Annotated in this window: 47 protein-coding genes and 8 pseudogenes (2 of these 55 cut by a window edge); 29 read left to right on the top strand and 26 right to left on the bottom strand. The window is 73.0% G+C overall.

From position 1 onward, the window contains the following. Both ACFWU6_RS00260 and ACFWU6_RS00265 read left to right on the top strand, forming a co-directional pair. Positions 1-898, top strand: the 3' portion of a protein-coding gene (locus ACFWU6_RS00260) for a LysR family transcriptional regulator (RefSeq protein WP_383976976.1). Its footprint begins 14 nt before the window's first position; only the last 898 of its 912 coding nucleotides appear in the window; the start codon falls outside the window, past its left edge; it ends in the stop codon at positions 896-898. Between the two features lie 389 nt (positions 899-1,287). Continuing rightward, positions 1,288-1,440 (top strand): hypothetical protein, encoded by a 153-nt coding sequence (locus ACFWU6_RS00265; RefSeq protein WP_383804131.1) that lies wholly within the window; start codon positions 1,288-1,290, stop codon positions 1,438-1,440. A 172-nt stretch (positions 1,441-1,612) separates the two neighbouring features. Here ACFWU6_RS00265 and ACFWU6_RS00270 read toward each other — a convergent pair whose 3' ends face one another. The 3 genes and pseudogenes from ACFWU6_RS00270 to ACFWU6_RS00280 form a co-directional block, all read right to left on the bottom strand. After that, positions 1,613-2,359, bottom strand: a complete 747-nt coding sequence (locus ACFWU6_RS00270; RefSeq protein WP_383804133.1) for an SDR family oxidoreductase — start codon at positions 2,357-2,359, stop codon at positions 1,613-1,615. A gap of 69 nt (positions 2,360-2,428) precedes the next feature. Further along, positions 2,429-3,499 (bottom strand): aldo/keto reductase, encoded by a 1,071-nt coding sequence (locus ACFWU6_RS00275; protein ID WP_383804135.1) that lies wholly within the window; start codon positions 3,497-3,499, stop codon positions 2,429-2,431. A gap of 69 nt (positions 3,500-3,568) precedes the next feature. Next, a pseudogene (locus ACFWU6_RS00280) lies at positions 3,569-4,407 on the bottom strand (SDR family oxidoreductase). Positions 4,408-4,431: 24 nt separating this feature from the next. Between ACFWU6_RS00280 and ACFWU6_RS00285 the strand changes: the two are divergent. Beyond that, the gene (locus ACFWU6_RS00285) at positions 4,432-4,995 is read left to right on the top strand and encodes a TetR/AcrR family transcriptional regulator (protein ID WP_383804137.1); all 564 of its coding nucleotides are present in this window, start codon (positions 4,432-4,434) and stop codon (positions 4,993-4,995) included. A gap of 207 nt (positions 4,996-5,202) precedes the next feature. Here ACFWU6_RS00285 and ACFWU6_RS00290 read toward each other — a convergent pair whose 3' ends face one another. After that, on the bottom strand, positions 5,203-6,411 hold the full coding sequence (locus ACFWU6_RS00290; RefSeq protein ID WP_383976979.1) for an IS701 family transposase: 1,209 nt from the start codon (positions 6,409-6,411) through the stop codon (positions 5,203-5,205). A 96-nt stretch (positions 6,412-6,507) separates the two neighbouring features. Here ACFWU6_RS00290 and ACFWU6_RS00295 point away from each other — a divergent pair. Further along, a pseudogene (locus tag ACFWU6_RS00295) lies at positions 6,508-7,368 on the top strand (IS5 family transposase). Between the two features lie 29 nt (positions 7,369-7,397). Here the strand turns inward: ACFWU6_RS00295 and ACFWU6_RS00300 are convergent. Then, positions 7,398-7,943 carry a GNAT family N-acetyltransferase gene (locus ACFWU6_RS00300; protein ID WP_383804138.1) on the bottom strand — a complete coding sequence of 182 codons (546 nt, stop codon included), beginning with the start codon at positions 7,941-7,943 and terminating at the stop codon, positions 7,398-7,400. A 537-nt stretch (positions 7,944-8,480) separates the two neighbouring features. Between ACFWU6_RS00300 and ACFWU6_RS00305 the strand changes: the two genes are divergently transcribed. From ACFWU6_RS00305 to ACFWU6_RS00315, 3 genes and pseudogenes are all read left to right on the top strand, one after another. After that, positions 8,481-8,705, top strand: a complete 225-nt coding sequence (locus tag ACFWU6_RS00305) for a hypothetical protein (RefSeq protein ID WP_383804140.1) — start codon at positions 8,481-8,483, stop codon at positions 8,703-8,705. 83 nt (positions 8,706-8,788) lie between these two features. Beyond that, positions 8,789-9,274: pseudogene (locus ACFWU6_RS00310) on the top strand (NAD-dependent epimerase/dehydratase family protein); the annotation flags it as partial. Between the two features lie 155 nt (positions 9,275-9,429). Then, entirely contained in the window at positions 9,430-9,987 is a 558-nt protein-coding gene (locus ACFWU6_RS00315; RefSeq protein WP_383804142.1) for an NAD-dependent epimerase/dehydratase family protein, read from the top strand. A 7-nt stretch (positions 9,988-9,994) separates the two neighbouring features. On the opposite strand, the pseudogene ACFWU6_RS00320 reads toward ACFWU6_RS00315, so the two are convergent. Then, a pseudogene (locus tag ACFWU6_RS00320) lies at positions 9,995-10,351 on the bottom strand (glycosyltransferase family 2 protein); the annotation flags it as partial. Between the two features lie 134 nt (positions 10,352-10,485). Here ACFWU6_RS00320 and ACFWU6_RS00325 point away from each other — a divergent pair. Beyond that, a pseudogene (locus tag ACFWU6_RS00325) lies at positions 10,486-11,359 on the top strand (glycosyltransferase family 2 protein). Between the two features lie 557 nt (positions 11,360-11,916). Here ACFWU6_RS00325 and ACFWU6_RS00330 read toward each other — a convergent pair. From ACFWU6_RS00330 to ACFWU6_RS00340, 3 genes and pseudogenes are all read right to left on the bottom strand, one after another. Continuing rightward, positions 11,917-13,218, bottom strand: coding sequence for a penicillin-binding transpeptidase domain-containing protein (locus tag ACFWU6_RS00330; RefSeq protein ID WP_383976982.1), 1,302 nt, complete (start codon positions 13,216-13,218; stop codon positions 11,917-11,919). Between the two features lie 76 nt (positions 13,219-13,294). After that, a pseudogene (locus ACFWU6_RS00335) lies at positions 13,295-13,549 on the bottom strand (transposase); the annotation flags it as partial. Next, positions 13,539-14,396, bottom strand: a complete 858-nt coding sequence (locus tag ACFWU6_RS00340; protein ID WP_383976985.1) for a transposase family protein — start codon at positions 14,394-14,396, stop codon at positions 13,539-13,541. The pseudogene ACFWU6_RS00335 and the gene ACFWU6_RS00340, both read right to left, overlap by 11 nt. A gap of 283 nt (positions 14,397-14,679) precedes the next feature. On the opposite strand from ACFWU6_RS00340, the gene ACFWU6_RS00345 reads away from it, so the two are divergent. Next, positions 14,680-15,594, top strand: a complete 915-nt coding sequence (locus tag ACFWU6_RS00345) for a hypothetical protein (RefSeq protein ID WP_383976988.1) — start codon at positions 14,680-14,682, stop codon at positions 15,592-15,594. A 77-nt stretch (positions 15,595-15,671) separates the two neighbouring features. On the opposite strand, the gene ACFWU6_RS00350 is transcribed toward ACFWU6_RS00345, so the two are convergent. The 6 genes and pseudogenes from ACFWU6_RS00350 to ACFWU6_RS00375 all read right to left on the bottom strand — a co-directional run bounded on the left by ACFWU6_RS00350 (position 15,672) and on the right by ACFWU6_RS00375 (position 20,719). Next, entirely contained in the window at positions 15,672-16,550 is an 879-nt protein-coding gene (locus ACFWU6_RS00350) for a MerR family transcriptional regulator (RefSeq protein ID WP_383976991.1), read from the bottom strand. A 49-nt stretch (positions 16,551-16,599) separates the two neighbouring features. Then, positions 16,600-17,739: pseudogene (locus tag ACFWU6_RS00355) on the bottom strand (hypothetical protein). Positions 17,740-17,814: 75 nt separating this feature from the next. Then, the gene (locus ACFWU6_RS00360) at positions 17,815-18,069 is read right to left on the bottom strand and encodes a hypothetical protein (protein WP_383804162.1); all 255 of its coding nucleotides are present in this window, start codon (positions 18,067-18,069) and stop codon (positions 17,815-17,817) included. 90 nt (positions 18,070-18,159) lie between these two features. Beyond that, entirely contained in the window at positions 18,160-18,660 is a 501-nt protein-coding gene (locus ACFWU6_RS00365) for an STAS domain-containing protein (RefSeq protein WP_383976994.1), read from the bottom strand. Between the two features lie 213 nt (positions 18,661-18,873). Next, the gene (locus ACFWU6_RS00370; protein ID WP_383976997.1) at positions 18,874-20,241 is read right to left on the bottom strand and encodes a protein kinase; all 1,368 of its coding nucleotides are present in this window, start codon (positions 20,239-20,241) and stop codon (positions 18,874-18,876) included. Positions 20,242-20,443: 202 nt separating this feature from the next. Then, positions 20,444-20,719, bottom strand: coding sequence for a GlsB/YeaQ/YmgE family stress response membrane protein (locus ACFWU6_RS00375; protein ID WP_383812010.1), 276 nt, complete (start codon positions 20,717-20,719; stop codon positions 20,444-20,446). A 155-nt stretch (positions 20,720-20,874) separates the two neighbouring features. On the opposite strand from ACFWU6_RS00375, the gene ACFWU6_RS00380 reads away from it, so the two are divergent. The 3 genes from ACFWU6_RS00380 to ACFWU6_RS00390 are packed head-to-tail and all read left to right on the top strand — an operon-like array spanning position 20,875 to position 23,299. Beyond that, positions 20,875-21,678: an alpha/beta fold hydrolase gene (locus ACFWU6_RS00380; RefSeq protein WP_383812012.1), complete on the top strand. Its 804-nt coding sequence runs from the start codon at positions 20,875-20,877 to the stop codon at positions 21,676-21,678. After that, positions 21,678-22,961, top strand: coding sequence for a PP2C family protein-serine/threonine phosphatase (locus ACFWU6_RS00385; RefSeq protein WP_383812027.1), 1,284 nt, complete (start codon positions 21,678-21,680; stop codon positions 22,959-22,961). Before ACFWU6_RS00380 ends, ACFWU6_RS00385 begins: the two co-directional genes overlap by 1 nt. Beyond that, positions 22,958-23,299, top strand: coding sequence for an STAS domain-containing protein (locus ACFWU6_RS00390; protein WP_383812014.1), 342 nt, complete (start codon positions 22,958-22,960; stop codon positions 23,297-23,299). The genes ACFWU6_RS00385 and ACFWU6_RS00390 overlap by 4 nt, the downstream gene beginning before the upstream one ends. Positions 23,300-23,427: 128 nt before the next feature. Here the strand turns inward: ACFWU6_RS00390 and ACFWU6_RS00395 are convergent, their stop codons facing one another. After that, positions 23,428-24,156 (bottom strand): ABC transporter ATP-binding protein, encoded by a 729-nt coding sequence (locus ACFWU6_RS00395; RefSeq protein WP_383977000.1) that lies wholly within the window; start codon positions 24,154-24,156, stop codon positions 23,428-23,430. A 171-nt stretch (positions 24,157-24,327) separates the two neighbouring features. Here ACFWU6_RS00395 and ACFWU6_RS00400 point away from each other — a divergent pair, with 171 nt between their 5' ends. From ACFWU6_RS00400 to ACFWU6_RS00415, 4 genes are all read left to right on the top strand, one after another. Next, on the top strand, positions 24,328-27,648 hold the full coding sequence (locus ACFWU6_RS00400; RefSeq protein ID WP_383977003.1) for an FtsX-like permease family protein: 3,321 nt from the start codon (positions 24,328-24,330) through the stop codon (positions 27,646-27,648). Then, complete coding sequence (locus tag ACFWU6_RS00405) at positions 27,645-30,377, top strand: hypothetical protein (protein WP_383977005.1); 2,733 nt, start codon at positions 27,645-27,647, stop codon at positions 30,375-30,377. Before ACFWU6_RS00400 ends, ACFWU6_RS00405 begins: the two co-directional genes overlap by 4 nt. Further along, positions 30,374-31,378 carry an ABC transporter ATP-binding protein gene (locus ACFWU6_RS00410; protein WP_383977008.1) on the top strand — a complete coding sequence of 335 codons (1,005 nt, stop codon included), beginning with the start codon at positions 30,374-30,376 and terminating at the stop codon, positions 31,376-31,378. The genes ACFWU6_RS00405 and ACFWU6_RS00410 overlap by 4 nt, the downstream gene beginning before the upstream one ends. Before the next feature lie 118 nt (positions 31,379-31,496). Beyond that, a complete protein-coding gene (locus ACFWU6_RS00415; protein WP_383977011.1) occupies positions 31,497-32,975 on the top strand; it encodes a condensation domain-containing protein in 1,479 nt (492 codons plus the stop codon). Positions 32,976-33,072: 97 nt separating this feature from the next. Here ACFWU6_RS00415 and ACFWU6_RS00420 read toward each other — a convergent pair whose 3' ends face one another. Beyond that, entirely contained in the window at positions 33,073-34,293 is a 1,221-nt protein-coding gene (locus ACFWU6_RS00420) for an RNA polymerase sigma factor (RefSeq protein ID WP_383812029.1), read from the bottom strand. Positions 34,294-34,363: 70 nt separating this feature from the next. Further along, positions 34,364-34,720, bottom strand: a complete 357-nt coding sequence (locus tag ACFWU6_RS00425) for a YciI family protein (protein ID WP_383812025.1) — start codon at positions 34,718-34,720, stop codon at positions 34,364-34,366. 396 nt (positions 34,721-35,116) lie between these two features. On the opposite strand from ACFWU6_RS00425, the gene ACFWU6_RS00430 reads away from it, so the two are divergent. Then, the gene (locus tag ACFWU6_RS00430; protein ID WP_383977014.1) at positions 35,117-35,494 is read left to right on the top strand and encodes a hypothetical protein; all 378 of its coding nucleotides are present in this window, start codon (positions 35,117-35,119) and stop codon (positions 35,492-35,494) included. Positions 35,495-35,585: 91 nt separating this feature from the next. Here the strand turns inward: ACFWU6_RS00430 and ACFWU6_RS00435 are convergent, their stop codons facing one another. After that, on the bottom strand, positions 35,586-35,855 hold the full coding sequence (locus ACFWU6_RS00435) for a hypothetical protein (RefSeq protein ID WP_383812757.1): 270 nt from the start codon (positions 35,853-35,855) through the stop codon (positions 35,586-35,588). 152 nt (positions 35,856-36,007) lie between these two features. Here ACFWU6_RS00435 and ACFWU6_RS00440 point away from each other — a divergent pair, with 152 nt between their 5' ends. The 3 genes from ACFWU6_RS00440 (at position 36,008) to ACFWU6_RS00450 (ending at position 37,882) form a co-directional block, all read left to right on the top strand. Further along, on the top strand, positions 36,008-36,346 hold the full coding sequence (locus tag ACFWU6_RS00440) for a thioredoxin family protein (protein WP_383977017.1): 339 nt from the start codon (positions 36,008-36,010) through the stop codon (positions 36,344-36,346). A 133-nt stretch (positions 36,347-36,479) separates the two neighbouring features. After that, positions 36,480-37,667, top strand: coding sequence for a cytochrome P450 (locus tag ACFWU6_RS00445; RefSeq protein WP_383977020.1), 1,188 nt, complete (start codon positions 36,480-36,482; stop codon positions 37,665-37,667). Positions 37,668-37,687: 20 nt separating this feature from the next. After that, positions 37,688-37,882 (top strand): ferredoxin, encoded by a 195-nt coding sequence (locus ACFWU6_RS00450; protein ID WP_383812776.1) that lies wholly within the window; start codon positions 37,688-37,690, stop codon positions 37,880-37,882. A gap of 281 nt (positions 37,883-38,163) precedes the next feature. Here ACFWU6_RS00450 and ACFWU6_RS00455 read toward each other — a convergent pair whose 3' ends face one another. Then, positions 38,164-38,577: an HGxxPAAW family protein gene (locus tag ACFWU6_RS00455; protein WP_383812763.1), complete on the bottom strand. Its 414-nt coding sequence runs from the start codon at positions 38,575-38,577 to the stop codon at positions 38,164-38,166. A gap of 105 nt (positions 38,578-38,682) precedes the next feature. On the opposite strand from ACFWU6_RS00455, the gene ACFWU6_RS00460 reads away from it, so the two are divergent. Both ACFWU6_RS00460 and ACFWU6_RS00465 read left to right on the top strand, forming a co-directional pair. Further along, on the top strand, positions 38,683-39,177 hold the full coding sequence (locus tag ACFWU6_RS00460; protein ID WP_383812765.1) for a MarR family transcriptional regulator: 495 nt from the start codon (positions 38,683-38,685) through the stop codon (positions 39,175-39,177). Between the two features lie 58 nt (positions 39,178-39,235). Then, positions 39,236-40,711, top strand: a complete 1,476-nt coding sequence (locus tag ACFWU6_RS00465) for a DEAD/DEAH box helicase (protein WP_383977023.1) — start codon at positions 39,236-39,238, stop codon at positions 40,709-40,711. Between the two features lie 90 nt (positions 40,712-40,801). Here the strand turns inward: ACFWU6_RS00465 and ACFWU6_RS00470 are convergent, their stop codons facing one another. From ACFWU6_RS00470 to ACFWU6_RS00485, 4 genes are all read right to left on the bottom strand, one after another. Beyond that, positions 40,802-41,272, bottom strand: a complete 471-nt coding sequence (locus tag ACFWU6_RS00470; protein WP_383812769.1) for a hypothetical protein — start codon at positions 41,270-41,272, stop codon at positions 40,802-40,804. Then, on the bottom strand, positions 41,269-41,595 hold the full coding sequence (locus ACFWU6_RS00475) for a hypothetical protein (RefSeq protein WP_383977026.1): 327 nt from the start codon (positions 41,593-41,595) through the stop codon (positions 41,269-41,271). The genes ACFWU6_RS00470 and ACFWU6_RS00475 overlap by 4 nt, the downstream gene beginning before the upstream one ends. A gap of 450 nt (positions 41,596-42,045) precedes the next feature. Next, positions 42,046-42,603, bottom strand: coding sequence for an SRPBCC family protein (locus ACFWU6_RS00480; protein WP_383812773.1), 558 nt, complete (start codon positions 42,601-42,603; stop codon positions 42,046-42,048). A 134-nt stretch (positions 42,604-42,737) separates the two neighbouring features. Continuing rightward, positions 42,738-43,766 carry an NUDIX domain-containing protein gene (locus ACFWU6_RS00485; RefSeq protein WP_383977030.1) on the bottom strand — a complete coding sequence of 343 codons (1,029 nt, stop codon included), beginning with the start codon at positions 43,764-43,766 and terminating at the stop codon, positions 42,738-42,740. Positions 43,767-44,860: 1,094 nt separating this feature from the next. Here ACFWU6_RS00485 and ACFWU6_RS00490 point away from each other — a divergent pair. From ACFWU6_RS00490 to ACFWU6_RS00515, 6 genes and pseudogenes are all read left to right on the top strand, one after another. Further along, positions 44,861-46,348 carry a hypothetical protein gene (locus ACFWU6_RS00490; RefSeq protein WP_383977033.1) on the top strand — a complete coding sequence of 496 codons (1,488 nt, stop codon included), beginning with the start codon at positions 44,861-44,863 and terminating at the stop codon, positions 46,346-46,348. Between the two features lie 316 nt (positions 46,349-46,664). Then, positions 46,665-47,318: an NAD(P)-dependent oxidoreductase gene (locus ACFWU6_RS00495; protein WP_383977035.1), complete on the top strand. Its 654-nt coding sequence runs from the start codon at positions 46,665-46,667 to the stop codon at positions 47,316-47,318. 123 nt (positions 47,319-47,441) lie between these two features. Beyond that, positions 47,442-49,385, top strand: a complete 1,944-nt coding sequence (locus tag ACFWU6_RS00500) for an RNA ligase family protein (protein ID WP_383977038.1) — start codon at positions 47,442-47,444, stop codon at positions 49,383-49,385. Further along, positions 49,385-50,530, top strand: a pseudogene (locus ACFWU6_RS00505) (RNA repair domain-containing protein); the annotation flags it as partial. The gene ACFWU6_RS00500 and the pseudogene ACFWU6_RS00505, both read left to right, overlap by 1 nt. A gap of 77 nt (positions 50,531-50,607) precedes the next feature. Beyond that, positions 50,608-51,228, top strand: coding sequence for an RNA 2',3'-cyclic phosphodiesterase (gene thpR / locus ACFWU6_RS00510; protein ID WP_383977041.1), 621 nt, complete (start codon positions 50,608-50,610; stop codon positions 51,226-51,228). A 97-nt stretch (positions 51,229-51,325) separates the two neighbouring features. Further along, complete coding sequence (locus tag ACFWU6_RS00515) at positions 51,326-51,898, top strand: NADPH-dependent FMN reductase (protein WP_383977044.1); 573 nt, start codon at positions 51,326-51,328, stop codon at positions 51,896-51,898. Positions 51,899-52,046: 148 nt separating this feature from the next. On the opposite strand, the gene ACFWU6_RS00520 is transcribed toward ACFWU6_RS00515, so the two are convergent. Further along, positions 52,047-52,283, bottom strand: a complete 237-nt coding sequence (locus tag ACFWU6_RS00520) for a hypothetical protein (RefSeq protein WP_383804397.1) — start codon at positions 52,281-52,283, stop codon at positions 52,047-52,049. A gap of 201 nt (positions 52,284-52,484) precedes the next feature. Then, positions 52,485-54,404, bottom strand: a complete 1,920-nt coding sequence (locus tag ACFWU6_RS00525) for an NAD-binding lipoprotein (RefSeq protein WP_383977047.1) — start codon at positions 54,402-54,404, stop codon at positions 52,485-52,487. A gap of 516 nt (positions 54,405-54,920) precedes the next feature. Between ACFWU6_RS00525 and ACFWU6_RS00530 the strand changes: the two genes are divergently transcribed. Continuing rightward, positions 54,921-56,102, top strand: partial view of a discoidin domain-containing protein gene (locus ACFWU6_RS00530; protein ID WP_383804393.1) — the 5' portion only. The gene runs 975 nt beyond the window's last position; 1,182 of the gene's 2,157 nt are visible here — the first part of the coding sequence; its start codon is at positions 54,921-54,923; its stop codon lies beyond the right edge, outside the window.

Raw genomic sequence — 56,102 nt, forward strand, 5'->3', positions numbered from 1 at the left:
GAACGAGACGGCTGCGCTGGAGCTGAAGCACCTGCGGTGCCTGGTAGCCATCGTCGACACCGGCAGCTTCACGGACGCCGGCATCGAGCTGGGCATCTCCCAGGCCGCCGTCTCCCGGAACCTGCTAGCCCTCGAAAGGATCCTCGGGGTGCGCCTGCTGCACCGCACCAGCCGCACGATCACTCCCACCACCGCGGGCGTACAGGCTCTTGCCCGCGCCCGCCTGCTGCTGTCCGGTGCCGAGGAACTCGTCACCGAAGCCTCCACGGGCCACAGCCGCCTGCACATCGGCCACGCCTGGTCCGCTTTCGGCCGCCACACCACCGAATTCCAGCGCCGCTGGCACCAGAGCCACCCCGAGACCGAACTCCGGCTCATCCGCCACAACTCCGCTACCGGCGGGCTCGCCGAGGGCCTCTGCGACCTCGCGGTCATCCGCGCCCCTCTCGACCTCAAGCCCTGGTCACACGCCCTCGTCGGCCACGAGCACCGCTACGTGGCTCTCGCCTCCGACGACCCCTGGGCCCGCCGCCGCAGTATCCGCATGGGCGAGATCCCCGGCCGCACCCTCGCCATCGACCGCAGAACCGGCACCACCACCCTGGACCTGTGGCCCGAAGACGAACGGCCCGCCGTCGAGTACACCCACGACATCGACGACTGGCTCGCCGCCATCGCCACCGGCCGCTGCGTCGGCATCACCCCCCAGGCCACCGCAGCCCAGTACCGGCGCGACGGCATCGCCTACCGTCCATTGCGCGACACCGATCCCGTTCCCGTCCACTTCATCTGGCGCAGGCAGGACCCCCACCCCGCCACTCACGCCGCCGTCGCTCTCGCCATCGACCTCTACCGCTACTGCAAGAACCGCCGCGTCCCGGCCAACTCGGATAGATGACCATTCGCCGACCGCCCGCCACCCCGGCACCGCCGCCTGAAGACGTTTGATGAACAGAAAGGGGCACCCGTGGCGCTCATCGGCCTGGTCCGCGTCAGCACTGACAAGCAGTCAGCACTGAAGAGCAGAAGACCCGGCGCCAGCGCGACGCCCTCGGTCCGATCTGCCTCAAGGTCTTGGCCCTGTTCTCGTATAGGTACGGCGAACGGACATGTAGCGCTGTGTCGGCCCAGGAGGTGCCGACCGCCTCGGTGGAGTACGTGGCCCAGCAGGGCAAGGTGCCTGCGGAGGCGTGGGCGGAGGATCGCACTTCGCCGAGTTGAAGACCGATCCGGGGGCGCCGGGGCCGGAGAGCCTGCTGGCGGAGGTGAACAAGCTCCAGCGGGCGGGTGCGGTGGCTGGAGCTGCCCGCGGGCCTGTTCGCGGACGTGTCGGAGAAGCTGGTGGACGCGTGGCCGGCGCTGGCGTCGAAGGAGTACCCGGCGAACCTGGAGCGGATGACACCCGCCCGGCGCCACAACCTCCTGGTGCGAGCATCTTGACGCCGTCGCCGCCGAACTCGATGGCCGCCCACGCAAAGCGCTCGGCTGGGCAACCCCAGCCGAGAGCCTGCATGAACTGCTCGCGGCCTGATCGACACGACCACGTAGTGCAGCGCCCCCTGAACCCGCCGTGGTAGCGGGCCTTACGCCCGTGGCGGAACGGCAGACGAGCTCAGAGCTGGGTTTCGCCGCCGTCCACGGCCAGCTCGATGCCGGTGGTGTACGTGGCATCGAAGGCGAGGAATGCGGCCGCCTTCGCGAACTCTTCGACGGTGCCGTAGCGCTTCATGGGGTTGCTCGCGATCCGCTCCGCCCTGAACTGGTCAGCGGCCTCTTTGGACAAATTCATCGTTTCCAGAATCCCCGAGTCGATGGGACCCGGGCTGATCGCATTGACACGGATTCCCCGCGGAAGCAGCTCGCGGGAGAAGGCGCGGGCCATCGAGCGCAGCGCCGCCTTGCCGGCCGCATAGACGCTGGTGTCCACCATGCCGATGACGTTCGCGATCGAGGTGGTGAGGACGATGCCGGCGTTCGCGCTCAGCAGTGGAGCGAGCTTCTGCACGGTGAAGAAGGCGCCCTTGACGTTGATCGCGAACAGCTCGTCGTACACGTCCTCGGTCGTCGACTCGAGGGGCGTGAGGGGTGAGATGCCGGCGTTGACGAACAAAGCCTCGATCGAGCCGAGCTCGTTCTTTACGCGGCCGGCGAGCATATCCAGGTCGGACAGTGAGGCCACATCCGCCCGGACGGCCACGGCATTCTCGCCGAGCCGCTCGCGTGCCGCGTCGAGCTTGGCCGGAGAACGGCCGGTGATCACCACGCGGGCTCCGCCTTGCACCAGCAGCTCCGCCAGCGCGAGCCCCATGCCGCTGCTGCCACCCGTGATCACCACATTCTTGTCGCTGTACTTACCCATACCGAGGTTGCTCCGTTCCCTCATCGAAAACATGTCGATATATCTGGATGTCGCCGTTCATGAAGCGAATCAGCCGAGGGTTTCGATCTTCATGTCGCCTGTGGTGACCGTGCGGATGTGATCGCTGGCGAGCAGGTCGTGTGGATTGCCGAGGTCGATGGCGCTGACCTCGTCGAGGCGGGCCAGCTGGGAAGGAGTGAGGTCGACCTGCAGGGCACCCAGGTTGTCCTCCAGCTGCGCGAGGGTGCGGGCGCCGATGATGGGTGCCGTCACGCCCGGGGCGTTCAGGGTCCAGGCCAGTGCGACCTGGGCGGGTGTGCGGCCCAGCTCCGAGGCCACCTCCTTCACCGCGTCGGCAATGGCAAGGTTGCGGTCGGTGACCCATCCCAGGGCGGCGTTGAGGCTCTTGCGGTTGCCGGCGGTTTCGCCGGCGACGGAGCCCGCCTGGTTCTGGTCCTCCCGGCTGTACTTGCCGGTGAGCACCCCGCCGCCCAACGGGGAGAAGGGGACCACGCCGAGTCCCATCTCGCGTGCCATCGGGATCAGGTCACGCTCCGCGGTGCGCCCGATCAGGCTGTACTCGGTCTCCAGTGCGACCAGTGGCGACCAGCCGCGCAGGTCGGCGATCGCCTGCATGCGCGACACCTGCCAGGCCGGGGCGCTGGAGATCGCCACGTACAGCACCTTGCCCTGCCTCACCAGGTCGTCCAGGCCCCGCAGGATCTCCTCCACCGGCGTCCTGAAGTCCCATACGTTCACGTAGAGCAGATCGATGTAGCCGGTGTTCAGCTGCCGCAGGCTGGCTTCCACCGACGCCAGCATGCTCTTGCGGTGGGTGCCTCCGGAGTTCGGGTCACCGGGCTGACGCAGCGTCGAGTACTTCGTCGCCAGCACCATCTTGTCGCGGTTGGTGCGGGCGAATTCGCCGAGCAGTCGCTCGGAGCTGCCGTTGGTGTAGGTGCTGGCGGTGTCGAAGAAGTTGCCGCCGAGCTCGGTGTAGCGGTCGAAGAGCTTGCGGGCCTCGTCGCGCTCGGCGCCCCAGCCCCACTCGGTGCCGAAGGTCGCCGTGCCCAGCGCCAGCGGTGAGACCCGGAGTCCGGAACGTCCCAGCAGCCGATACGTGTCGAGAGTGAGTGCCATCGTGTTCTCCTGTGAGGTGCGGTTCGTGGCGTTCGAGAGGTGCGGATCGGTGCTCGACTCGCCCGGATTTCAGGCGCCGAGCCCGTAGCCGCCGGCCACGGTGATGTCCTGGCCGGTGATGTAGCCGGCGGCGTGTGAGGCGAGGAAGGCGACTGCTTCCGCGACCCCCTGGCTGGATCCGAAGCGCTCGAAGGGGATCTTCGAGCGCATGGCGTCCCGGCCGCTCTCGGGCACCCCCAGCTTGTTGAGCAGCGGGGTGTCGGTGGCCCCGGGGCTCACGGCGTTGACGCGCATCCTGCGCGGGGCCAGTTCGAGCGCGAGCGAGGGCAGCATGGCCAGCAGCGCGTCGCGCGTCGCCGCCTCCACCGTGGCGCCAGGGGTGCCGCGCCGGGATCCGATGCCGACGGTCAGCACGACCGAGCCGTCGTCGTTCATGAGGGGAAGGGCCTTTTGGAGGGTGAAGTACTGGCCCTTGAAGTTGAGGTCGGCGTGCTCGTCGAACGATTCCTCCGTCACCTCGGCAACCGGTGCCGGACGAAGATCCCGGCGTTCAGGAAGAGCAGGTCCAGCGATCCGGACCGCGCCGACACCGCCGACATCAGGGCGTCGGTGTCAGAGAGCACGCGCCCGTCGGCTCGGACGACGAGTACGTCGCCGGGGAGCTCGGAGCGCGCCCGCGCGAGGGACTCGGGATTCTGTCCGGTGACCGCGACCCGGTGACCGCGGGCGTGCAGCAGCTCGGCCGTCGTTCCGCCGATCCCGGTCGTCCCCCCGGTGATGAGGGCTGTGGGCATGGCAAACCTCTCGTCGCTGAAGCGATGGGTGAGACCACCCGCAATCGGGGACCTCCCCGTTTGCCTCACCGTACACTGAACCGGGGATGTCCCCGAATCGTTCCCGAGCTTCATCCGACACTCACGATCGCGAAGGTCATGACACCTCCACGCAGCACCCTGCGCGCCGACGCGCAGCGCAACCGCGAGCAGCTGATCGCCACGGCCGCCGAAGCCTTCGCGTCCGGACGCGCGATCTCGCTGGACGCGATCGCCAAACGCGCGGGAGTGGGGAACGCCACCCTGTACCGGCACTTCCCCACCCGAGAGGATCTGGTCGAAGAGGTCTACCGGGACCAGATCCGGCCCTTGCGCGAAGATGCGCGCACCCTGCTGGCTACCAAGCCGCCGGCGCAGGCCCTCCACGCGTGGATGCTCCGATTCGCCGACTGGGCCGGTGAACGACGCGGCATCTGCGAGGCCCTGGTCGCCATGAGCGCTTCCGGCCGCTTCGGCACCGGACCGGTCTGCGACGAGGTCCAGCAGGTCCTGGCGATGGTGCTCGAGGCCGGCGCCGCAGCAGGAGAACTGCGCAGCGACATCCACCCGGTGGAGGTAGGCGGCATCCTCGCCGGTTTGCTCTCCGTGGCCGGCGCACCCGAGCAGCGCCCCCAGCTGAACCGAATGCTGGACGTCGTCGTCGACGGACTCAGGCCCCGCTAAGCGATACGCCGGCGATGCGTGGCGGGAGCGGGCCAGCAGCACCGAGGTGGAGGTGCCACCCTCAGCGTCGTGTGTCAAGGCACTGTGGCCTAGTAGTGCTTTGTTAGCTGCTGTCGTAGGGCTGTCTGGTGGTTTGTCGGCAGGTTGGGCAGGTGCCGGTCCAGGTGGCGAGTAGGTGTTGGAGGAGGTCCAGGGCCTGGTAGAGGGTCAGGCCCTGGCAGGGGCTTTTGGGGCCCTCCGCTGTTCGGTCAGGAACAGGTGGGCGGCGGTGACGAGGGTGACGTGGCGGTGCCAGCCGGTGAAGGAGCGGCCCTCGAAGTGGTCCAGGCCCAGGACGGTTTTCAGTTCGCGGTAGTCGTGCTCGATCCGCCAGCGGGTCTTCTCGAGGCGGACGAGGTCTTTGGCGGGAATGTCGGCGGGCAGGTTCGAGATCCAGTACTTCACCGGCTCTGTTTCACCGTCGGGCCACTGGGCGATCAGCCAGGTGAGGGGGATGGTGCCGTCGGCGGCGGGTTTGGGCCGGCGGCCCGCGAGGCGGACCCGCAGGAGCACGAAGTGCGAGCTCATCGCCCCCTTCGAGCCCTTGCGCCAGGTCAGTGTGCGTCCCGCCTGGCGGCCGGCGGCCAGCACGTGCTCGCGTAAGGAGACCGGCCGGGTGCGGTAACGGGGCAACGGCCTGGGCCCCAGCCCGCCGTATGCGGGCCGCTGTGGTTCGGCCTCCTCGCCGTGGGCAGTCATCTCGGCTTTCACCTGCAGGACGTAGGCCAGGCCCCGGTCTTCCAGGCCGTGGCGGAAGTCCGCGTTCGCTCCGTAGCCGGTGTCCGCGACCAGGACGGCGGGCCGCAGGCCGTTGCCGTCGAGTTCGTCGAGCATGTCCAGGGCGAGTTGCCACTTGGGACGATGGTGCTCGGTATCGGGGATCCGGCAGGCTCGCCTGCGGACCTCGGCATCCGGCCCGTCCCAGACCGCCGGCAGGAACAAACGCCAGGACAGCGGGCAGGAGGCCGTGTCCGAGGCGGCGTGGACGCTGACGCCGATCTGGCAGTTGCCGACCTTGCCCAGCGTGCCCGAGTACTGCCGGGCCACCCCGGGCGAGGCGGTGCCGTCTTTGGGAAACCCGGTGTCGTCCACCACCCAGACCTCGGGCCGCACCGCGGCCACGGCCCGCCAAGCGAGCCGGGCCCGGACGTCTTCGACCGGCCAGGTCGAAGACGTCATGAACTGCTGCAGCTGCTGGTGATCGATACCCAGGCGTTCGGCCATCGGCTGCATCGACTTCCGTCGGCCGTCCAGCAACAGCCCCCGCACATACAACAGGCCCTTCTCACGTTGGTCCCGCCGCACCAGCGGCGCGAACACCTCCGAGACGAACTCCTCCAACCGGCCCCGAACCGCAGCAAGCTCCCCAGCCCTCATGCAACCAGCGAACTACCGCAGACGGGACCTGACAAGACCAGCTAACAAAGCACTACTAGAGCGTGTCTCCTTGACTCGCTTGTCGGTTGATCAGATGTGTCCGTCCGGTTAGTGATCACTGATGCGATGTGGGACCGGATCGAGCCGTGGATGCCGGCCGATCCGGTCCGGGGTCGGCGATGGGCCGAGCACCGCCGAACCCTGGAGGCCATCGCGTGGAAATACCGCACCGGCTCGCCCTGGCGGGACCTGCCAGACGAGCTGGGCTCGTTCCAAACCGCTCACAAAACAGCTGCTCAGGTGGGCCGTGGACGGCACTTGGGAACGGATCCTCGCCGTGCTTCGGGCAGTGGCCGCCGGTGCTGACGACATCGGCTGGACCGTGTCGGTGGACTCCACCATCTGCCGAGCGCACCACCACGCCGCCGGAGCCAGAAAAAAGGGACGCCAGATCGGGCTGAGCCTGACGACCATGCGCTCGGACGTTCCCGCGGCGGCCTAAGCACGAAAGTCCACCTCGCCAGCGACAGCCATGCACGACCCTTTGCCCTCCGCGTCACCGCGGGCCAGGCAGGCGACGCACCAGCCTTCGAAGCCGTCATGACCGGCATTCGTGCTCCGCGAAGCGGGCCGGGAAGACCGAGGTCCCGACCAGACGCCGTCCTAGTGGACCGCGCGTGCTCATCCCGCGCGATCCGAAGCCATCTCCGCAGACGCGGGATCCGAGCAGTCATCCCTCAGTCCTCCGACCAGATCCGCCACCGTCTGCGACGAGGCCGAACCGGTGGTCGGCCACCCGTCTTCGACGCCGGGACACACAAGCAGCGCAACGCGGTCGAACGGTGCATCAACCGGCTCAAGCAGTGGCGCGGTCTGGCCATGCGGACGGAAAAGCTGGCCATCGCCTACCAGGCTGCCCTCCACCTCGCCGCCACCCTCATCTGGGCTCGCGAGTGATCGAAAAGACACGCCTCAGGGGTTGTCGGTCACAGGGGATCGAGGAGCATCAGGACCTCGTCTCGGGTGTCGTCGGGCGCGAAGCGCAAGGCGCTGGGCCAGCGGCCGACCTCCCGCCATCCCAGGCGGCCGTAGAAGTCCTCCAACCCTTCTCTCCCCCGGGCCGTGAGACGGAGCTGCTCAAGCCCCAGCTCGTCACGGGCCACCGTCCGCAACTCTCGCATGAGAGCGGACCCAACACCACGGCTGCGGAAGCCAGGGTGGGTCTGGAGGTGGTGGACCGTTCCCCAGTGTGCGACGAGCCGAAAGGGATCACTTTTGAGGACAACCCATCCGGCAAGAGCCTCACCGAACCTGGCGATGATGAGGCGGCTGCGCGACGGGTCGAGATGGCTGAGGAGCTCGTCTGCGACCGGTGCGACGTCGTCGTCATGGACCGGAGGGAAAGGAAATCCCGCAGCACCACCCGCGTTCGTGACTGCGATCCAGCAGTCGACGAGCTGACGCCTCAGGTCGGAAGGGACCTCATGTGTCCCGGTGACCTGAGTGAGAGTGGGCGTGATCTTCTGCTTCATGCGCAGGAGCATCCCAGTCGGTGCTGACATCGAAGTGAGCCGAGCCTCCGGAGCCACCTACTACTCACGCCTTCAAGGAGACACCCCTAGCCGATGGAGCGTCCAGCCGTTCAGGTCCTCGATGTCCTCGGGTGAGGCTAGAGGGTTGGCCAGTAGTCGGGTGTTCTCCTCGAAGATTTCCTCGGCCCGGCGATAGGAGAGCGTGCCCGGCCGGTTTCGGAGCACACGTCCGGCGTGGGTGTTCCGGCCGGGGCCTTGCGGTCGGTGAGCAACAGCGGGCCGCGGGTGCGACGGGCGATCTGTTCCTCAGCAAGGGCCTTGACCGACCCCTGTACCTGTTCCCGTACGACCACCAGCGCCGCGGGGAGCGGCGGAGGCGGGGGCGGAGGACGGCCGGCGCGTCGTGCCCGCCTACGGCTCCCCCTCCCCCGCGCTCCTCGCCCGTTCCGCACGGGGCCTGGCCCACTTCCTCGACGCTGCTGCCGGCCGGGAGTCGGACACCGATGCCGGAAGCGGAGGGGCAGGCAGGGGCGGGGCGTGAATCACGGCAACGGCTTCGGCCACGAGGACCATCCGCTGCTCGGCCGCCCGGTCCGCGACATCGCTTCCGGCGCCGAGGGCCGGCTGATGGCGGTGGTCGTCGAGGAGGTCGCCACCCACGCGGGCCCGCGCCGGACCCGGCGCGCCTACATCCGCCCGGAGGGCGGCGGCCGCGAGCTGGCGACCGCGGTGGGCAACGTCGAACCGCTCGCCGCCCGCTGATCTCGCCCCCCTCACCTTGCCCCCCTTGCCCCCTGACCTCGCACTGGTCCGACCTGACCGCCGGGCCGCCGGCCCCTGGCCGTATGGCCCCGGGCTCCCGGGCCCCGGCCCCGTACAGGCCCAGAACCCCCGACCGGCGCCCGTATCGCCCCCGGCGCTGCTTCCGCCGTCACCCCCGGAGGTACACCGTGCACCACCGCTCCCCCTTCGCCGCCCTCGCCGGCGCCACCGTCCTGGTGACCGGCGGCGCGGGGCTCGTCGGCTCCCGCATCACCGCCCGGCTGCGCGCCCTGGGCGCCCGCCCCGTCTCCCTGTGCACCATGGACGCCTACCCGGACCACGTCTACACCGGCCTGTTCGGCGTCGACCGCAGCGACCCGGACGTGGTGACCGGGGACGTCCGCGACGTCCCGCTCGTCCGCAGGCTGGTCGCGGAGTCCGACTACGTCATCCACGCCGCCGCCCTCGCGGACGTCGCCGCCTGCACCCGCGATCCGCTGGCCGCCATCGGCACCAACATCGCCGGTACGCAGACCGTCCTGGACGCGGTCGCCGCCGCCGGCGACCGCGTGCGCCGCATGGTGTTCGTCTCCTCGGCCAGCGTCTACGGCGACGGCAGCCCGGAAGAGGCCGCCCATCCCGACCTGGTGACCATGCGCCAGCTCCTGGAAGCGGTCCACGGGCGGATCCCTTCCCAGTTCCACGAGGGCCACCGGATGCGGCGGTGTCGGTGTACGGGAACACGAAGGCGTGGGGCGAGGAGCAGACCGCCGTCGTCCTCGGGCAGGTGGGCATCTCGTACGCCGTCGTCCGGTACTTCTCGGTCTACGGCGAGCCGCAGAGCGTCAAGCGGGGCAGCCACTCCTGGGTGGTGGCGTGGTTCGCCGCGCGGGCCTCACTGGGGCTGCCGCTCCACCTCAACGGCGGAGGTCGGCAGGTACGCGACCTCACCCACGTCGACGACATCGCCGAGGGGACGCTGCACGCGCTGACCAGCCCCCGCGCCCACGCCGAGACCGTCAACATCGGCACCGGGACGGCGACGAGCATCCGGGACGTGGCCGAGCTGGTCCGCGCCCACTACCCGGGCACGGAGCTGCTGGAGACCCCGCTGCCGGCGGGTGACCCGCTCGGCGGGTACGCCTCGGTCCGGCGGATGGAGGGCGTTCTGGGCTGGCGGCCGGAGGTGACCGTCGCCGAGGGCGTGGCCCGCTACGTCCGCTGGCTGCGCGACACCCCGCAGGCGGCGCCGGGCTGGCTGCGCCAGAACGCCCTCACCTGAAGACGGTTCAGATCACCGGGGGCCGGCCCAGCCGGGCCATGCGCACCACGGTGCGCCAGCCCATCGGACGCCGGGGACCGCCGCTGGTACGCACACCTTCGGCGAACCCGGAGAACCAGGCACCGAGGCCGGCCCGCGACCGGGTACGGGCCACGGTCAGCGCAGTCCACACCCCGAGGTAGACGGGCACGAGGGGCGCGGGCAGATGCCGCTTGGCGAGCCAGACCCGGTTGCGGGCGGTCATGCGGTAGTAGACCGCGTGCCGGGCCGGGGAGGTCTTCGGGTGCTGGAGCAGCAGCTGGGGTTCGTAGAGGATGTCCCAGCCGTCGTCGAGCACCCGCCAGGCGAGGTCGGTCTCCTCGTGTTTTCCGACCTCGGAGCCCTCAGCGTGCCGATTGACGTGGGATGGCACGTGGCGGACATGTGTGTGAGGTCGTGAGGTGGCCACGTCCCGCGACGCTAGCATCGGCAGTCTGCCGACCATTGGAGTTCGCCACTTTGTCGTTGCCGCGTATCGGAGTCGTCATCGTGACCATGGGCACTCGCCCGCGGGAGCTGGAGGCTCTGCTCGCTTCGGTGGAGAAGCAGGATGTGCCTGCGGCGGGTAGCTCTGGTGGGCAACGCAACGCCCCTCACCTAGATCTCGACGGAGGCGACCAAGATTCCACTTGAGGAGAATCTGGGCTGTCCCGGCGGCCGCAACGTCGGTTTGGCGATGCTGCGCGACTCCGGCGAGGTCGACGTCGTCATCGAACTGGACGACGACGGCCTGCTCATCGCCAACGACGTGTTCCGTAAGGTCCAGCAGCTGTTCGCGGAGGACCCGAAGTTGGGGATCATCGGGTTCAGGGTCGCTGACGAGCACGGACAGACGGAGCGACGCTGGGTGCCCCGGTTGCGTGCGGACGATCCGATGCGCCGCGGCTTGGTGACCGCCTTCCTCGGCGGTGGCCACGCCTTCTCGATGCCCATGCTCCGGCAGATCGATCTGTGGCCGGCGGAGTTCTTCTTTGGGCATGAAGAGTCCGATCTGGCATGGCGTGCGCTTGATGCGGGGTGGAAGATCCTTTACGAACCCGAGCTCGTCCTCCAACATCCGAGGACGTCCCCCGCTCGACACGCGGTCTACTACCGGTTCACTGCCCGAAACCGTGTCTGGCTGGCCCGCCGCCGACTCCCGATCCCCCTGATTCCGGTCTATCTCGGCGTATGGATCCTCCTCGCCATGGTGCGGATGCGGTCCCTGGCGGGCGCGAAGGCATGGTGGGGCGGTTTCCTCGAGGGTGCGCGAACGCCGTGCGGCCCGCGCAAGCCGATGAAGTGGCGCACGGTTTGGCGTATGACCCGGCTGGGGCGCCCGCCGATTCTCTGAATAGTCCTCGCCCCGTGCCCAGCCGTCAGGTCCGACACGGCTTCGCCCATCAAGACAAGGCCCAAAAGCCTCCCGCATTCCCGGGGATCGTCACCCTCACCCAAAGACACGATTTCCATCCACTCGCACCATGCCACGAATGCTCTGAGCGTCCTGGTGCAGTTCGCCGTCCTCACCACGCACGGGCTGTCGGACCATCTTTCGATCGCTGGATACTTTCGCTGATCCTCCCGGCTGAAGGCAGCCGGATGGGAAGAGCAACTCACGGGCACACCCGCGGGAGCCTTGGTATCACGACGTGGAAAGCGGCGCCCGCGCTCTAACGAACTCGTGGCGGGCCACACAGCCCCGAGTAGGGACTTGAGCACACACCGATTCGGCGGACGCTTTCGGCGGCAAGGTCGTACGGTTGATGTTACTCATGCGGGCATGCCCAAAGGCTTGCCCATCGCCGTCGGAGACTCGATTGGCGGCTTGCCCGCTCTGGTGGCGAGGGACAAGCCGCGTTTCGCGCCCGATCGGAGGCACGTGCACGGTCGTCTCGGAACGGCCGGGACTCACTTCCGAGTGGCTGCGGAAATCCGTTCTGCGACCTGGCTGGCCTGGGACGTGGAGTCAGCGGAAGAGGAGATGTAGACGGCGATGGCCACTGGCCGGCCAGCCGAGGTTCGGGTGACCGACAAGGCCCAGGCGGCCGAAGCGGAGGGTACCCACGTGCCGAACGAGTCCCCGAGCGCCGACCGCAACTGATCCGCAGTACGCTGGGCGACGACACGCTGAGCGGGCATGGCTGTTTTCGAACCGGTGACGATGTTGGGATGAACGCGGCTGCCACCGTTCACAAGTAGAGCCATCACCATGGCCATCTGTACCGGGGTGCTCTTCACCTCGAACAGGCCGTTGGCCATGAGGGCCAGCTGGGTGGGATTCTCGGGCTTGCGCGGCCAGGTGCTGTCGAAGGCACGCACCGGCGTATCCATCATGTCGTTGTTGAATCCGAACGTCTGGGCTGTCGATGCCAGCGCGTCGGCGCCGAGGTCGGAAGCGATACGGGCGAAGACGTTCGCGCACGCATACCGCAGGGCTGCGCGAAGGGTGGCATCGGTGCAGTGCGTGGGATCACCGGAGAACTGGGTGGTGCTGTCCGGGGCGGCGTAGACTGCTGGGCTCCGAGTTGGCGTGTCCACCGACGGCAGCAGGCCCTTCTCCAGGGCAGCGGCCGCGACAAGGACGTGGATAGCTGACCCTGGGTTGTCCACGAGGCGTAGGGCGCGGTTGGACAGGGGCTTGTCGCCGTCGTCCTTCAGCTGGACCCAGGCCCGTTGATCGGCTATGGCGTTCCCGCTGAATGTTCCGGGGTCGTACGACGGGGTGCTCACCTGTCCAAGGATGTCGCCTGTCTGCGCGTCGAGGACGATTGCAGCCCCACGCTGACCTCGTAGCCCGTCGTAGGCGGCACGTTGTACAGCCGGGTCGATGGTAGTCACCACATCCTTGCCCGCCTTGATGTCGTCGGCCAGGAGGGACTCAAGCTGGGTAGCGCCAAAGGCCAGGGACCAGTACCCGGTGACCGCCGCGTACAACTCGCCCTCTGTGTATGTGCGTTTGAACGGCGCTATGGCGATGCCTGACCGCTCCGATCCCGTGATGGGGCGCCCGGCAACCAGGATGTCGCCAGGGCTTCCGTCCTGCTTGGGAGGGCGCGGCTTCGCATCCGGAGTCTGTCCGGTCTTGCCCGTGGCCGTCGGGCTGGTTGTAGCTGCGGTTCCGTGTTCCGCGGTGCAGCCCGACATGGAGGCGGCGAGCAGTGTGGCGAGGGTGGTGACCAGGACGCCAGAGGCGCGGAGCGAAATGGGCATGCGGGCATCCTATGAGCTCGAAATGATCTACGCCCGCGCGATGGATGCGCCAGACGGTCGCGCAAAAAGGATGGTGCTCCCACGCCTTGCAGTCGTTGCGGTTGCCGGGCAGCGACCGGGCGACGACGTGCCGGGTGTCGGCGTCGATGGCGACCTGGTGGTTATCGAGTACTGGTCGTTCTTCGACTGCTCGGCCACCGTGTGGTCGCGGCTGGGAACCAGGGTGCCGTCCACGATCACCACGGTGCCCTTGCGGAACCTCCAGCATGCGGTCGGCGGCTGACTTCGACACCCCGAAGAGCGGCGCGAGCTTGGAAAACTCACGTGTGGTCGCGCAGAGGACGGAGCGGACGGACGGACGCAGGCGGCTGCTGTTCGAGCAGAAGCGCCTGAAGGTCCGCGATCTTGCGGTCTTGGGCGCGGTTGTTGTCTCGGGCGGCGGCGAGTCGGTCCGCTCGTAGTGCCGCTCCCACGACCGAGGCAGACTCGCCTTGCCCGGTCGGCCGGCGGCGATGTAGCGCTCCCGGTGCTGAGCACAGCCGCTGGGCGAGCCAGGCGGCCAGGCTGGATGCCTCCCGGTCCGGGAGCAGGTCGATCGGACGGCGGGTTTCGACGTCCACCAGGACGGTGCCGTAGTGGCGGCCCTTGCGGGTGGCGTATTCGTCGACACCTACCACTTGCGGTGCGGGCACCTCCGGTTCAGGCAGCGCGTCGACAACACGCAGGATCGTGCTTCGGCTGACGGACACGCCAAAGAGAGCAGCCAGCCGGGCGCCGGCCCGGCCGGCCAGGGCGAGGCCGACTGCGGCCAGGGCCGAATGCAGCCGTTCGGTGCGCTGGCCGTACCTGCGGGTCAGGCCGGGTATCTGCTCCACGAAGGTCCGACGTGGGCACTTGGCGTTCCGGCACCGGAACCGCCGGACTCGTAACTGGAGTACGACCCGTCGTCCTGCGCTCGGTACGTCGGCGGGAAAACGCAGGTAGGAGCTGTGGACTCGGGCCGACCAAGACCCCCACCCGGGACAGACAGCCCCAGCCGCGGCGCCTTGCGCATCGACCCGCACTATCTCGATACTCACGTCCACCGACAGCACCGCGATGTCCGCGATCGACGGCAACAACAGCTCCTTCAGCCAGAGCACGACCTCTTCCACGGCCCGGACTCTCAGCCCAACCACCCGGACAACTGCCTATTTTCGGGCGATCTCAGGCGCTGCCGGAAGAAGACCAGCCGTCACTCAGAGTGGCCGCTGCACGAAAGCTGTGGCAGAACCCGGGTTGTGAAGCCAGTTGTTCACGGGTTTGGGTTCCGGCTCACTTTCCGTGAAGCCTGCACGCTGAGTGACGGTTGTAGGTGAGGCGTTGGATCGATTGCTGCCCTGGGAGCAAAGGGTTCGCTGGACGGACTTGGCTTCCAGGGGCCGCACTATCAGCCACACCGCACCCGGCACGGTGATCGCGATGATGGGTCGTCAGAGATGGTTCACGGTGGCCGCGCTGTCCGACCAGAGCCATTTCGTGTTCTCGCCAGCGGCGGATCACACACCCATCGGGCCGGACCTCGGATTCACCATCCAGCTGTCCGACATCCCCGTCAGCCGCAAGGTCGGCACCGCCCCCATCACCCTCACGGAATCGTCCCGCACCGGAACCTCCGCGTTCCAGGACCGGGCCACCGTCTTCAGCATCGGCAAGTTCCCCGCCGACTTCTACCTGCGCAACTTCCAGTGCGAACCGCTCATCATCCCCAACGGCGGCGACGTCACGCTCACCTGGGAGCGCTCCGCCAACGCCACCTACGAGCTCCTCTATCCCGGCGTCGAACGCGACGTCACCGACCGCACCAGCCTGGAACTCGAAGGCATCAAGTCCGACACCACCTTCTACCTCCGCGCCACCACCGGCGACCCCACCAACCCCGTCACCCGCATCCTCTCCACCCAGGTCACCGTCCTCAAACCCGACCTCGACATCGGCAACCTCACCGTCCACGGCAGCCTGAACGCCGTCGGAAGCGCCACCCGGCTCTATCACTACGGCTACCAGGGGCCCGGGCATGAGTTCTTCAACACGACCGAGGTCGGATGGACAGCGCACTCCTCCGCAGGTTTCGCGATCGTCAACATCGGCGGCGTGACGGGCAGCGAATTCCGATTCCTGCTCGACTCGGAGACGGTCAAGACCGCGGGTGACATGCAGAGGCCCGGCGGTGGCTACAGCGGACACTCGGCCACCCTCCCTGTGAAATGCGGCGAGAAGTTCAGCTTCCGCATGCTCATGACCGGGACACCCGTGCCGTACAGCACCGAGGTGTACTGGGTGCCACTCAGCCTGGTCACGACGCCACCCACACAGGACTACATCAAGCACGAATGAGCCTCGGCCGGCATGTGGGAAGAGTCGATCATGAACGCGACCGGTTGTCGGGCCACGTCAGTGCCAGGCTCAGGCGATCAGCTGTCCGCGGAGTGGGCGTCGGCAAGGGCCTCACCGAGGAGTCGTCCGGCGAGTTCCATGCAGCGCATCCGGGCAGGAGAGAAGTCATAAGGCATCTTGGTGATGGCTGCGGCGGCACTCATCTCTGTGCCCTCCTCCCCTTTCAGGTCGGCGTCGTAGGTCTCGAAGATCTTCTCCTCGGCCGCGTCGAGACCAGCTGCCTCGATGGCCTGATTCAGGGCCATTTGGTAAGCGCATCGCTGTACGGCGAGCTTTTCGACGCGCGGGTCGTCGGGTTCAACGCCGTCGTCGAGGGTGGCCTCGGCCGCCTCAAGACGGTCCTCCTCGGCCCGCAGGTCGGGGTGGGTGGCAAGCACGATGAACGTGCTGGCCTGGATGGCGGCGCCCAGCGGCCCGAAGATCCGTTCCGTGACTAGCAGGGCGTCCAGATCGGAGGGGTGCAACGCGCCCGGGGGCAGGTGGCTGAGACGGTCCGTGACCAGTTCGGAGAGCAGCCCCAGCGGGTTGCCCACCGCCTGCAGGTGCTGGACAGCCGCGCGCCGACGTTTGATGGCGGCCTCCTGCGCCGCCAAGGTTTCCTCGAGCCTGCTCAGGACCGACTCGATATCCGGGGCTTGCTCCAGGGCTTCGTCCCGGGCATCGCCGAAGGCGGCCCGCATGTCGCCCAGGCTGATACCGGCATCAGCCATCTTGCGGATCCACAGCAGGCGGATCATGTCGTCATAGCCGTAGCGGCGGCGGCCGTCCCCGCCGCGCTCTGGCTCCGGCAGCAGACCGATCTCGTGGTAGTGGCGGATGGCGCGTGGGGTGATCCCGGCGAACGCAGCGGCATCACCGATCTTGACCTGCCGGGGAGGCGTGAGGGAGGGGTACATCGCAGACAGAGCCTTTCGTGCTGTGGTGCCCCGACCCCACCACATGCCGCTACGGCATGTGCAACAACCCCAGCCAGGTGCCACCGGAGCGCGGGCACGCGCCAGCGTCCTCGCGCAGCCATGGGCCGTGGACGGCCGGCAGCCGGACCAGGGTGTGCCGGAACACTTCCGGGTCGGCCCGGAACAGGTGGCGCGGGCGCGGCGGGGCCGGGTCGAAGTCGTCGCGGAGGACGCCGTCGGGCAGGCCGCCCGAGGCGGGGACGGGCAGGTCCCGTTCGGGGAAGGCCAGCCACAGCCACACTCCGAACGGCAGCGGCACCAAGTACGCCACCGGATCGGCCGGGGGGCCCAGACCTCACCCGTCTGCGGATGGGACGGCACGAGAAGGATGTCGGCGTCCCCGCCAGGAGCCGGCCGTCCGGGTCGGGCCAGGACGGCGCGCCGCGCCTGCGGACCCGCGGGCAGCATGGCGTCGACGGCGCGTTGGAAGATTTCCCCCGCCCCGCCGTCCGGGACGATCACCGGTCGGCCTTCCGAGGCCGTCAGCAGGTGGGCGAGCGCCCGGCCGGCCGCCGCCTCCCACCGCGGGCTCCACGACCACCGGTAATGCGACCAGTGGCCCGCCCCCAGCCGGGACCCCCATGCGGTCGATCGGCTCGAACGGGGGCGTGTCCTTCCCCTGCGCCAGCAGCTCCGCCCAGGAGAGCGGTGCGGCGTCGGCGCCCTCGACGGGAAGGCGGCGCACCGCATTCGGGGCGAGCCACATCGCCTGCCAGAGCGAGCAGTCATCGATCCGGCTCGCCACGGGCAGGCCACACGCCACACAGGCCACGTTCGGGCCGCCGGCCCCGTCGAGGCCGCAGCAGTAGCCACCTCCGCGATTCTCCGGGATCAGCGCGGTGCCGCGGGCATCGCCCGGCGCGATGACGACCGCGCCGGGCGCCCCGTCGGACAGGGTGTAGACCGGCGCGTGGACACCGCGGGCGGCCGCCTCGTCCGGGTATGTCCCCTCCCACGTTCGCCAGGGCGGCCCCCATGGCTCCGGGTCCACGGCGAACGTGCCCGACTCCATGAGCACCGGGAGCTGAGTCCCGTTCCCGTACTTCTGATGGGCGTGTACCGGGAGGGCGGCCTGGGACAGAGGAACGGTCAGCTCAGCGCCGCACCCCGCACACACGAAAACGAACACATGCCCTCCGCCTGGGAAACAGAGGCATCATCGCAGCTGGCGTGCGGGCCGAGGGCGCCGGAGAGCGTGCCGCGGTCAGGGAGTGTCGCCGTCCCAGCGGAACGGGCCTCGGGGGTCGGCCTCGGAGGGGCTGTAGAGCGCTCGCCCGCCGGGTCCGAACAGCCCGCGGTCGGTGATCAGGAGCGCGCCCACCGCCCGATCCTGCTCGGTCCAGCCGGTGACGTCGAAGAGCTGGCCGTCGAGGGGGCCGCCCAGCAGGCCGACGTACTCGTGTCCGGACACCGGCCCGGCCCAGTGGCTGTCGTCGCCGCAGTACACCCGCGCATCCATCGTGCTCACCCCACCCGCCTGCCCCGTCCGCGGCCCGAGCCACCCCACGAGCGGGTGAACCCGCTCACCTGCGGGCTGCGACAGGGCGCGTTACAGGGTGCGAGCCGCCTCGATGCTGTCGGTGGTCGGAAAGAGCGGGCCGGCCTGGGTGAGCTCCAGGACCCGGGCCAGGGAGTGGGGAAGGGGGCCGACCAGGACCAGGCGGCTGCTGCGCAGCAGGCGGAACATCTCGTTGAGCATCGAGGAGTCCGCGAAGGTGATGCGGCTGACGTCCAGCACGACCCGCCGGATCGTCGGGTCGGCCGTGGCCGCGAGGCCGGCAGCTCGGAAGGGGTGCAGGGTCTGCTGGTCGAACTCCCCGACGCACACGATGACCCGCGCGCCGTCGTCCTGGTCCGGCAGGGTGAGGACCTGCTGTTCCCCCGGCCGTTCGCCGTCGGAGGGGAGCGCAGCCGTCCGGTCGCCGCTCTGGTTCAGTGCTCGGACGATCACCCAGGCGAGATCGTCCGGGTTCGGCCGTGCCGGATGGACCGCGGTGAGGTACGCGGCAATTCTGGACGAAATCATCCGCGCGGTTTCTGCATCGGTCATGCGTGCCCGTCTGCCGTCTCCTGCTCTGCCCGAACGCCGTATGGGGTCGGGGATCGTGCTCGCTGTCTCCGGTAGGGGTGTCGTCAGCAGCCGGTCGGGTGTGACGTTAGGTAATCAGCATGTCATCCCGGCCCGCAGGCTGTCTGCCCGCGGAAGACGGGCCCGGGTGGGTGAGCTGGTGCTGTGACCTCTTGGCGGAGGGTCGGTCCGCGGTCAGCGTCTCTTGTCCTTCGTCCCCTTGGCCTTGCCGGGGGGCTCCTTCTTCTTCGCCGCGCCCGGCGCCTCCGCCGGGCGATCTGCGGCTGGTGGCGAGACGTACGAGCCGGACGGGCGGGCGGGCTCCTGGAGTTCCGGTACGGGGGAAGGCGCCTCGGCCGGGAGCTGCCGGGGTGATCCCGGGGATGCGGGAAGGGCCGGCACGGGCAGCGTCGGCCGGGAGGCGGCCGGGGCTGCCGTCTCGGCGCCTTCCGGCGTCGACGGCTGCGCGCGCGAGGGAGCGGTGGCGGGTGTGTCCTTCCCCGCCGGGACGCCGCTCACGGCCAAGGCGCAGGTGCCCGCGATGCTCGCCGCCGCGAGGCCCAGCAGCGCCAGGCGTCCCGGGCTGCCGGCCCTGCTCCGCGCGGGCCGGGGCGGGCGCGCGGCCCCGGGCGTCCGCGCGGGCGTCCACCCGCCGTGATGGGCGGGGGGTGACGGCGGCGGGCGGTGTGCGGAGGTGTCCGTGGGCGCCGCGCCCGCCGCGGTGCGGGGGCTCGGTTCCCGTGCGAGCTCCCGCAGGCGCTGGTGGACGGCGGCGGCGTCGGGGCGTGCCGTAGGGGCCTGGTCGGTCATGGCCTGCAGCAGGCGGGCCAGGCCGGATGGCAGGCCCTCGGGTATCCGGGGGCGGCGCAGGAGGTGGGCGGTGCCTATCTCCACGGGAGTTCCCTGGTACTCGCGACGGCCGGTGAGCGCTTCGAGAAGGGTCATCCCCAGGGCGTAGATGTCGCTGGCCGTGCTCGCGCCCCGGCCGAGGAACTGCTCGGGAGCCATGTAGCCGAGGGTGCCGACCAGGGTGTCGGGCGCGCTGTGGGAGTGGTCGTGGACGGTACGGGAGAGCCCGAAGTCGGCCAGGTGCGGTGAGCCTTCCTCACCCAGCAGGATGTTGGAGGGCTTCACGTCGTGGTGGATGACGCCATGGGCGTGTACGTGGTCGAGGGCCGACGAGATGTCGGCTCCGATCCGCGTGGTCTGGGCGGGGCTAAGGGGGCCGGCGTCCATTCGGGTGCGCAGGGTCACGCCGCGGATCAGTTCGGTGACCATGAAAGCGCCGTGGCCGTGGCGGCCGGCGTCGTAGACGGTGACGAGGGCGCGGTGGGACAGGCGGGCCAGCGTGCGGGCTTCGTCGCAGAAGCGGTCGGCGGTGACCGTGTCCGCGCCGGGGCGGAACACCTTGACGGCCACCTCACGGCCCAGCACCTGGTCGACGCCGCGGAAGACGTCCGCCGTACCACCGGAGCCCAAGAGGCCCTGGAGCCGGTAGCGGCCGCCCAGGAGGGTGTCGCGTGCGAGTGGAGCTGCGTGCTCCGAGACGGACGGGGCCGGCATACGGGATCCTCCTCCATTCACGGGCAGTGGCGCGCACCTACCCCCCGCGGGCCGCACTACGCACCGGCATCCGGAAGGGGAGGCGGCGGTTCGGGCCGGTACCCGCGACAGCGGAACGGCTCCGTCCTCAGGAGAGGGCGGAGCCGTTTGCGTCCGGGTGGGACCGGGTCGACCGGTCGCTCAGGCGTGGTCGACCGGTCGCTCAGGCGTGGCTGTGGTGGCGCTTGCCGGCGACCAGTCGGTAGACGGCCAGGAGGATGACGGAGCCGATGATGGCCGCGATCCAGGTCGAGAGGTCGAAGAAGCCGTCGATCGAGTCGACGCCGAAGATGACCTTGCCGAGCCAGCCGCCCAGCAGACCGCCCGCGACACCGATCAGCATCGTGATGATGACGCCGCCCGGGTCCTTGCCCGGCATCAGCGCCTTCGCGATGAAGCCCGCGAGCAGTCCGATCAGAATCCAGGCGATGATGCCCATGACGCTTCTCCTACCTCGATGAGTAAAGCCGGTGTCAACGATCGTCTTCACCACCCGGCCGATTCCAAACGTCCCGGACTCCTGATCACCTGCGCGGATTCCGGCCCCCTGCACATCTGTGCCGGAGGCGGTGCGGGTGATGCGAGACTGACGGGATGGATATTCGTCATAGGAACAACGTCACCGTCACCGGTCGTGCGGACGGACCGGTGCTCCTGCTGGCGCACGGGTTCGGCTGCGACCAGAACATGTGGCGCCTGGTCGTCCCCGCGCTGGCCGAGGAATTCCGGATCGTGCTCTTCGACTACGTGGGCTCCGGCAACGCGGACCCCTCGGCATGGAGCGAGCAGCGCTACAGCTCGCTGGAGGGGTACGCCCTGGACGTGCTGGAGGTCTGCGACGAGCTGGACCTGCGCGATGTCGTCTTCGTGGGGCACTCGGTCAGCGCCATGGTCGGTGTCCTCGCCGCGGCGCAGGAGCCGCACCGGTTCTCCCGCCTGGTGATGGTCGCTCCCTCGCCCTGCTACATCGACGGGGACGGGTACCGCGGCGGGTTCAGCGCGGACGACATCGACGAGCTGCTGGAATCCCTGGAATCGAACTACCTGGGATGGTCGGCGGCCATGGCCCCGGTGATCATGGGCAACGCGGACCGTCCCGAGCTCGGCCGGGAGCTGACGGCCTCGTTCTGCGCGACCGATCCCGACATGGCCCGGGTGTTCGCCCGTACGACGTTCCTGACCGACAGCCGCAAGGACCTGGGGACGGTCGCGGTGCCGACGCTGGTCCTGGAGTGCAGCCAGGACGCGATCGCTCCCCGCGAGGTGGGGGCCTACGTCCACGCGGCGATCCCCGGCAGCCGGCTGGTCACGCTGGAGGCGACGGGGCACTGCCCGCAGCTGAGCGCCCCCCAGGCCACCGCCGGGGCGATCAGCGACTTCATCGGGGCGCGCCGATGATGTGCCGCACCGACGCGGACCGGGAACCGGACGGAGAGCCGGACGTGGACGCCACGGACTCGGCCTTCATCTCCCTCCTGGAGGACAGTGCGGAGGAGCTGTACGACCAGGCTCCGTGCGGTTACCTGTCCACGCTCATGGACGGCACGATCGCCAAGATCAACGCCACCCTGCTGGGGTGGCTGGGCCTGGAGCGGTCCCAGGTGGTGGGGCGCAAGCGGTTCACCGATCTGCTCACGGTGGGCGGCAGGCTCTACCACGAGACCCACTTCGCCCCGCTGCTGCAGATGCAGGGCGAGGTCAGCGGCATAGCCCTGGACATCAAGGCAGCCGGCAAGCAGCGGATGCCTGTGCTGGTCACCTCACGGGTGAAGACCAGCGGCGACGGCGAGCCGATGCTGATCCGCACCACCGTCTTCGACGCCCGTGATCGCCGCGCCTACGAGACCGAGCTGCTGCGCGGCCGCCGGCTGGCCGAGGAGGCGCGCCGGCAGGCGGAGGCCGACCGCGAACGCCTGCAGGAGGCTCTCGCCGTCCTCCAGCAGAGCCTGCTGCCGGCCGCGCTGCCCGCCATTCCGGGGCTGGAGGCCGGCTCCTACTACCACACCGCCTCTCCGGACCTGCTCGGCGGAGACTTCTACGACCTGTTCCCCCTGGGCACGGACCGGTGGGGGTTCTTCCTCGGTGACGTGTGCGGCAAGGGCCCGCAGGCCGCCGCCGTCACCTCGCTGACCCGCTACACCCTGCGGGCCGCCGCCCTGCACGACCCCGACCCGGTCACCGTGCTGACCACCTTGAACACCGTGCTGAACGAGCGGTACACCCGCGGCGACGCCCGCTACTGCACCGCCGTCTTCGGCGTTCTCGAGCCCGGCCGCGGCCACGTCGACGTGCACCTGGCCTCCGGCGGCCACCCCGCCGCCCTGGTGCAGCGCGCGGACGGCGCCGCCGACTACCTGCCCACCCCGGGCGGGATGCTGATCGGGATCCTGCCCTGGGCGGAGTTCACCCCCGCCCGCACCCGGCTGTACCCCGGCGACACCCTGCTGCTCTACACCGACGGCCTGACCGAGGCACGCACCGGACCCGACCGCACGTTGTACGGTGAAGACGCCCTGCGCGCCTTCACCGCCGAACAGCCCGCAGCCGGCCCTCAGGCCTTGATCAGCGCCCTCGGCAGGCTCCTGACGGGCTTCGGCGAGGGACTCGACGACGACACCGCCCTCCTCGCCCTGGGCGTGCCCGCCGCCCTCCCCGCCTCCGCGAGCGAAGACCTGCGATGAACCCGCTGACGATCGCCTCCCGAGACACCGTCACCGGACCCGTACTGGAGATCACCGGGGACCTCGACTACGCGACCGCCCCCGAGCTCCGCAAGACCGTGGACCACCTCACCCTGGCCGCCGGACAGGTGCTGGTCCTGGACCTGGGCGGGCTGAAGTACTGCGACTCCAGCGGCATCACCACCCTGGCGGCGGCCCGCAACCTGGCCGGCGAACAGGGCGCCGGCATGGCCCTTGCCGCGGTCCCCGCCAACACCCTCCGCATTCTCGGCATAGTCGGTCTGGACCGGGTCTTCACCATCCACCCGGACACCGCGACCGCCACCACAGCCGGCTGATCCGGCCTCACAGGAGCACTCGGCCGTCCACGCGGGCGGGGCCGGCCGGCCGCCCCGGGGTGCGTGGCGCCGACCGGGCGTTCCCCGGGGACCCCCATGCTGCGTCGGCGTCTCCCTGGTCCCGCAGGTCAGGCCGTGACCGTCCGCTCCGCGCCGCGCTCGTCGACGACGCGGCCGTCGCGCAGTTCCACGACCCGGTCGGCGAGTTCCATCAGGACCGGGTCGTGGGTGGCGACGAGCACGGTGACCCCCTCGCTGCGCACCACGGCCCGCAGCAGTTTCATGATCTGCAGGCCGGTCTCGGAGTCGAGCTGCCCGGTCGGTTCGTCCGCGATGATCAGGTCGGGGTCGTTGGCCAGGGCGCGGGCCACGGCGACGCGCTGCTGCTGGCCTCCGGAGAGTTCGCCCGGCCGCTGCCCCGCGTGCTCGCTCAGGCCCACCAGCGCGAGCAGGGTGCGGACCCGCTCCTCGCGCTCCTCGGCCGGCATCCGGCGCAGCCTCATCGGTATCCCGACGTTCTCGGCGGCGGTCAGCACCGGGATCAGGCCGAAGGACTGGAACACGAAGCCGAGCCGGTCGCGGCGCAGCTCCAGCAGCCCGGCCTCGCCCAGGCCGGCCAGGTCGGTACCGTCGAGGAAGACGGTGCCGCTGGTCGGGGTGTCGAGGCCGCCGAGCACGTTCAGCAAGGTCGTCTTGCCGGAGCCGGACCGGCCCTTGAGCGCGGTGAGCTCGCCCCGGCGCACCGCGAACGACACACCGCGCAGCGCGTGCACGGCCCGCTCCCCGCTGCCGAAGCTGCGGTGCACGTCGTCCACCCGCACCATGGGCGCCGACCTGCTGTCCTGGTACTGCGTCATGGTCTGGTCTCCCCCTGGGATCTGCCGGCCGGCGGCCTGCGACGGCGCTGCACGGTCGATTCTGCTCACCCGTCACATCCTGCGCGCAAGTCCCTTCCCCCGCCCGTTCGAATCTGGCAACATCGTCCGCTATCCGGTACCAGAGGTCCGGATGGGGGAGGAAAAGAGCACATGTTCGGCTTCGTCGTGCGCCGGCTGCGCGGGCGACTGCCGCTCGCCGGCGCCGTTCTGCTCACCGTACTGATCACCACCACCGTACTGACGGCGCTGTTCGCCTTCACCCGCGGCGTGGGCGAGGCGGGGCTGCGCCAGGCCCTCCGGGGCCCGGGCCACGACCGGACCACCGTCGTGGTGACCTCCGAGCACCCGGCGGCCTCGCGCGGCGCCGACGACCGGGCCGTACGGGGCTTCTCCGACGAGCTGTTCGGCCCGCTCCCCGTCCGTACGGAGAGCCTGGGCCGCAGCCGGCCGTACGGTCTGCCGGGCGCGGCCTCCCCCGGCAAGCAGACCGACCTGACCGTGCTCGCCTCCCTCGACCGGCAGCGCGCACGGCTGCTCGCCGGCCGGTGGCCCGAGGCGGCCGCGGCATCCGGGCGGATCGAGGTGGCCGTGCCCCGGGCCGCCCTGGTCCGGCTCGCGCTGACCGAGGCCGCGCTCCCCGCCGAGCTGCGCCTGACCGACCGCTACGGCGACGGCACCCTCGCCGTGCAGGTCACCGGCGTCTACCGGGCCGCCGACCCGGGGGCCCCGTACTGGCGGCTCGATCCGCTCGGGGGGCGCGAGGTCCAGGTCGGCAGTTTCACCACGTACGGCCCGCTACTGGTGGGCGACTCCGCCTTCACCTCCGGGGCGCTCGCGCAGGACGGCCGCTCGTGGCTGCTGGACCCCGACTTCTCGGGGGTGGGACCCGCCGAGGCCGAGGCCGTCCGCGGGCGGGCGGCCGGCCTGGGGAGCGGGCCGGGCGCGGCGGAGCCGGCGAGGACCGGACCCAAGGCCCCCGCCGGCTTCCAGGTCCGGACCGAACTCCCGCACGTCCTGGAGGAGCTGCGGTCCGGGCAGGTCGTCGCCCGGTCCTCACTGCTGGTCGGCACGCTCCAGCTCACGGTGCTGGCGGGGGCGGTGCTGCTGCTGGTCTCCCGGCTCCTGACGGACCGGCAGGAGCCGGAGCGGGTCCTGCTCACCGCGCGCGGCTCCTCCCGCCTGCGGCTCGGCGCGCTCGGCGCGGCCGAGTCGCTGCTGCTCGCCCTGCCCGCCGCGGTCCTCGCACCGCTCCTGGCGCCGCCCCTGCTGCGGCTGCTCACCCGGTTCGGCCCGCTGTCGCGCGTCCCCCTGGACACCTCCGGGACCCGGCTGCTGTGGCCGGTCGCGGCCGGCTGCGTCCTGGCGTGCGTCCTGTTGACCGCGCTGCCCGCCGTACTGCGCGGCGCGGGCGCCGCAGCCCTGCGCCGCAGCGGCCGGCGCCAGGTCCTCGTCGCGGGGACGGCCCGGTCCGGGGCGGACCTGGCGCTGGTGGTGCTGGCGGTCCTGTCGTACCGCCAACTGGCCCGGTACGGCGGCGGCGACGGTGCCACCCCGGGCGTGCAGGACCCGTCCGGGCTCGGCATCGACCCGGTACTGGTCGCCGCGCCGACGCTGGCCCTGTGCGCCGGAACCCTGCTGGTGCTGCGGCTGCTCCCCCTCGCCGCCCGGCTGGGCGGGCGGATCGCCGCGCGCGGCAGCGGGCTCGGGCCCGCGCTCGTCGGATGGCAGCTCGCGCGCCGCCCGAAGCGGGCCACCGGACCGGTCCTGCTGCTCGTGCTCGCCGTGTCCAGCGGGGTGCTGGCGCTCGGCCAGCACAGCGCCTGGTCGGCGTCCCAGCGCGACCAGGCCGACTTCGCCACGGCCGGCGGCCTGCGGATCTCCGACAGCGACCTGTCCCCCCTGGGCCGCGGCGGCCGGTACGCCGCCCTGCCCGGCGGCGACCGCGTGATCCCGGTGGTCCGCGGCACGCAGGACCTGCCGGCCGGCAGGTCCGCGCAGGTGCTCGCCCTCGACGCGGCCGCGGTGGCGGACCGGGTGCCGCTCCGCGCGGACCTGCGCGACGGGCGCCCGATGCGCGAGCTGTTCGCACCGCTCGCGTCGGGCGGCGCCGTGGGCGGGAACACCCTGGAACTGCCCGGCCGCCCCCGCCGGATCGACGTGGACGTAACGGTGGGCGCGGCGCCCGGGACCAGTCGGCCGGGCCTCGCGCTGCTGCTGCGCGACCGCTTCGGACTGACTTTCCGGACGCCGGTGCTGCCGCTCCCCGAGTCCGGGCCCGGCACCGTCTCGCTGGACCTCGACGCGCTGGCCGGCGCCCCCCTCGGGGCCGCCGCCGAGCCGCTGGCGCTGGCGGGACTCGTGGCCTCGTACGAGGTGGAGCGCCGCACCTACGGCGCGGACGGGGCCCCGGCGGCCAGCGGGTCCGACTTCGGCGAGCTGACGGTGCGCCGCATCGCCGTCGCCGACGGCCCCGGCGGGCCGTCCACGACCGTGCCGGGGCCCGACCCCACCGCCGGTTGGACGCTGAAGGCCGCGACCCCGCTCAAGGGCGCCGTCGTCGCGGAGCTCCCGCCGGCCGCGGGCGGCGGGCCCGCGGACGGGGCCCTGCTGCGGGTGCGCTACCGCGCCGGCCCGCAGACGGCCGGCGGCGTCCGGATCGGACTGGTCCCGGGCGCGGCCCCCGCCTCCGAGGTCCCGGGGGTCGCCACCCGTGCCTACCTGCGCGCGGTCGGCGCCAAGGAGGGGGACGTGGTCTCCGTCCCGCTGGGCTCGGCGCGCGTCCCGGTGCGGATCGGCGCCGCCGTCGGCTCGCTGCCCGTGGCCGGTGACACCGCCGTGGCGGTCGATCTCCACGCCGTGGCAGGGCTGTTGGCGGCCGACGGCGTGCAGGAGGTGCCCGCCGCCGCCGAGTGGTGGCTGCCGGCCCGCTCGGCCTCCGACCCGCTGCCCGCACGGGCCGCGGCCGAACTGCGTGCCGGCGCCGGCGCGCAGCGGGTGGACCTGCGCGAGGAGGTCGCCGCCGCACTGCTGGACGACCCGCTGAGCGCGGGCCCGCAGGCCGCGCTGACCGCGCTCGCGGTCGCCTGCGCGATCCTGGCGGCGATCGGCTTCGGAGCCTCCTCGGCGGCGTCCGGGCGGGAACGCTCCCGGGAGTTCGCGGTGCTGCTGGCGCTGGGCACCCCGCGCGGGAAGCTGACCCGGACGACTGCCGCCGAGAGCGGTCTGCTGGTCGGGCTCGCGACCACCGTCGGGATCGCGCTGGGGGCCGCCATCGTGCACCTGGTGGTTCCGCTGGTGGTGCTGACGGCGGCCGCGCGGCCGCCGGTGCCGCGGGTGCTGGTGGACCTGCCCGGCGTACCGACCGTGCTGCTGGCCGCCGCGATCGCCGTGGTGCCGCTGCTGTCGGCCGTCCTCGGCGGCCGACACGACCGAGAAGTGGCCGTCCGGCTGCGCCACGTGGAGGAGATGTGACCGGCCCGGCCCACACGGCCCGCAGCACTGCCGAAGCGCGCCGGACCCGGCCCGCGCCCTGGGTGCGGACCCGGTTGCGGGCGGCCCCGCTGACCGTGCTGCTCGGCGCCGCGCTGGCCTTCGTCGCCGTACTGGCCGCGGCCGCGCTGCCGCGCGCCGTCGACCGGGGCGCCGACGCGGCCCTGCGCTCCTTCCTGCACGATCAGGGCCCTTCGCGCACCAGCCTGACCGCCACCGCGACCTCGCGGTACGGCCCGATGGATCCGCAGCAGCTGGACTCCGCACTGGCCGCGCTGCGCGCCCGCACCGGCGGCGCCTTCCGGCTGGACGCGAGCGGCCCGGTACACGGCGCCCGCGGTCTCCGGGGCCGTCCCCTGGCCGGTCCGGAACTGGCCCGGCCCGACGGCGTCGACCCGCAGCTCAGCCTGGTGCACCTGCCGGAGGCCGCCGCGCACACCGCCCTGGTGGCCGGCCGCATGCCGGGCGCGTCGGCCCCCGGCGCCCCCGTCCAGATCGCCCTGTCCCGCGGTACGGCCGCGGCGATCGGCGCTCCGGTCGGGACCGTACTGGAGTCCCGGGCGGGCATATTCGGCACCGCTCGCGCCGAGGTGGTCGGCCTGTACGAGGCCACGGACGCCACCGGGGCCTACTGGACCGATCTGGGGTGTCTGGCCTCACCCTGCCTGAAGACGACGACGGGCCTTCCGCCGATGCGGTACTGGGAGACGGCCGCGCTCGTCGGCCCCGAGGCCCTCGACCGGCTGGCCCCTTGGGGCGAGACCGCCGAGTACTTCTGGCGGCTCCCCGTGGACACCGGTGTCCTGCGAGCCGACCTGATGCCCTCCGTCTCCCGCGAGGTCGCCTCCTTCGTCGCCGGCCCCGCCGCCACCGGGCTGTCGCGCACCGTCGGCCGGCCGGACCTGCGGGTCTCCTCGGGTCTGCCCGACCTGTTCGCGCGGGCCGAGGCCCGGCAGCAGGCGGCGGCGCCGCTCGCCGCCATCGGCCCGGCCGGGGTGGCGGGCGTGGCCGCCGTCGTCTTCTTCCTGGCCGCCGGGCTGGGCGGGGACCGGCGCGCCGCCGAGCTGCGGCTGCTGCTCGCGCGCGGCGGCTCCCGGCGGTCCATCGCGGGCCGCCTGCTCGGCGAGTCGGCCGTCACCGTGCTACCGGCCGCCGCGCTCGCCTGCGCCCTCGCCCTGCTGTTCGTGCCCTCCCCCCGGTTCACGGCGTCCCTGCTGGCCGCGGCGGGCGTCACGGCCCTCGCCCTGCTGGCGTTTCCCATACGGGCCTTCGTCCTGCTGTCGGGGCGGCGCGGGTCGCGTCCGCGGCGCCGGCTCGTCGCCGAGGGGCTGGTCCTCGCCGTCACCGCCGCGGCCGTGTGGGAGGTCCGGCGGCGGGGGGTCGCGCCGTCCGGCGCCGGGCTCGACCCGCTGCTGGTCGCCGCCCCGCTGCTGCTCGCGGTGTCCGGGGGCCTCGCGCTGTCCCGCCTCCAGCCCCTCCTCGTGGGGGCCGCGGCCCGCGTGGCCGGGCGCGGTTCCGGCCTGGTCGGCTTCCTCGGTCTGGCGCGCGCGGCACGCGGCACGGGGGGCGGCGCCCGTCCGTCCGTGCTGCCGGTGGTCGCGCTGTTCCTCGCCGTCACCACGGCCGGCTTCGGTGTCACGGTGCTCGGGTCGGTGGATGCCGCACGGCTTCAGGCCGCCCGCCAGGCGGTCGGCGGGGACAGCCAGATCTCGGCGCCCGCGGGGCAGTCCCTCCCGCCGGATCTGGTCAGGGCCGCCGCCGCGCTGCCCGGGGTGCGCACCTCCGTGCCCGTGTGGACGAGCGACGGGTTCGTCTTCGGCGACGCCCCGACCCCGGTCCACATCACCGTGGTCGTCGCCGAACCTGCGGCGTACGCGGAGCTGGCCCGCGCGGTCGGGCGCGGCGGGTTCGACCCGGCCGTCCTCGCGGCAGGCGGCCCCGGTTCCCCGCTGCCCGCGCTGGTCAGCCGCGACCTCGCCGGTCCGAAGGTGCTGCGGGTGCGGATCGGCAACGAGGACCTCCGCGTCGCGGCCGCCGCCGTCGTCGACGGGACGCCGGTACTGCCGGGCGCCGGCGCCGCCACGCTGGTGCTGCCGGCCGGGCCGGCCGCCACGGCGCTGCCCCGGTCCGCCGGGGCCAACCGGTGGTTCGGCCTCGGCCGGACCGACGGATCCCGCCTGACGGAGCTGGTCGGCGCGGCCGTTCCGGCGTCGGCCGCCGCGCAGTACCGGGTCGGCACGAGCTCCTCCGTCGTGGCCGGGCTCGCCTCGGACCCGCTGCAGGAATCGGCCGGGCGGCTGTTCTGGGCGTCGGTGGCGGCCGCGGCCGGCTTCGCCCTGCTCGCCGTGATGCTGACCCTGGTCCGGGCGGCGCCCGAGCGGGCCGCGCTGCTGGCGCGCCTGCGCACGATGGGGCTGCGGCCCCGGCAGGGGATGGCGCTGGTCCTCGCCGAGGCCCTGCCGCAGGCCGTGGTCGCCGCGTTCGGCGGCGCGGTGGTGGCACTCGCCTCGGCGGCCCTCCTCGGGCCGGCCGTGGACCTGTCCACGCTCGTCGGCTCCCGGGTGCCGGCCGGGCTGCGGACGGCCGCGGGGCCCGTACTGGCGCAGGCCCTGGGCCTGGCGGGCCTGGTGTCTGCGGTCGTGCTGGCCGAGGCGGCGATATCCGGCAGGCGACAGATCACCACCGAGTTGAGAGCGGGAGACCAGCGATGAGCAGCGAAGCGCCGACCTACCAGGAGCTGCGGCAACGGGCGCTGGCCGCGGCGGAGCCACGCGGCCGTGCCGCCGGCACCGCGATCGTCTGCGACCGGCTGGTGCGCATCTTCACCACCGCCGGGGTGGAGGTCCAGGCACTCCAGGGACTCGAACTGACCGTCGCACAGGGCGATCTGATGGCGCTGGTGGGCGCTTCGGGGAGCGGAAAGTCCACCTTGCTGAACATCCTGGCCGGCCTGGACGTCCCCACCGCCGGCACCGCCACCGTCGGCGGCTACGACCTGCTGGAGATGTCCGCCAAGGACCGCCTGCGCTACCGCCGCGAGGCCGTCGGCTTCGTCTGGCAGCAGACGGCGCGCAATCTGCTGCCCTTCCTGACCGCCGCGCAGAACATCGCCCTCCCGATGCAGCTGCGGGGCGGCGGGCGCGGCGCGGCCCGCCGCCACGCGGCCCGGACCGGCGAGCTCCTGGAGGCCCTCAACATCGCCGACCTCGCCCACCGGCGGCCCGCCGCGCTCTCCGGCGGCCAGCAGCAGCGGGTCGCGATCGCCGTGGCCATGGCCAACGACCCGGCCGTCCTCCTCGCCGACGAGCCGACCGGCGAGCTCGACTCGGAGACCGGCGCGGCCGTCTTCGAGGCCTTCCGCACCGTCAACCGGGAGCTCGGCGCCACCGTGGTCATCGTGACCCACGACCCCCTCGTCGCCGGCGAGGTCCGCCGTACGGTCGCCATGCGCGACGGCCGCACCAGCACCGAGGTGCTCCGCCGCACCGTCACCGACGAACACGGCACCGAGTCCGTCAGCGAACGCGAGTACGTGGTGCTCGACCGCACCGGCCGCGTCCAGCTCCCCCACAAGTTCCTCGCGGCGCTCGGCATGGAGCACCGGCTGGCGGTCGACCTCGCCCCCGACCACATCGAGCTGCGCCCGGACACGCACACCGACACGCACACCGACACGCACACCGACACGCACGCCGATTCCGGGGAGGGCTGACCTCCGCCGCACCCGGCCGAGCCGCCCCGCCCGCTCGCGGGCAAGGGGGGTCCGTCACTTCCCCGGCCCGGAGGTCGTTAGGGCCTGGGGGTTGGCTCGGGGGCGAAGGGATGACGGAATGCGGCAGTTTCCTCTGGAGATGCACCACGTGGCACCCGGTCGGGTGGTCGAGTGGCGGTTGCGGTCCACGGCGGCGGAGGCCGAGGGCCCGGGCGGTGCGGCGGGCAGGAGGGCGTCCTTCAACCAGGACAAGCACTTCACCGTCGCCGAGGAGAGCCGGGCTGCCGACGATCCCGTCGCCTCGTGGATCGCGGTCACCTTCGAGGTGGCCGGACGGCTGGACGAACCGGCCCTGGCCCGGGCCCTGCTGGCCTTCGTCCAGCGGCACGAAGTGCTGCGGTGCGCGTTCCGCCGCCTGGCCGGTGAGCTGGCCTGCGAGCCCTTCGATCCGCTCGAACTCGCCCTGGACGCCGAGCATGTGGCGACGTTCGACACCACGGAGCTGCTGCGCGGCTTCCTCGTCGAGCGCTTCACGCGGAGCATCGACACCCTGTCCTGGCCGCTGTTCGTCATGGGCGCGGTGCTCCGCGAGGACTCCGCCACGGTCTACCTCGCCTTCGACCACATCGTGTGCGACGGCATGTCGATGCCGGTGGTCGTCCAGGAGGTGATGGCCGCGTACGAGGCCCTGTGCCGCGGCGAGGAGATCGCGCCGGCTCCCGCGCCGAGCTACCTCGACTTCGCCGAGGAGCAGCGCCGCCGCTACCTGTCCATCGACGCCCGCGACGAACGCCTGGACTACTGGAGGTCGTTCATGGGCCCGGAGGAGGAGTTCTTCCCCCGTTTCCCCCTCGATCTCGGCGTGGAGCCCGACCGCATGTACCCGATCGTCAACGAGGCGTCCACGCTGCTGGACTCCGGTGAGGCGGAGGTGTTCGAGAAGACCTGCCTGGCCGTGGGCGGCAAGCCCTTCATGGGGGTGCTCGCCTCCGTCGCGGTGTGTCTGCGCGACGCCGGCGGACCCGGGGTCTACCGCGGTCTGATGCCGGTCAGCGAGCGGGGCCGCGACACGTGGGCCGACTCGGTGGGGTGGTTCGTGAACACCATGCCCATCGAGTTCGACGCCTCGCCCGGCCGGGACTTCGGCCAGGTGATGGCGGGGGTGCGGGCCGGGTTCGGCGAGATGATCGGCCACATCGACGTGCCGTTCGTCCGGGCCTGGGAGCTGCTGGCCCCCGAGGAGTTCGCGGCCCGCTCCTGGCCGTACCCGGTGAACTTCTTCTCGTACATCGACATGCGCAGGTGCCGGGGCGCGGAGCGGCACGACGAGTGGCGGCCCGCCACCCACGTGTGGTCGGCGCGGGCGAACGGAGCCTGCTCGTGGTTCCAGCGGGACGCGAACGGGCTGCACATGAACTCCCTCTACGTCGACACCGCGGCGGCCCGGCGCACCATGGGCGACTTCCAGGAGGCGCTGCGCCTGACCGTGCAGGAGGTCACCCGGTCCGGCGGCTTCCGCCGGCCCATCGCACTGACCCCGCCGCGGCGTCCGGTGGGGACGCCGCTCGACGCGGCCGCGTTCGCCCGGCACGGCTGAGCGGGGGCCGCAGGGCGGGGCGCACCGCGGACCGGGGGCGGGGTCGAGACCCGGGGGCGGGGCCGGGAGCGGGGCCGGGGCGGGGCGGGGCACACGTTCAGAGGCGGCCGGCGCGCCGGAGGAGCAGGGCGCGCTCGCGGGCGTTGTGCGTGAGGCCGGCAGCCCGCTCGAACTCGGCGCGGGCTTCCGCCGTGCGGCCCAGCCGCTCCAGCAGGTCGCCCCGTACGCTCGGCAGCAGGTGGTAGGCGCGCAGGGCCGGTTCCGCGGCGAGGGCGTCGACCAGCGGCAGCGCCGCCTGCGGCCCGCCGGCCATCGAGACGGCCACCGCCCGGTTGAGCTCCACCACCGGTGAGGGGACCAGCTGGACGAGCCTCCCGTACAGCGTGGCGATCGTGGTCCAGTCGGTGTCCTCGTAGCGGACGGCCGCCGCGTGGCACCCGGCGATCGCGGCCTGCACGGAGTAGGGGCCGGTGCCCGCGTGCCGCATGGCCTCGACTCCCCGGCGGATGAGCATCCGGTTCCATGTGGAACGGTTCTGGTCGGCGAGGAGCACCGGCTCGCCGTCCGGGCCGGTGCGGGCGGAGATCCGGGAGGCCTGGAACTCCAGCAGCGCGGCGAGGCCGTGCACCTCGGGCTCCCCGGGCATCAGCGCGGACAGGACGCGGGCGAGGCGCAGGGCGTCCTCGCACAGGGCCGGGCGGACGAGGTCGTCGCCCGCGGTCGCCGAGTAGCCCTCGTTGAAGACGAGGTAGATGACCTCCAGCACGGAGGCGAGCCGCTCGGCGCGGTCGGCTCCGTACGGGACCTCGAAAGGCACCGCGGCCATGGCGAGCGCCCGCTTCGCGCGGACGATGCGCTGGGCGACGGTGGGCTCCGAGGTCAGGAAGGCCCGGGCGATCTCCTGAGTGGTCAGGCCCCCCATCAGGCGCAGGGTGAGCGCGATCCTGGACTCGGTCGCGAGGACCGGGTGGCAGGAGGTGAAGACCAGCCTCAGCAGGTCGTCGTCGATGTCGTCCGGGTCGGCCGGCTCGGCGGGCGGCGGTGCGTCCTCCAGGGTCCGGCCGACCTCGGCGAGCTTGCGCGCGTACGTCTCCTTGCGGCGGACGAGGTCGATCGCGCGGTGTTTGGCGGCGGCCGTGAGCCAGGCGGCGGGCCGGTCCGGCACGCCCGTCCGGGGCCACTGCTCCAGAGCGGTGACCAGGGCGTCCTGGGCGAGTTCCTCGGCGATGCCGACGTCCCGCACGATCCGCGCGACGGAGGCGATGATCCGCGCGGACTCCATCCTGAACACCGTTTCGACCGCTTGGGCCGTATCCACTGCCGTCACGGCCACCCATCAGAGCAGCCGTGACGCGGCGGGGCAAACGCGGCGCGGGGGCGCGTCCGGATCACATCTCCTGGATCTCGCGGACCTCGGCGCTCAGGTTCCAGTGGGCCGGGTGGATCTCCAGGAACCGCCTGGTCCACTCGATGGCTTCGGCCTTGTCCTTGCACTGGCTGAGGGAGTAGCCGCCCACGACCTCCTTGGTCTCGGTGAAGGGGCCGTCGGTGTAGCTGATCTTCCCGCCGGACCAGCTGAGGCGGGTGGCCTCGGAGGTGGGGAGCAACCCGGCCGTGTCGAGCATGACCCCGGCCTTGGTGATCTCCTCCAGGAGGGCGCCCATCCGCTGCTCGAAGTCGGCGGGGAAGCCCTCGGTGGGCAGGTTCTGCTCGTCGATGCGGATCATCGTCAGGAAGCGCGGCATGGTGACTCCTCGGTCGGGAGGGCGGGGGCTTCCCCCGCCTCTCACCCCTGCGTCGAACGGGAGGCGCCCGGATCGACAGCTCCCGCGGAAATTCTTCTGAGGAATCCCCCGGGCGGCCACCGGGCCGTTCCGCGGGGCGCGCGACGCCACGGGGGCCGTTCCGCGGGGCGCGCACGCAGGCACTACCCGTGAGTAGGATCGGCGGGCCCAGGTCCTGTCGTCAAAGGAGCGCCGGTCAGGCCCGCGGTGTCCGGCGCCGTGCATCGCAAGGCGGAGGGGCGCCCGTGTACTGGACGTACTCGGGCGCCCCGACAACGCGGCGAGGTGCGGTGCCGGGCGCCGCGGGCCAGGCGGGACTTTGACGACAGGGCCCAGCCCCTCCCGAGAGGAATCCCGATGCCGCGCGTCCCCTCTTCCCCCGTGCTGCTCGCCGGCCTGCTGGCCGGGGCGGCGGTCGCCCACGCCGCCCGGCCGGGCCAGTTCGACGCGATGGTCCCCCGGTCCCTGCCGGGCGGCCCCCGCCGGTGGACGTACGCGAGCGGGGTGGCCGAACTCGCCCTCGCCGCCGGAGTGGCCCATCCGCGGACCCGCCATGCGGCCGCCATGGCCGCGGCGGCCTTCTTCGTCGGCGTGTTCCCGGCGAACGTGAAGATGGCCGCGGACGCGCGGCACCGTTCGCCCGCCGTCCGGGCGGCGGCCGTCGCCCGGCTGCCGCTCCAGGTACCGCTGGTCCTGTGGGCCCGCAGCGTGAGCCGGAACGCCGCGGTCCGCTGACGCATCCGATCGCGGCACCGCGGCGGAAGGACGGACCAGAGCCCCCGGTCGCACGTCGGCGGACCGGGGGCTCGCCCGCGCCCGGGGCCGGTCAGCGGCTGTCGCCCGCCCAGTCCCACTGGTCCTGACCGGCGGCCCGGCGCCGGTAGAGGGCGCGCCCGCCCGCCCCGTAGCGGCCTATCTCCGTGGGCAGGCGGGCCTCTTCGGCGAGCCGGGGGGCGCTCCAGCCCGTGATGTCGAGCAGCAGCCCGTCCAGCGGGCCGCCCACGAGTTCGCCGTAGACGTGGCCGGGTCGCGGACCGGGGTCGGGGTCGTCGTGGTCGGCGCCGTAGACCCGGCGCCGGAGCATCCTGTCGTCCATGCGGCCAGCTTCACAGACGCCACTGACAACGCGGCCGCAAGCCTCCGGGCGGGTGCTGCCCGTCGAGGGGGTACGGGCGCGCCGCGGCGAACCGCGATGATGGGGGCGGCCCTCCCGAAGACCGGCGGGGCCCCGAGCGAGGAGCGGCACGCATGGCACGTCGGGTACACCAGCCACTGGAGGACCGGGAGTTCGACTTCATCCTCTCGATGACGACGGGGCCGGTCCTCGCCTACTTCTGCGGGACCTGGCCGAAGGCCGTCGAGGCCTGCCGGGCGATGGACGCGGTCGTGGCCGAGCTGGCGCAGGAGTACGGCACGCGGTTCACCGCCGTCCGCACCGACATGACCCGCTGCCCCGGACCGACCAGGCGCTACGGGGTCACCGGCGCACCGACGGCCGTGCTCATCCAGGACGGGGAGGCCGTCGCGGGCCAGGCCGGCCCCATGACGTCCGCGCAGTGCCGGACCTTCCTGGACGCGCACCTCTGAGGCACACCGCGGCGCCCGGCCGGACCCTGCGGACGCATACGGGTGATCTGGCCGAAAGTGGCATAGGTGGGATAGGTGCCTCAGGCATGTAATGGAGTCCGGCAAGACGGACCCATCGCCTGCGAGGTGCTTCATGTCCGAGACCGTCGCGTTCCCCCAGGACCGAACCTGCCCCTATCACCCACCGGCCGGCTACGCGCCGTTGCGCGGGGGGCGCCCGCTCTCCCGGGTCACCCTCTTCGACGGGCGCTCCGTATGGGTGGTCACCGGCCACGCCGAGGCCCGCGCCCTCCTCTCCGACGGCCGGCTCTCCGCCGACCGCGAGAACGCCGCCTTCCCGATGCCCACCCCGAGGTTCAAGGGCCTGAAGGTGCGGCGGGCCGCACTGCTCGGGGTCGACGACCCCGAGCACAACACCCAGCGCCGCATGCTGATCCCCGGCTTCACCCTGAAACGGACCGCGGCCCTGCGCCCGCGCATCCGCGCGACCGTGGACCGGCTGCTCGACGAGATGGTGGCCGCGGGCCCGCGCGCGGAGCTCGTCGGCGCCTTCGCCCTCCCAGTGCCCTCGATGGTCATCTGCGCGCTGCTCGGAGTCCCCTACGAGGACCACGAGTTCTTCGAGGGCCAGTCCCGCCGGCTGCTGCGCGGCCCGGAGGCCGCCGATGTGGAGGATGCCCGACGGCAGCTCGACGCCTACCTCGTCGGCCTCATCGGGCGCAAGCGCCGGGAACCGGGCGACGGACTGCTCGACGAGCTGATCGCCCAGCGCCTGGAGACCGGCACGATCGACGTCGAGGAGCTGGTCGCACTGGCGGTGATCCTGCTGGTGGCCGGACACGAGACCACGGCCAACATGATCTCGCTCGGCACCTTCACCCTGCTGCGGCACCCGGAGCAGCTGGCCGAACTGCGGGCCGAGCCGACCCTGATGCCGACGGCCGTGGAGGAGCTCATGCGGTTCCTGTCGATCGCGGACGGGATGCTGCGGGTGGCCACCGAGGACATCGAGATCGGCGGGGTGACGGTCCGCGCGGACGACGGGATCGTCTTCTCCACGTCCGTCATCAACCGCGACGCCGCCGTCTTCGCCGAGCCCGACGCGCTGGACTGGCACCGGCCCAACGGGCACCACGTGGCCTTCGGCTTCGGCATCCACCAGTGCCTGGGCCAGAACCTGGCCCGGGCAGAGATGGAGATCGCGCTGACCGCCCTCTTCGAACGGCTCCCGGGACTGCGCCTGGCGGCCGATCCCGACCACATCCCCTTCAAGCCCGGGGACACCATCCAGGGCATGGTCGAGCTTCCCGTGGCGTGGTGAGGGGCGTGCCCGCGGACCGCCTGGCCATCGAGATCGACACCGGCGTCTGCATCGGCGCCGGCCAGTGCGCGCTGACCGCGCCGGGCGTGTTCACCCAGGACGACGACGGCTTCGGCGCACTGCTCCCGGGGCGCGAGGACGGCTCTGGCAGCCCGCTGGTGCGGGAGGCCGCCCGCGCCTGCCCGGTCTCCGCCATCTCCGTACGGGAGGACTGAAGGGGCCCTGACGACGGGAGGGCGGAACGTCAGCGTGTCCGCGCCGGTCCGCGGGGCCGGCGTCGGGCGGGCCGCCTTCCCCCTGCACTACGAGGACCTCACCCCGCGCTCGCCGTGGACGCGTGCGCGGACGTCGTGCACGCGGGGGTCGACGCCCTGCACACCTGGCAGGCCGGACCGGCGGCCCGCCCGCCGCGTCACCCCGGCCGAACGCGGCCAACCGGGGCGCGGGGCGGATGCGAACGTGTGAGCGTTCCGTCCACGCATCGGGGGACCGGTCCTCACCCGCGGGCGTCCGCGGCGGGCGAGGCGACGACCGGCGAAGCAACGGCGGGCAAGGCGACGGCGGGCGGCGCGACGGCGGGCCGGGGGCGCGGGGCGGCCGCCGCGACCCGGCGGGGCCCGCGGATCCGGCATCCCAGGCAGTCCGGGTGGCCCGCTCGCGCGGCGGTGTCGCGCACCCGCCAGTCCCGTCGGCCCGCGGGACGGGGACCGCTCGCCTTGCCCCATCCGGCGAGGTGCAGCACCCAGGTGACGACGCCCGCGGCCAGGACGACCGCGAGTCCGGTCCAGATGCCCGGGGTCCAGGCGGCGCACAACGCGGCGCCCGATCCGGTGCAGCCCAGCAGGGCCAGTGTGGTGCCGGTCCATCCGGCCACGGTGTGGCCGAGGTCGACATCGCCGTGCGCGCTCATGATTCTCCCTGGTCGTACGGGCGGCACTAGGCTCGAAGAGGGACACTTATTTCACGGAATAAGCATCTCACGAGCTAAGTAACTTAGACACTAAGGAGTATCCGCGTGCAGGGCAAGTCGCGCCCTCCGGCCTCGGCCGCGGAGGCGCTTTCGCGCATGGACCAGTACGTCGCGCTGGGCATCGTCGGCCAGCAGGAGATGGCGCAGCTGCTGGGGCTGAACGTCACCGACCTGACCTGCCTCGGCCATGTCCTGGGCGCCGGGGACGCACCTCTGTCCGCCGGCGACCTCGCCGAGCTGGTGAACCTCACCACCGGCGCCGTGACCGGGGTCCTCAACCGCCTGGAGCGCGCCGGCTACGCACGGCGGCAGCCCGATCCGGCGGACCGGCGCCGGGTGCGGGTGGTCGCGGACCCCCAGGCCGCCGTCCGGGTCTTCGCGGTGTACCAGCCCTTCTACGACCGGCTCGGCGCCCTCTTCGCCGACTACACGCCGGACGAGACCGCGGTGATCGCCGACTGGTTCCGGCGCGCCGCGGGCGAGGCCCGCGCCCACCTCGCGCAGGTGCGGGCCGGGGAACTGGACGCCGGGAAGGCGTAGCCCCCGCTGGTACCATGGGCGGTTGACCATCTTTTGTTCTTGCTTCGAAAGGTTCTGCATGAAGAACCCGTCAGTTCATGGGCGCTTCGGTGTGAAGGCGGGTGTCAAGGGCGGCGCCAAGGCGCCGCGCACCCTCGGACCGCAGGGCGAGTTCACGATGCCCAGGACGAAGACGCCGGGGCTCCCGCCCGTGGCGGCCTTCTCCGAGCTCGACCTGCCCCGTGAGCTGGTGACCACACTGACCGCCCGTGCGGTGACGGACCCCTTCCCCATCCAGGCCGCGACGCTGCCGAACGCCCTCGCCGGGCGGGACGTCCTCGGCCGCGCGCAGACCGGCTCCGGCAAGACGCTCGCCTTCGGCCTGGCCATGCTGGCGCGCACCGCGGGACAGCAGGCGGACCCGAAGCGGCCCCTGGCCCTGGTCCTCGTACCCACGCGCGAGCTGGCGCAGCAGGTGACCGAGGCGCTGACCCCGTACGCGGAGGCCCTGAAGCTGCGCATGGCGACCGTGGTCGGCGGGCTGTCCATCAGCCGGCAGGTCGGCGCGCTGCGCACCGGCGCCGAGGTCGTGGTGGCCACCCCGGGGCGGCTGAGCGACCTGGTGGGCCGGCGGGACGTGCACCTCGAGCGGGTGAAGATCACGGTGCTCGACGAGGCCGACCAGATGTGCGACCTGGGCTTCATGCCGCAGGTCACGGAGATCCTGGACCAGGTGCACCACGCGGGGCAGCGCATGCTGTTCTCGGCGACCCTGGACCGCAATGTCGACCAGCTGGTCCGCACGTACCTCAAGGACCCCGTCGCGCACTCCGTCGACCCTCAGGTGGGCGCGGTGACCACGATGGACCACCACGTGCTGCACATCCACTCGGCCGACAAGATCTCGGCCGCGACCGAGATCGCGGCCCGCGAGGGCCGGGTGCTGATGTTCCTCGACACCAAGCACGGCGTCGACCAGTTCGTGAAGCACCTGCGCGCCATGGGCGTACAGGCGGAAGGGCTGCACAGCGGGAAGTCGCAGCCGCAGCGCACCCGCACCCTGGCGCAGTTCAAGACCGGCGCGGTCACCGTCCTGGTCGCGACCAACGTCGCGGCGCGCGGCATCCACATCGACGACCTCGACCTCGTGGTCAACGTGGACCCGCCCGCCGACCACAAGGACTACCTGCACCGCGGCGGCCGTACGGCCCGCGCCGGCGAGTCCGGCCGGGTCGTCACCCTGGTCACCCCGAACCAGCGGCGGGACATGGTCCGGCTGATGGCGGACGCCCGCATCCGGCCGGAGATCACCCAGGTGCGGTCCGGCGAGGCGGCGCTCAGCCGGATCACCGGGGCCAAGGCGCCGTCCGGCGTCCCGCTGGCCGGCTCCGCGCCGACCGACGCCAAGGGAAGGCCCTCGGGCACCGAGCTGGGCTTCCACGGGATCGGCACCCGCCCCGGACGGCAGGGCAGGGGCAAGGAGTCCCGCAAGACGGCCGAGGCCCGTCTGACGGCCGAGGCACGCCGCGCGGCCCGCGTCCGCAAGGCCAACTGACGCGCCCGACCCGCGCACGACGGCCGGGCCCCCTCTCCGGAGGGGGCCCGGTGCCGTTCCGCGGGTCTTGGCCTCCCCGGCGGGCGGCCGTCAGGCGGGGGTGCGTCCGCGCAGGCGCTGGGCCGCGGTGGTGCGGACGCGTCGGGTGCGTGCTCCGGCCGCGAGCACGCGGAGCGCCCCGGACGCGTCGAGCGACTGGGCGGCGGTGCGCTGGCACCAGTCGGAGGCCCCGGTGAGCTCCGCGGCCGACCAGGGCTCGCCCTCGGTGATCGCCCGGAGCAGGGTCCACTCGCGCAGTCGCCGTTCGGGAAAGGCGCGGCCGGCGAGGGCCGCTCCCAGGGCGCTGGCCCAGGCGGTGAACGCCTCGTCGGCCAGCAGCCGTACCGCCCGGCGGTCGAGGTGGGTGACGACCGCGCTCTCGGCCATCACCGGGTCGGGGTCGCGCAGCACGGCCGCCACCGCCTCGGCCTCGGCGGCCGTGTCCGGGACGGCGGCCAGGTCCTCCAAGTGGCGGGCGTAGCGCCAGTGTTCGGAGGCGGCGGCGCCGCGGGAGCGGCTCATCGGGCGGCGCCTGCGCGGATGTGCCCGGCCCGTGTCCCGTCCGGACCGGGCTCCCGGGCGCTCGCGTGCGTCCGCCCGTGGCGGCCGGCCGCGCGCACGGCCGGTCCGGGCACGCGGGCCTGGGCGTCGTCAGCGTCTTGGGCGACCTGGGCGTCCTGAGCGTCTTCGGCGTCTTCGGCGTCTTCGGCGTCCGCGTCGTCCCGGTGGGGCCGCCCGCAGCCGGCTCCGCCGACGGCCCGGTCCGGGCCGGTCGGCGCGGGCGCGACCGGCACCCGGGTCGCCACGCCGACGGCGGGTCGCTCCTGCTTCTTGCCTCTCCGCATGGCACCCATTGCACACGACGGCGGTGAACTCCCGGCGGTCAGGGTGGCGTCCGGGACCGGGACGGGGTCCACCGGCCCGTCACCGCGCCCGGCGCGCACGGCCACACCGCGGCGGCGAACCCCCGTACGGAGCCGGGGCGGACAGGTCGGACGGGTCGGCCACTCCGCGGGCGCGGGCGCAGTACGCAGGCGCTGGCACGCATGCGGGCACGGGCGCGGGCACGACGCAGGCGGACGCGGGCACGGATGCAGGCGCAGGCGCGGCACGCGTGTAGGCGAAGGCACGGATGCGGGGGCGGGCACGGATGCGGGCGTCGGCGTGGACGCGGGCATCGGCGTGGACACAGCCGCCGCCACGGACCGGGGGCGGGCGGGGGTCCGCCCGGAGTCGCCTCCGGGCAGCGGGCCGGCGGCGGGCCGGTGGCGCGCACCGGCCCCTCCCCGTACCGGTCACTCCTCGCGGGCTCCGCCGGTACGCCGGGTCTCGTGCGCCTCGTGTCCGCCGTGCCCCTGGTCCGCCTCGTGCCCCGCCTCGGGCAGCGGGGCACCGGTCTCCAGCAGGGTTTTGAGGCTGGAGGCGAGCAGCGGCCAGGCCCGCCCGCACATGCCGATCAGCGTGCCGCCCGGCTCGAACCCCTCGTGCAGGACGGTCAGCCGGGCGAGGGTGTCGCCGACCGGTTCGATCTCGTACGTGACCTTCGTGCGCCGCTCCCGGGCCAGTTCGGCCCGCAGGTCCTCGCCGATGCCGACGGCGGCCGCCCACTGCGGGGTGAAGGAGTGCCAGGTGTAGGAGAGCCGGCGGTCCGGTACGCACTCCAGGACCACCTGGGCGGGGTCGCTGGTGCGCGCCCCGCGCTCGGTCCAGTCCATCGCCGAGCCCACCGCCCAGTCGGTCTCGAAGCTCAGGCCCCAGTACCGGCGGGTGAAGGCGGGCTCGGTGAGGGCCTGCCAGACCCGGGCGGGATCGGCCTGGATGTACAGGGTGTAGGTGATCGCAGTGTCGCTCATGGCCCCATGCTGCGGGACCGGGCGCCGCGCGGGCCGGATTTCCGGCCATGGCGGTGGGCAACACGCTGGTGGGCACCACGGCGGTGGGCACCACGGCGGTGGGCGGTCCGGGCTCCCGGGCGGCCCGGAACCTGTCACCAGCGCAGGCCCTCCTCCGGGAGTTCCGCCGGCGGAGTGCGGATGGCGGCCGGGAGGCAGAGACGGGTGCGGGCCGCGTGCACGGCGGCCAGTTCGTGTACGCCGGCCGGGCCCCAGTCGCTCAGCTCCCGCACCTGTTCCGGGGTGGCCAGCAGCCGGGCGTACGCCGGGTCCCCGGACGGTGCGAGTCCGGTGAGCCGGGCCGCGGTGCGGCAATGGGCGCCCCCCTCGACCAGCCGGTATCCCAGCGGCGCGGCGCCGGCCGTGGGGCCGGCCACCGGGGACGGCAGGTGGGCCGCGCCGGTGGCACGGGCGATCAGGACCAGGACCCGGCCGTCGGGTGCGAAGAGCCAGCCGGAGCGCTCCCGTACGGGCAGCCTCGGGGGCACCGGGCCCGGGTGCCAGGCGCCGCGCACCGGAATCCGGCGGGACCGGAGCACGCCGAGCCGGTCGAGCGGGGTGGGCGCCGTGGGCCGGCCGTCCTCCAGCAGGGCCGCGCCGCAGCCGCCGATGCGGGCGCGCAGGGCGGACAGCGCCCGGCGGGCGTCGCCCGCGTCCATCAGGGCGGGCAGGTCGGCCGGTTCGGCGAAGTCGATGCCGGTGACCTCCTGCGCCGGGAGACGGACGGAGTCGATCCGCTCGGGCGACCAGGTCCCGCCGTCGTACACGTAGAGGATCTCGCCCGGAAAGCCGGTCTCGGGCGGGAAGCCGGGGGCGTCGTGGGGGATCCAGTCCACGGCGAGACCGCGCGGATAGCGGCCGTCGAGGCCCAACTCCTCGCGGACCTCCCGGGCTGCCGCGGCGGACGGGGACTCCCCCGCGTCCACGGCTCCGCCGGGGAGCAGCCGGTCGGCGCGGTAGTCGACGCTCTGGACGAGCACCCGGCCGTCCGCGTCGGTCACGAGGACGACGGCCCCGGTCCACAGGGCGGCGCGCGAGGCGCCGTAGGCCTCGGGGGTCATCCGGGTACCCGCCCGCCCGGGCGCGGCCCGGTCGGGCACGGCCTCGTCGGTCAGCTGCGGCATCGGAACTCCGTTCACCGTGGGTGGACCCGCCGGTTGTGCAACAGCGGGCGGGGCTCCCGGGTTACGGCGGTCGGCGGCGGCAGGGGCGATGGCGGAGGACCCCTGCTCTGCCGCTCCTCTACCTCCTTACCACCTGGTTACCCAAGCCTTGCTACGTTCCCCGTTGCGGACCGGCGGCATGAAACCCGCCGGTCCGACCACGTCACCGGCTCGAGGAGATCGGCCCGGCCTGGCTGGGGCCCCGTGGGCCGGAGGCCGTACCCGCCACTGGCGCGCCGGCCGTACCGAACTCGCGCCCAAGAGGCGACGCCGCGACAGCCGTTGGAACCCGTACCTGGCCCGGTCTCTGGCTGACGCTGCCGCCTCGAATGCCCGGGCCCGCGAGGCCGTCGAACGCTTCCTGGCCTGAGCGTTGCCACCCCGTCGCGCGGCGCGGATCGGGGAACGGCCGTGGCGGCCGGATAGGGAGCGTGCCCCGGGCCGGCGGCCGTGAGGTCGGACGTCACCCGTCCGCGTGACGGGGGCGGTTTCGCCGCCGCGGTTGCGGCAGGCTGGGCGGATGCAGCTGCGCCGAGCCCTGCCCCTGACCCTCGCCGTCCTCCTCCTGGGGACCGGGTGCGTGACCGTGCGTCCGGTCGCTCCGCCCGCCGCACCCGGGCCCGCGCCCGCGTCGGGACGTGTGCCGGAGCCGGTACCGTCCGCCCCGGCCGCGTTGCCGTTGGGCCGGCTGCCCGGGTCCGCGGACCTGGCGCCCGCTCCCCCGCGGGCGCCCGCGGCGGCCCCGCAACGGGGGGCCGTTCGTGTGGACGCCCCGGCCGGACCGGGACGCCCGTACCGCGTCAGGCCCGTCAGGCCTGTCAGGCCGGTGAAGCCCGTGAAGCCCGGCCACCGGCGTCCGGTGGCGGCCCCCGCCGGGCCCCGCGAGCAGCGCTCGGCCAAAGCGCGGTCCGGGCCCGCGCCGCGGCCGGCGTACGACATGGCGCCGCTGTGCGAGGCGGCCAGGGGGACGGTGTCGCCGTCCATCGTGGCACTGTGCCGGTAGCGGGCGGCGGATAGGGTTCACCACCGTGGCGGACGACTCGGGAGCTGGGCACATGAACGACGCGGGAGTGCGGGCGGCCTCGGCCGTCGTGCGGGCGCTGAAGGAACTGGCCCGGGACCGGGCGGACGAGGTCGAGCTGTTCGACGGGTTCACCGACGCGGCCCTGGACGGCTGGTCGGTCCCCGTGCCCGAGGAGGTACGGGTCGTACTGCGGGAGATCGGCGGCATGGAGACCCAGGAGCACGAGTACCGCTTCGGTCCGCGCGGACGCGAGGTCTTCGGCGACGGCTACTGGACCCTGGGCGAGCTCGACTTCGGCGAGGGCTCCCTCATCGTCGGCTTGGGGGCGGCCGGCTGGGGCCCCGTCATCGGGGTCAACGCCTCGGGGTACGACCCGGACGTCACCGTCCAGGCCGCCGAGTTCGTGGGGTGGCTCACCGGGGTGGCCGAGCGGCTGGCCGACGGGGTGGAGGACCGGCCGCGGGCGAAGCTCACCACCTCCGCCGTCTCCAGCGTCGAGGTGGCCGAGGGGACCGACGCCGAACTCACCGCGCTCGTCGGGCGCGGCGACCCGCTGACCGACCTCGTCGACCTGCGGGCCCTGCCCGGCCACCCCTGCGCCGTGTCCTGGGAGCCGTACTTCTCCACCGCCCACAACACGGCCGACACGGGGAGCAGCGAGGTCCAGTTCCGGATCGTGGGCGACGGCCGCGCCCTGCTGCTGCGCAGCGTGGTGAGCGGCGACTTCCTGGGCCGGGCCGTGCGCCGGCACACCGTCCCGGAGGACGCCGCCGGGCGTGCGGTGGCCGAACTGCGGGAACTGAACGCGCGCTTCCCGGACTTCGTCGGTCTCGAACCGGGCTGCGCCGACGCGGACATGGACGGCTGGCCGGTCCCGGTGCCCGAGGACGTCCGGGACGTGCTCCGGGAGATCGGCGCGGTCCACGTCATCGGACTGCCCGCGCTGCGGATGCTGCCCGGGGCCCCTGGGCGCGAGGTGGACCACGAGCTGCACCGCATGCTGGGCGGCGACGGCACGTACTGGCCCGTGGCCCGGATCGACTCCGGCCGCCACGGCGCCCTCGTCCAGGTCCGCATCGATCCGGAGGGCGGGCGCTGGGGCTACGCCGTCTCGGTGTCCACCAGTGCCAAGGAGCTGCGGGAGTACCCCGAAGTGACTCTGGTGGCCGAGTCGTTGGCGGATCTGCTGCTGACCTACGCACGGCTGGCCCGGGAGGCCGCGCAGCGGCCGGACTTCGCCGGCCGGGTCGCGCGCGACGCGCGGTGGATGCAGCCCAACACCGGTGAGCCCTGGCCCCGTCCGGCCCCGGTCACCGAGTGGGCGGGAGCCGCCGATCCGCTGCTGGCGGCAGCCGCGGAGCTGCCCGACGGGACGCACGCCGCCGATCTGCGCGAGGTCCCGATCCCGAGCGACCTGTGCTTCTACCGCGCGGACGGCTGGCCGTACGCGGCCCGGCTGGACCGGCTGCACTTCGCGGCGGGCGGCCGGCTGGCGGCGGCGGTCCCGGCCGCCGGCTGACCGCGACCGCGGCCCCCGGCGGGCGCCTCCGACCGGCAGCCGGCCGCCGGGGCACGGCCCCGGCACCGGCCGGCCGTCGGCCACGCTCCGCGCGGGCGTGCCGCCGCTCCGCCCCGGGCCGGGCGGCCCGACCAGGGGCCCGGGGCGGTCCGGGCCGGGGGCGGTCCGGGCTCGGGGCGGTCCGGGCCCGGGGCCTCGTTGGGCCCGGATCATCCGACTGGCCCCGGCCCGGCTCCCGGGCGGGTCCTGCCCGGTTCGCTTGGATGGACCGGCGGGTCCGACCGGATCCCCGCACGCCTCACCCCAGGGAGTCTCCATGGCGAAGATCGCACTCTTCGGCGCGACGGGCACCATCGGAGGGCGGGTGCTCCAAGAGGCCCTCCGGCGCGGCCACGAGGTCACGGCGTTCGTACGGGACCCCTCGAAGCTGACCGGCGGTGACCCCGCCGCGGTGGTCGTCGCCGATGTCCTCGACCCGGCGTCGGTCGCCGCGGCCGCAGCCGGGCAGGACGTGGTGGTCAGCGCCTTCGGCCCCGGCCCCGACGACCCGCACTCCCTCGTGACGGCGGCCAAGTCGCTGATCGGCGCCGTGCAGTCGATCGATGCGCAGGCACCCCGGCCACGGGTGGTCACGGTCGGGGGCGCCGGCTCGCTGCGCACCCCCGGGGGGCCGCTCGTCTGGGACGAGCCGGGCCTCCCGGCCCCGGTGCTGGCGCTGATGCACGCGCACGGCGAAGCGCTGGACTTCCTGCGCACCGTCCCGGTGGAGGAGGTCCGGTGGACCAGCCTGAGCCCGGCCGCGCGGATCGAGCCCGGTATGCGCACGGGCACGTACCGCCTGGGGCTGGACGACCTGGTCGTCGACGACGCGGGGCGGAGCCTGATCTCGACGGAGGACTTCGCCGTCGCCCTGGTCGACGAGGTCGAGCGGGAAGCGCACACCGGGCGCCGGTTCACCCTGGGCTACTGACCGGCCTCCGACCGGCCCGCGGGAGCGGCACGGCACGCCCGCGGCCCGGGGATATTGGGTGGTTGCGGCCGCTCCGGATACCTACAGTGACGGGGCACCGGGTCGTCGAGCAGGAGCGGAACCATGCGCACCCCCTATCCCCGTACCGCACACGTGCCCTGGTCCCCGGGCGCGGCCGCGGACGACGTGCGGGCCACCGGACTCGCCGGGATGGCCGGGCGCGAGGTCGTGGTGACCGAGAAGCTCGACGGCGAGAACACCACGCTGTACGCGGACGGACTGCACGCGCGGTCACCCGACTCAGCCCACCATCCTTCGCGGGCCTGGGTCAAGGGCCTCCAGGGCCGGATCGGCGCAGCCATCCCGCCCGGTCGGCGGGTGTGCGGGGAGAACCTCTACGCCCGGCATTCGCTCGCCTACGAGCACCTGGACAGCTGGTTCTACGGCTTCTCGGTGTGGGACGGGGAGCACTGCCTGGACTGGGACCGGACCGTACGGTTCCTGCACGGCCTGGGGGTGCCCACCCCGCGCGTGCTGTGGCGGGGCGCCTTCGACGAGCGGGCCCTGCGCAGACTGAAGGTCGACACGGCCCGGCAGGAGGGCTACGTCGTACGGACCGTGGACGGTTTCGGCCGCGCGGACTTCGGCCGGTACGTGGCCAAGTGGGTGCGGGGCGGCCACGTACGGACCGACACGCACTGGATGTTCGCGCAGGTGGTGCCCAACGGTCTGGGTCCGACGGCCCCGTTGTGGGCGGTGCGGTCGGGGGCCGGGGCCGATGTGGCGGAGTTGCTGGGCGCGGTGGGGGCGGCCGGAACCGGGGACGGAACGGACGGCACGGACGGCACGGACGACACAGAGGGCTTGGAGGGCTTGGAGGGCTTGGACGGCGCGGGCGAGCGGCGCCCGGACGGCGACGCCGACGCCTCCCTGGTCGCCGAAGTCGCTTCGCGCGTCGACGGGTTGGGCCGGACCGGAGACGCCCGGCTGACCGCCGTGCTGGCCGCCGCACTGCACCGGGCGCCGCGGGCCCGGATCGCGGCGCGGCTCGCGGCGGGGCCCCTGGGGATGCCGCTGGCGCGACGGGTCGCCGACCTGGTGGGGCTGTACCCGTACCTCCGTCGGCCCTTCCCGGACGCCGAGCGGCGGGCCGGCCTGGTCCGGATGGCCGCGGCGGTCGACCTGGGGGTGCTGCACGCGCTCGCCTGGGCGGTGGCTCCCGACGGGCCCGGGGACGCTGACGGTGCCGAGGCCCGCGAGTGCGTCGAATGGTCCGCGCTCCACGCCGAGGAGGCGGGACTGCTGGGACCGGACCCCCTGGGCTTCCTGCGGGAGGGTCTGCGCGGGGCGCTGTCCGGGCTCGACGCCGACGCGGCGGACCGCTGCTGGGCGGAGGCGCGGCGCGCGTTCGCGCAGGGCAGGCTCTCGGGCTCCGGGCGGACAACCCGTCCGGACGCAGCCGCGGGCGCGGGCGCCGGGTTCGGCTCGGGGTTCCCCTCGGGCTCCGGCGCCGCGTTCGGCCCGGGCGGCGCCGAGGAGGCGGTGGCGGCGACCTGGCGGTGGCGCGAGGGGGCGTTCCCCCGGCTGGTGCAGCTTTCCGGCCCGTCCGGGAGCGGCAAGAGCACCTTCGGCCGCGGACTGCCCGGCGTGGACACGTACATCGGCCTCGACGACCTGCGCGGCGCCCGGGGCTCCCGTACGGACCAGCGGGCCAACGCGCGGGTGCTGAGCGCGGGGCTGGACCGGCTGGACGCCGCCCTGGCCCGGGGCGGCACCGTGGTCTGGGACGCCACGTCGCTCACCGACCAGCAGCGCGGGCTGGCCGGCTCGGTCGCCCGGCGCCGCGACGCGCTGGTCACACACGCCGTGGTGCTGGTGGGCGAGGAGGAACTGCTGCGGCGCAATGCCGTGCGGGCCCATCCCGTGCCGGCCCAGGTGCTGAGCGCACAGCTGCACCGGTTCGCCCCGCCCTATCCGGGCCAGGCGCACCGCACGTGGTACATAGGCGCGGACGGGTGCGTCGAGGACACCGCGGGCTGCCTGGCGGCGGCCGGAGGGGACCACTGATGCGCACGAGCGAGGAGCTCTACCACCGGGTCCGCTGGGACCCCCGCTTCGACCCGGCGCGGTTCGTCCTCGGGGTGCTCCAGCGGGGGGCCGGCCCCAAGCGCGTACCGCTGCCGTCCTTCGTGCCCCACGGGGACGTGCCCTGGCACCGGGTGCTGTTCGTCGAGGCGGACGGCGAGCTGGTGTGGGACCGGGCCTCGGGCGTGGACCGGATCGACGCGACCGCGGCGGGGCGCGTGCGCGAGCCGCGGCTCCTGCGGGCGCCGTACTTCACCGCCCGGACCCCCTGCGCCTGGGACCCGGCGGGCACCGGCTCCTGGCGGCCCGCGCGGACCGGCCCCCGGTACGGCCCGCAGGACGGCGCGGGGAGCGCGGCGGGCGCCCCCGACCGGGTGCGGCTGCTGACCTGGAACACCCTCTGGGACCGGTACGACGCCCCGCGCATCTCCACCGCCCGGCGCAGGCCGTTGCTGCTGGCCGACCTGGCGGCCGCCGACGCCGACGTCATCGCGCTCCAGGAGGTGGAGCCCGAGCTGCTCGGCATGCTCCTGGCGGCGCCGTGGGTGCGCGCCGGGTACACCCTGGGGTCGGACCCGGCGGCCCGGGACGTCGCCCGGTACGGACTGCTGGTGCTGAGCCGGCTGCCGGTGCGGGAGGCGGGGCTGCACGCGCTCGGCCCGCACAAGGCGGTCACCGCGGTCACGGTGGACACCGCGGCGGGCCCGCTGGTCGTCGCCGCCACCCACCTGACCAGCGACCACACCGAGAACGGCGAGGCCCGGCGCACGGCCGAACTGGCCCTGCTCGCCGAGGGCTTCGGCGGCCTCGAGGCCGAGGCCCGGGCCGGGGTCGCACTGCTCGGCGACTTCAACGACGGCCGGGCCGGGGCGGACGGGCCCGCGGCGGCGCTGGGGCTGCGGGACGCCTGGAGCGAGGTGCACGGCGCCGCCGACGGGACCCCCACCTTCGACCCGGCGGCCAATCCGCTGGCCGCGGTGGGCTCTCTGTCCGGCCGGGCCGAGCGGCTGGACCGAATCCTGCTGGGCTCGGCCGGGGCGCGCGTGGCACGGGCCGCGCTGCGCGGCGACACCGCCGGTCCGGGCGGGCTGTTCGTCTCCGACCACTTCGGGGTGGAGGCCACCGTGGAGTTCGAATCCCGGCGGTGACGGGTCCCATCCCGGGCCAGGTGACGGGTCCCGGCCTGGGGGCCCGGGGATGGAAGATGACGGAATCGGCGGGGCAGGGTACGAAGTCCTCTGTGAACGAACAGCTCCGGCCCGCGACCATCCGCGTCTTCATCGCCCTCGCCCCTCCCGACGACGCGAAGGAGGAACTGGCGCGGGAGCTCGGCCCCGCCTACGCGGCGTACCCGCGCATGCGCTGGAACCGCATCGAGGACTGGCACATCACCCTGGCGTTCCTCGGAGAGCTCCCGGTCGGGGCCGTCCCCCTGCTGCGCCCGCCGCTCGCGGACCTCGCGGCGGCGCGCCGGCCCGTGAGCCTGGCGCTGCGCGGCGGCGGCCACTTCGGCGAGCGGGTGCTGTGGACCGGGATCGACGGGGACGTCGAGGGGTTGCACCTGCTCGCCACCGAGGTGCGCGGCGTGGTCAAGGAGTGCGGTGTCCCCTTCGAGGACCGACCGCTGCGCCCCCACCTGACCTTGGCCCGCGCCCGCCGGGACGATCCGACCTGCGCCGTGGAGATCGCCGCGACCCTGGCACCCTTCACCGGCCGCCGGTGGCCGGCCGACCGCCTCCACCTGGTCGGCAGCAACATCGGCCGCGGCCCGGGGCCGATCCACTACCGCGACATCGAATCCTGGGGCTTCGGCGGCCGGGCCTGACCGTGCCCCGCCGCCCGGTGGCGGTCCGCGTCGGCGACGGGCCCGGCCGGAGCGGGCGTTTGACCTCAAGTGGACTTGACGTCCTACACATGGGGTCATGACTTCACCACTGCGCATCGCACTCGTCATCGGCAGCACCCGCGAAGGGCGGTTCGGGCCGACGCTCGCCCGCTGGATCGCGGGCGTCGCCGCTGCCCGTACCGACATCGAGCTCACCGTCCTCGACCTGGTCGACGCCGACCTCCCGGCCCACTGGACCCCCGATCCGGGGCCGCGCGGGCGGGCCTTCATCGAGAGCCTCGCCGAGGCGGACGCCTACGTGCTGCTCACCCCCGAGTACAACCACTCCTTCCCCGCGTCGCTGAAGCAGGCGATCGACGTCGCCGGGCGGGTCTGGGCCCGCAAGCCGGTCGGCTTCGTCTCCTACGGCGGGCTGTCGGGGGGCCTGCGCGCCGTCGAGCAGCTGCGTCCGGTCTTCGCGGAGCTGCACGCCGCCACCATCCGCGAGACGGTCAGCTTCCATCAGTTCCCCTTCGACGAGGAGGGGCTGCCGCACGACACCGTCGCGTCCGAGCGGGCGGTGACGACGATGCTGGACGACCTCGTCTGGTGGGCCGACGCCCTCCGGTCGGCCCGTCGGCGCGACGAGGTGCTGGGGGAAGCCGCATAGGGCCCCGCCCGGGTGCGCGACGCTCCCCGGAGCCGAGCGAACGCGCACCCGGCCGACAGGTCGCACGGCCGGCCGCCGGGTCACTCGGCGGGCCGACAGGTCGCACGGCCGGCCGCGGCAGCGGGCCGCGGGCGCCCGCCGCTCCGGGTCAGTTCAGCAGGGCGGCGAGCAGGGCCGCGATCACGGTGACCGCGGACACGGCGACCATCCAGCCCCGGTCCACCTCCGTGCCCGGCCCCGCCGGGCGCCCCGCTCCGCCGCCCTCCGTAGCCGGGGGGTCCCGCAGCTCGCGGCACCACGCGCACTCCTCGCCGTGCACGAGCGCATCCCGCCAGATCTCGCCGTCGAGCGAAGCCCGCGCGAACAGTGTTCCGTCCTCTTCCACGTCAAGGACAACGTCCTGACGCGGGAAACGCCACTGCCGGCGGGCGTTCCGAGATCCAACCGTTGCCGTGCACGGCCGCCGGGCCCGGCGGCTCCTCGTTCCGGGCCGGAACCGGGGATGCGCAAGGATGCGGATGCCGATGTGGATGCGGTCGTTCGTTCGGGCGGCCGGTCGGCGGGGGGGGGGGGGGCGGCGGCTCGTTCAGTCCTCCGCCAGCACGATCACCCAGTCGTCCTCGGTGAAGCGGACCGGTCGGCGCTTGTCCGGATTGATCCGGACGCCGTACGCGGGGCCCGTCGCGGCCTCCGCGCGCAGCCGGTAGCCGACGGCGCACTCGCGGCGGCGGCCCGCCGAGGCGACGACCGTGGCGAAGGGGACCTCCTCTCCCGTCCGGACGTAGTCGGCGGCCGGTTTGAGGTGCAGTTCGTTCCCCTCCGCCCGGAACAGCTCGTCGAAGAGGCCGGCCAGGTAGGGGCTCTCCGAGATCTGGGCCATCAGCAGGCTGATCAGACGGCCGCTGACGATGAAGTCGGCGCCCTCCCGGGCGGGTGCGAGCAGCCGGTTGCGGTCGTCCGACATCTCGGTGGTGAGGGAGATGTCCCGGCACGTGGCCTCCTCGATCGCCCGCAGGTGCAGCAGCGTCACCAGGGTCCTGTCGTCCGCTGCCGTCCCCGGCGTGAGGGCGGGAGCGGCGCCGGCGGCAGGGCCGCCGCCAGGGGTCGGGCCGCTGTCCCCGATGACGATGACGCTGTCGTACGAGGGCACGTCCAGCCGCTCCAGGACGCCGGGGTCGGTGGTGTCCCCGGTGTGGAAGGCGACCTCGAGGTGGCCCTGGGCCGCCGAGATGTCGTAGGCGTCGCGCCGTGTCGCCTCGTCCCCCGGGGCGACGACGTCCAGTCTGGTGCCGGCGCTGACGTAGGACGCGAGCTGCTCCACGACGAGGTGGGCCCGGCGGTTCCAGCCCAGCAGGAGCAGCCGTTCCGGAGCGGGGAGCTCCGCCCGCGCCGTGACGACCGCCTCCTCGTCGACGAAGGGGGCCGCGTCCTGCGGCACGGCGGCGTCGTCGTCGGCCGCGATGACGATGATCCGGTCGCCGGCTAGGACCGTGGTACCGGGGTCCGGGTTGAGCGCGACCACGTCGCCTTCGCGCAGCAGGCCCACCGCCGAGGACTCCGTGAAGGCGAGGAGGGCTTCGCCGAAGGGGCGTCCGGCGAGTGCGCCCGCAGGGACGGTGTAGAACTCGTCGCCCTCGAAGTCGAGCAGTTCCTGGTACACGAGGGACAGGCCGGGCTCCCGGGCGGTCTGCACGAGGAGGCGGGCGATGATCTCGTCGATGGCGAGGACGCGTCCGCGCGGTCCGGCGGCCAGCGCCGCGGTGACGTGGTTGCGGGCGTCGCGGACGGCGGCGACCACGACGGCGCCGCCGGGCCCGGGCTCGACCGCGTTGAGGGCGAGGAGCGTCTTGACCACGTGGGTGTCGCCGTCGTCCTCGCCGGGGGGCAGGACGAGTACGGCCTTCGCGGTCTGCGGGCTCACCCGGGCGAGGACGGCCGGGTCGGTGGTGCAGCCGCTGCGGCAGACGATCCGGGTCGTGCCGGTGGCGGTGGTGCGGGCGCCGATCTCCTCCTCCATCTCCACCTTGTCCTTGGGGGCGAGGACGGCGACGGTCGCGCGGGGCCGGTTGGAGTTGGCCGTCACCAGTTCGGCGATGACCGGGAAGACCTGGTCGGACCAGCCCAGCAGGACGGTGTGCTGCGCCTCCAGCACCGTGGAGTAGCCCAGGCGCAGCTCCAGGATCCGCTGGTTGATGCCGGTGGTGATGATGCTGACCAGAGTCGACACGAACAGCAGGGCGACCAGTGCCAGGAGGACGGACGCCAGGACGTACAGCGGGGAGCCGACCGCTCCGCCGATCTTCAGCGTCTGGCCGACGCTGACCCACACCGCCTCCAGTCGGCCGGACAGCGTGGCCGGCGGCTGGGGGTCGGTCCACACCAGGACCACGCTCGCGGGGACCACGGCGCCCAGGCAGGCCAGGACCAGCCAGCCGATGAGGGCGGTGGTGCCGCGGGACACCAGATTGTCGAACTGGTACTGCAGGCGCCGCCAGAGCGACGTCATGTGCTGCACGGTGTACCCCAAGCGTGAGACGGCGCGGTGTTCGGCGACGACCGTCACCCCGCGGCCCACGGTAGGGAAGGCGGATGCGGCAAACGTCCCCGAAGGCGCCCCCCTCACCCAGAGGTATGAACCGGACACCCGAAACGCGTGAAGACGCAGGAATCGGGAGCAGACGGCGTCGACACGGAATCCGCATGGCGACGAGTAGCGAACGCATGGTGACGCCCCGGCCGGGATCGTGGACAGTTCTCGAACAGTGCCCGCGCCTTCCCGACTCCGCCCCGCGCGGCGGGCGCGGCGGGACGGAGTGGTCAGGAGCATCAGTAGAGCGCTGACGGGTTTTTTCGTCAACACTTTTCACAAGGATTGAAGAAACCCCAAGTTCACAGGCATGGCGCCCAATTGACACACCGTTTGGTCTTCAGTTCATGAACGCGCAAACTCTTGACGGCCACCCCGGCGGGCAGTTCACTCACGCTTCAATCCCCCGGATTCATGACGTCAGGAGCCCCCCGCATGGCCCTCCTCTCCGATCGCCCGCCGCGGCTCGCCGTCGCGGCGCTCGCCTCCGCGCTGATCGCGGCCCTCCTCGTGCTGCTCCCCGGCAGCGCCGCCCACGCGGCGCCCGTGCTGCTCTCGCAGGGCAAGCCCGCCACCGCCTCCAGCACGGAGGGCGCCGGTACACCGGCCGGCGCGGCCGTGGACGGCGACAACGGCACCCGCTGGTCCAGCCAGTTCGCCGACCCGCAGTGGATACAGGTCGACCTCGGCGCCCCCGCCCAGCTGAGCCAGGTGGTGCTGCGCTGGGAGGCCGCGGCCGCCAAGGCGTACCGCGTCGAGCTGTCCACCGACGGCAGCACCTGGTCCACCGCCTACTCGACCACCGCCGGGGCCGGCGGGACGGTCGCGCACGACGTCACCGGCACCGCCCGGTACGTGCGGGTGTACGGGACCCAGCGCACCACCGGATACGGCTACTCGCTCTGGGAGTTCCAGGTCTACGGCACCACCGGCACCGGTCCGGTCATCCCCGGCGGCGGCGACCTCGGACCCAACGTGATCGTCTTCGACCCGTCGACTCCGAACATCCAGGCCAGGCTGGACCAGGTCTTCGCCCAGCAGGAGTCGGCGCAGTTCGGCTCGGGGCGCTACCAGTTCCTCTTCAAGCCCGGCACCTACAACGGGCTCAACGCGCAGATCGGCTTCTACACCTCCATCTCGGGCCTCGGCCTGAATCCCGACGACACCACCATCAACGGCGACGTGACCGTCGACGCGGGCTGGTTCGGCGGCAACGCCACCCAGAACTTCTGGCGTTCGGCCGAGAACCTCGCGCTCAACCCGGTCAACGGCACCAACCGCTGGGCGGTCTCGCAGGCCGCGCCGTTCCGCCGGATGCACGTCAAGGGCGGACTCAACCTGGCCCCCAACGGCTACGGCTGGGCTTCCGGCGGCTACATCGCCGACTCCAAGGTCGACGGCCAGGTCGGCAACTACTCGCAGCAGCAGTGGTACACCCGTGACAGCTCGATCGGCGGCTGGTCCAACGCGGTGTGGAACCAGGTCTTCTCCGGCACCCAGGGCGCTCCGGCGCAGTCGTACCCGAACCCGCCGTACACCACGCTGGACACCACGCCCGTCTCCCGCGAGAAGCCCTTCCTCTACCTGGACGGGGCCGACTACAAGGTCTTCGTCCCG

The sequence above is a fragment of the Streptomyces sp. NPDC058674 genome (genome assembly GCF_042716505.1).
Taxonomy (GTDB): Bacteria; Actinomycetota; Actinomycetes; order Streptomycetales; family Streptomycetaceae; genus Streptomyces.

Coding starts and splice junctions, on each gene's coding strand:
- ACFWU6_RS00440 (WP_383977017.1), top strand. CDS start 36,008: ATGGCACGTCGGGTACACCAGCCACTGGAGGACCGGGAGTTCGACTTC.
- ACFWU6_RS00495 (WP_383977035.1), top strand. CDS start 46,665: ATGGCGAAGATCGCACTCTTCGGCGCGACGGGCACCATCGGAGGGCGG.
- ACFWU6_RS00525 (WP_383977047.1), bottom strand. CDS start 54,404: ATGACGTCGCTCTGGCGGCGCCTGCAGTACCAGTTCGACAATCTGGTG.
- ACFWU6_RS00455 (WP_383812763.1), bottom strand. CDS start 38,577: ATGAGCGCGCACGGCGATGTCGACCTCGGCCACACCGTGGCCGGATGG.
- ACFWU6_RS00365 (WP_383976994.1), bottom strand. CDS start 18,660: ATGACCGATGCAGAAACCGCGCGGATGATTTCGTCCAGAATTGCCGCG.
- ACFWU6_RS00445 (WP_383977020.1), top strand. CDS start 36,480: ATGTCCGAGACCGTCGCGTTCCCCCAGGACCGAACCTGCCCCTATCAC.
- ACFWU6_RS00500 (WP_383977038.1), top strand. CDS start 47,442: ATGCGCACCCCCTATCCCCGTACCGCACACGTGCCCTGGTCCCCGGGC.
- ACFWU6_RS00480 (WP_383812773.1), bottom strand. CDS start 42,603: ATGAGCGACACTGCGATCACCTACACCCTGTACATCCAGGCCGATCCC.
- thpR (WP_383977041.1), top strand. CDS start 50,608: ATGACGGAATCGGCGGGGCAGGGTACGAAGTCCTCTGTGAACGAACAG.
- ACFWU6_RS00275 (WP_383804135.1), bottom strand. CDS start 3,499: ATGGCACTCACTCTCGACACGTATCGGCTGCTGGGACGTTCCGGACTC.
- ACFWU6_RS00385 (WP_383812027.1), top strand. CDS start 21,678: ATGTGCCGCACCGACGCGGACCGGGAACCGGACGGAGAGCCGGACGTG.
- ACFWU6_RS00370 (WP_383976997.1), bottom strand. CDS start 20,241: ATGCCGGCCCCGTCCGTCTCGGAGCACGCAGCTCCACTCGCACGCGAC.
- ACFWU6_RS00290 (WP_383976979.1), bottom strand. CDS start 6,411: ATGAGGGCTGGGGAGCTTGCTGCGGTTCGGGGCCGGTTGGAGGAGTTC.
- ACFWU6_RS00475 (WP_383977026.1), bottom strand. CDS start 41,595: ATGCGGAGAGGCAAGAAGCAGGAGCGACCCGCCGTCGGCGTGGCGACC.
- ACFWU6_RS00430 (WP_383977014.1), top strand. CDS start 35,117: ATGCCGCGCGTCCCCTCTTCCCCCGTGCTGCTCGCCGGCCTGCTGGCC.
- ACFWU6_RS00375 (WP_383812010.1), bottom strand. CDS start 20,719: ATGGGCATCATCGCCTGGATTCTGATCGGACTGCTCGCGGGCTTCATC.
- ACFWU6_RS00300 (WP_383804138.1), bottom strand. CDS start 7,943: ATGAAGCAGAAGATCACGCCCACTCTCACTCAGGTCACCGGGACACAT.
- ACFWU6_RS00515 (WP_383977044.1), top strand. CDS start 51,326: ATGACTTCACCACTGCGCATCGCACTCGTCATCGGCAGCACCCGCGAA.
- ACFWU6_RS00410 (WP_383977008.1), top strand. CDS start 30,374: ATGAGCAGCGAAGCGCCGACCTACCAGGAGCTGCGGCAACGGGCGCTG.
- ACFWU6_RS00270 (WP_383804133.1), bottom strand. CDS start 2,359: ATGGGTAAGTACAGCGACAAGAATGTGGTGATCACGGGTGGCAGCAGC.
- ACFWU6_RS00490 (WP_383977033.1), top strand. CDS start 44,861: ATGAACGACGCGGGAGTGCGGGCGGCCTCGGCCGTCGTGCGGGCGCTG.
- ACFWU6_RS00360 (WP_383804162.1), bottom strand. CDS start 18,069: ATGGATGCGCGGGTGTACTGCGGCGACGACAGCCACTGGGCCGGGCCG.
- ACFWU6_RS00465 (WP_383977023.1), top strand. CDS start 39,236: ATGAAGAACCCGTCAGTTCATGGGCGCTTCGGTGTGAAGGCGGGTGTC.
- ACFWU6_RS00485 (WP_383977030.1), bottom strand. CDS start 43,766: ATGCCGCAGCTGACCGACGAGGCCGTGCCCGACCGGGCCGCGCCCGGG.
- ACFWU6_RS00435 (WP_383812757.1), bottom strand. CDS start 35,855: ATGGACGACAGGATGCTCCGGCGCCGGGTCTACGGCGCCGACCACGAC.
- ACFWU6_RS00330 (WP_383976982.1), bottom strand. CDS start 13,218: ATGCCCATTTCGCTCCGCGCCTCTGGCGTCCTGGTCACCACCCTCGCC.
- ACFWU6_RS00285 (WP_383804137.1), top strand. CDS start 4,432: ATGACACCTCCACGCAGCACCCTGCGCGCCGACGCGCAGCGCAACCGC.
- ACFWU6_RS00395 (WP_383977000.1), bottom strand. CDS start 24,156: ATGACGCAGTACCAGGACAGCAGGTCGGCGCCCATGGTGCGGGTGGAC.
- ACFWU6_RS00350 (WP_383976991.1), bottom strand. CDS start 16,550: ATGTACCCCTCCCTCACGCCTCCCCGGCAGGTCAAGATCGGTGATGCC.
- ACFWU6_RS00390 (WP_383812014.1), top strand. CDS start 22,958: ATGAACCCGCTGACGATCGCCTCCCGAGACACCGTCACCGGACCCGTA.
- ACFWU6_RS00415 (WP_383977011.1), top strand. CDS start 31,497: ATGCGGCAGTTTCCTCTGGAGATGCACCACGTGGCACCCGGTCGGGTG.
- ACFWU6_RS00470 (WP_383812769.1), bottom strand. CDS start 41,272: ATGAGCCGCTCCCGCGGCGCCGCCGCCTCCGAACACTGGCGCTACGCC.
- ACFWU6_RS00380 (WP_383812012.1), top strand. CDS start 20,875: ATGGATATTCGTCATAGGAACAACGTCACCGTCACCGGTCGTGCGGAC.
- ACFWU6_RS00345 (WP_383976988.1), top strand. CDS start 14,680: ATGATGGGTCGTCAGAGATGGTTCACGGTGGCCGCGCTGTCCGACCAG.
- ACFWU6_RS00400 (WP_383977003.1), top strand. CDS start 24,328: ATGTTCGGCTTCGTCGTGCGCCGGCTGCGCGGGCGACTGCCGCTCGCC.
- ACFWU6_RS00425 (WP_383812025.1), bottom strand. CDS start 34,720: ATGCCGCGCTTCCTGACGATGATCCGCATCGACGAGCAGAACCTGCCC.